This is a genomic window from Pseudomonas sp. FSL R10-0399 (assembly GCF_009600165.1).
Taxonomy (GTDB): domain Bacteria; phylum Pseudomonadota; class Gammaproteobacteria; order Pseudomonadales; family Pseudomonadaceae; genus Aquipseudomonas; species Aquipseudomonas helleri.
Window position 1 is genome coordinate 1 of record NZ_WIWK01000010.1, and the last position, 56438, is coordinate 56438.

The following is a 56438-nucleotide window of genomic DNA, read 5'->3' on the forward strand; positions in this document are numbered from 1 at the left end:
TCGGTACTCAGGTGGTTGTATTGGGTAGACATGGCAACACCTTACATGAGGTGTTGCACTTGCTCCTTGAGACCGCCGACTACCGAAGCGGCCGGTACATCCATGACCCATGGAGCTAATGGCATGACTCATACGGAATATTATGAGCAAGTGGGTCATGGCTCGGACTGCAAACTGGAAGCGACGGTCAATCAGGCCAAGAAAATAGTCCTGTTTAAAATTCAGGACGGGAAAATACTGCATGGCAAGTGCCAGAATATTCCTTACGTTCCCGGTTATATTCCGCCTGGTTTTTAGGCTGAACGACCTAACTAATGACGCAAACGAGGCCATGATTGAGCGACTGGACGACCTTGAGCTGGCGCAAATAGACAAAGCTCGCATTGAAACGGGCGAGGAGCCTCTCCGTGTATCGCTCGACGAGCTGATTGGCGAGGTTGAGGCCGATATCGCAAATGGCCGTTGAGTACACCGCCAAATGGGACCCAAAAGCGCTGAAGGAATTACGCAAGCTGGACGGCGCTGTACGTCTTAAGTTTTTGCGAAGGCTTGAAGAGCCCCCGCGAGTGCCTGGCGATGCGCTTCATGACTTAAAGGACTGCTACAAAATCAATTTGCGCGGGGCAGGGTACCGGCTGGTCTATCGCGTCGAGGATGAGCGAATTGTCATCCTGGTGCTGACCATTGGTAGGCGAGCGCGCGGCTTTGTACATGAGCAGGCAGAGAAGCGGTAGACCAGATACAAGAAGCCCGGCGCTGGGCCGGACTTAAAAGGTGCTCAATGTGCCATTTGAGCTCGGGATAGTAACCTGTGCGGGCTGGAGTTTCGGTGAGCCTCTTCAATCATCATGGGTACTCGAGTATCTGCCCCCAACATCAGGCTACTTTTGTGGATATTCGAAGGTGAAGGTCTCAGTGAAGGGGGCCCACCATTCAGGCACGCCGGTTTCCTTGTCGATATGGTGGAAGAAGCCGTTGACTTGCGGGCTCTCATAACGAAGTACAACCGTGTAGGTCCCAGGCCCGCTCATTTTCACGTTATTGGCGTAGTGAGCCCCGTCTTTCGCGACCATAGGCAGTAACGTACCTATCTCCTTGTAATCATTTGATCCCTTTTTGGTCAGCAAATACGAGATTCTGAGATAAGGAATCCACTCACCATTCGAGAATCCTTATTTGTTGTCTGCGGTGGCATGAACGTCTGTTTCAAGGTGAACGCTGTCGGCCCCCATAACCATTCCTGGAGGCATCGGCGCCATATCAATGCCAACCAGATACGAGGAGGCAATTTCCATGTCATGCGTTATGACAGGCCCCCCGATGGGATACTCTCTGGCACTGGCACCCAGGGAAAACAGCAAGGCGCTGACTGCAACCACAGCGCAGGTCGTTGAGATGGTTTTTTTCACGGATTGCTCCCTTGGTAGACGACTTATTAAGCGGTAGGGTGTTTTTTTGCGGATCTTTTGATCAGTTGGCTGCCCAGGATCAATAGCGCCAGAGTGACGGCCCAGGCAGCCACTTGAACGCCCATGGGCCTGTCGCTGTAGCCCAGCAATGCCTGGAGTACACGTCCGGGCATGCTGCCATCCGCGACAATCGAGGACGTGTCCCACAGCTCATAGCCCCAGGCGGGAATCAGGTTGGCACCTGCCAGAATCGCCGCTGCACGACCGGCCATGCCCGCCGCCATGAGGGCGATCAGCCAACCGGTACATGCAAAGAGTTTGTTCAGGGGAACCGTGATCAACCCCCGGTACAGCAGCCAGGACACCAGGCTGCCAGCCAGTACGCCGGCCAGGCCGCCGACCAGCATGTAAACCATTGACGTCTGCCCCGAAGCCGCGATGCCGTAGAGGAACAGCACAACTTCCGAACCCTCGCGCAAGACGGCGACAGCCACCACAATAGCCATCGCTGGAAGTGAGGATTCACCACGGGCAACCGCGTGCCCAAGGGCTTTCATTTCGGCAGCCAGTTCGCGTCCATGGCTGGCCATCCAGAGGTTGTGCCAACCCAGCATAAACACCGCGACAATCAGAATCGCGCTGTTGAAGACTTCTTCACCGAACCCCGAGAGTGATTGCGTGATTTCCCCGGCAAAAACAGCCAGCACGCTCGCGCCCAACAGGCCCGCCACAATACCCAGGGCGATGTAGGTGCCTCTTCGATAGATGCCTTGTGTCGCCGCCAACACGATCCCGACGATCAACCCTGCCTCAAGCACTTCCCGGAACACGATCAGTAAACTGGCAAGCATGTTATTGCTCCCCTGTCACAGTCACTGTGCCTTTAGCATCCGGATGATAGTCATCGAAAAAGGTGTAAGTGCCCGGGTGCATAGGGCCTGCAAACACAGTGATGGTGTTTCCGGGCACGATAATTTTCTCGAATTTCATGTCGTAACTTTCAAACTCATCCACTGACGTGTCATGACTTGTCAGTTGAATTCGAAATCTTTTTCCACTGGAGACAGTGAAGGTTGATGGCGAGAACTGATGGTTTTCTAGAACCAGGGAGACAGGTGCGTCGTCTGAGGCTTCTGCGGCGAGCAGAACACCACACGGTAGGCATGACAACACAAGAACAAATGCGGTACGCACGAGCATAACGGCTTCCATGTAATGAAACTCATTCGCGAACAGTGCATTGCAGTCTTGCGTTAAGCAATACACTCCGGAGCGTAGGTAGACTGTTTCATCAAAGTTTCATTTGCAGGTGGCAGGCGGGGGGGATGGTGTCCAACCGGCAGGGCGTCGGTAGGGAGGGTGCAATTGAAGAATTGCGGAGCAGCTCCCAAAATTTCGGAGCAAAAAAACAAAGGGCCTGCACGCTGAAAGCGTGCAAGCCCTTGATTTGTTTGGTGCCCGAAGCCGGAATCGAACCGGCACGTCCTTTCGAACGGGGGATTTTAAGTCCCATGCGTCTACCAATTTCGCCATTCGGGCGGTAGCGCTGTAAAGCGGGTCATGCAGGAGGTGCTTTGACGTGCAAAGTACTTATTAGCCTGCGTGACAGGTGGTCGAATATATAGACCCAACGGCGTTGAGGCAAGTTGGTTAGAGCTTTTCAAGCAAGTTTTTTTGACCTGACCTTCGATTAAAATCGTCGAAAAATCAGTGGGCTAGGGAATTAGGGGCAAGACTGAGTCGGATTTTTCACTATTGTGAGCAGGATTTAGCCCGCGCTTCATGGCTATAACGCCGTTTTTGGTTTTCGATGTTTGCGTGTCAGGTATAGCATCCAGCCTGTTACGAAAAATAACGGCATACAGGCTGAAGCCACGAATAGTGCGATTCGTCCAGCAATACCGAAGTAGCTACCGACATGCAGGGCGAAGTTACTGATCAGTAGCCGATCAGCAACGGGCTGATCTTCGTAGCGAGCATGCGCCTTGATCTGGCCTGTTTGCGTATCGACGCTGACTTCACTCAGGGCGCTCGGGTTGGCTGAGGTCGAGGTCAAGTAAAACAGCATGGCGGGCTGGCCGGGTGTTGCCGGGAGTCGTAGGTTCCATTCGCCAAGTTGGGGCCCCGCAGCACGTGAAAGGTGGGTCCACAGCATTGTGTAGTCGATTGGCAACGCGTTGTTTGTGGCTCGCTCTGTGGTGCGCTGCGCTGGACGCCCGTGGCGCAAACTTTCGTAGTTACCGGACAGGCCCGCATTGCCCTTGAGTTGCAGGGCATCGGCATGGGGTACTCCAATTGACCAATAAAGCCCGGTCAATGCGGACAACAGATAGAACAGCGCGCACCATGTGCCAAGCACGTAATGCAACTCCCGTAGAAAGCCGCGCCCTTTTCGGCTTGCATTCAAGGTCAACCAGACTCGCCAGTTCAGTGTCTGTCGGGGCCACCGTAGATAGAGTCCGGAAATAACAAAAAACACCTGCATGATCGCCCCTATCCGGGTGAGCAGGCGTCCGGCAAACCCCATTGCCAAATGATGATGCAGTTGTGCAGTGAACTCGAAAAAAGCCTGGCCTGTGAGCCTCCCGTATAACTGGCCGGTGGAGCGATCAACATACTGCGCTATGGGGGCGATGTGATCGGCAGAAGGTGCAAACAGAACGCGACCGGTGCTCCATAGGGATGACACTTTGCGTCCCGATGATTCCTCTAGACGGGCAATCAGTTCAGAGGGAGGTAAAGGCGCTGAATGACTGTCTTGAGAGTGCGCTAACTCCGGGTTTAATAAAACGATCAGTTCGTCCTGAAAGCACAGGATCGCGCCTGTCAGGCCAACGATTGCCAGCACGGCACCCAGCGTAATACCGATAAATCCATGAATACGAAACAACTGCTGCTTCCACACGGTAAACACCCGTTATTAATGAGGCTGTGAGTACTGAGCGCATGTGGTAAGCCGCTGGGCAAAAGCCCGGCGGCTCTCAAGCGCAAGTGGGTGTTCAGAAGTTGTAGTTGGCCGTCAGTGTTGCGCTGCGACCGGCGCCTGGCGTTGCTCAGCCTGGAGCGGTATTACTGCCGCCGCGAACGTTGGTGTAGTAGTCCTTGTTAAACAGGTTATCGACGTTCAATTGCAAATCCAGATTGCGATTGATCTTGTAGTCGACCATGGCCCGATGGGTGACATAGCCCTTGACCAGAATGTTCGCGTCTTCATCGGTACTGTCGACGCGCTGCGAGCTTTGTGCGGTCAGGCCGTAACCCACTTGCCAGTCACGGGACAGGTCGTAGGTTGTCCAGACGTTCAGCGCATTGCGCGGTGTAAAGGGCAGCGGATTGCCTTTGTTCGGGTCGCCGGCGGTTGCCGCTACGTGATCGGAGACGCCTTGCAGTACCTCGCTCTTGAGGTAGGTGTAGTTGGCGAAGACCGACCACTCTTTGGTGATCAGGCCCGATGCCCCCAAGGTTATGCCATCGACACGTGCGCGGCCTTGCAACTGTTGCTCGGGGATAAGGGGATCGCCGGAGCTGACTTTGTAGTTGGTGCGTTCGTTTCTGAAGATCGAGCCGGTCAGGGACAGCTTCTCGTTGAGCAGGTCCCATTTTGTGCCTAGCTCATAGAGTTTTGCGGTTTCCGGGGCAACGTTACAGTTGTCAGCGCGGGCCAGGGCGTTCAGGCATGAGCCGTTAACGGTCGCGTCCGACGGGGTTTTCGAGTTGCTGTAAGCAAAGTAGAAACTGCCTTTTTCTACGGGTTTGTAGACCAGGCCCGCGCGCCAGGAGAACAGGTCTTCATTGTTCTCAGAGCTCGTCCGCGATTGCAGAGAGCCGTTGGTGGCGTAGGTCTTGGCAATCATGGTGTCTTCGTTGCGCTCATACCGCATGCCCCCATTGATCTCCCACTGGTCATTGAGTTTGAGGGTATCAAAGGCATACACCGCGTTATTGCTCAGGTCGCCGTCATTGTGGCCGCTGCGGTAGTAGTTTTGCGGGCCGTTGTAGTGGGAGTCCGGATTACGTATATCCATGGGCACATAGCTATATGTTCCGCCATTGGCCGTGCGTTGCGCGTTACCCGAGTCGAGGTCGTAGCGCTCTTTGCTTAATGCCACGCCGAGGACCAGGGTGTGATCGATAAAACCGGTGGCGAATTTGGTCGTCAGGTCTGTCTGGTTGAACAGCATGGTGTTTTGGGTGTCGAGCACGGTGCCGCGTGGACCTGCCGGGGTGAATGTGCCAGGCAATGCGCATTTGACGCCGCCCGGTGTCAGACCAGAGCCCAGGCACCATGTGCCTTGAGGTGGGTTAACGGTCGCCTTTTGGTCGGTCACGCTATAGCGCGTGAGGTTGCTGATTTTCAACGCGTCACTGAAGTCGTGTTCAAACTTCGCTGTCAGTGAGTTGACCTGGTCAATCTGTTGGTCAACGTTGCTGTAGCCATAAAAGTTGCTGCGTTTCACACCGGGCAAGGTCCCGCCCTTGAAGAACGGGACGCCGTAGTCGGGGGTGTTTTTGTCTTCTTGATGCAGGTAACTGAGTGTAAAGCGGGTATCTGTGCCCAGGCCGAAGGCGATCGAGGGCGCAATGCCCCAGCGGTTGTAATCAACCTTGTCGCGCTCGGCCACGTTGTTGCTGTGGGCCATCAAGTTGAGACGAAACGCTGTGGTCTCGTCGATTTGACGGTTGATATCAGCCGTAGTGCGCTTGTAGCTGTCAGTGCCGATGCCTGCGCTCAAATGGGTGAAATCGGTGAGGCTTGGTGCCTTGCTGACCAGGTTGATGGTGCCACCAATTGCGCCGACCCCTGAATACACCGAGTTTGCGCCGCTGATGACTTCCACCTGCTGCAAATTGAAAGTGTCTGAGCGGCTGTATTGAGCGCTGTCACGCACGCCGTCAATGGTGATGTCGTTACTGGCTGAGAACCCGCGCATGTTCAGCGAGTCGCCAAAGCCTCCACCGCCTTCACCGGCATTGAATGTGATGCCTGGCACCGTGCTGAGCACGTTCTGTAGCGACAGCAAGTTCTGCTGCTTGATCACTTGTTCCGGGATTATGGTGATGGTCTGCGGGATGTCGCGCAACGGTTCCGTGTACTTGGGAGAGGACGGTTGCGCAAGCTGCGCCTGAGTGTCTTTTTGGCCGTCGATTTTGGTGACGCCCAACTCCAATGGTTGTTCGACAGTGGCTGCCATTGTGGTCTGACTCGCGATTGCCAGACCCAGCGCGCAGGCCAATTGGCTTTGTTTGGGCGTTGTTCGCGTCAACAGGTTTTGCATCATATTCCCCAGAGTCATTTTTAAGGTGCTAAAGCCAACGATAATTATTACTATTCGTAACTTGTTCGAAACGCCCCTTCGCCCGGTGTGGCCGAGCCAATGCAGTAGAAGAAAGAGAAGGGGGTGATGTGGGCGAAAGGGCCGTTCAGGTCAGGGTTTTGAACCCGCAGCCTGCGCGCCAAGCCCGGAGAATTTAAACCCTCATCTGCCACAGGGCTGCGGTAAATGAGTCAATCAGTACGGAAGTTCGGTCATGCTCGACCCCATTGTCACCGCTCATGAAATCAACTCGCCGCTGGCGCCCATTTTGTTGGCTGTCGAGAAAAAACAGGCAGGGGTGCGCCATGTACCGAGCCACAGCCATGCGCAGGGTCAATTGCTGGGGACGTTCACGGGGCTGGCGACGGTGGGCATCGGCGAGCACCTGCAACAGTGGATCGTCCCGGCCATTCATGCTGTCTGGATTCCGCCCAACATGCTCCACTCATCGTTGTCCCACGGGCCATTTCACGGGTGGAGTGTGTTTGTGGATGAGCAGGCTTGCGCGCGTCTTCCAACCACACTACGAACGTTTCGGGTCTCAAGACTCCTGCGCGAGGCGGTCGGCCGGGCAGCCACCTGGAAGGGCCAAAAGTTGGGCCGTGCCGAATTGCATCTGGTAGAAGTGATTTTCGACGAAATTGGCAATTTGCCTGAAGAACGCCTTGGTTTACCGATGCCTTCCGACAGCCGAATTCTGCGAATTGCTACCCAGTTTCTGGCGGACATGACCAACCAGCGCACCTTGGAAGAATGGGCTGCCTGGACGTCCATTGCTCCGCGAACCCTGAGCCGTTTGTTTGTCGAGCAAACGGGGTTCAACTTCGGTGAGTGGCGCCAGCAGGCCAGGCTGATGCGGGCACTTGAAATGCTGGCCCGTGGCGAGCCAGTGACGCGAATTGCGCTAGACCTGGGGTACGACAACCTCAGCGCTTTTATCGCTATGTTCAAAAAGCGTTTTGGGGTTACGCCAGGAAAATTTTCTGTGTGAGGGCAGGGGCTTCGTCATGCGAAGCCCGCGCGTTAAATCAGAACAACGAGACGGGGTTTGTATCGCTGCTGCGTGAAACGACTGCTGCAGCGATACCTGATGTTGAATTGATGGGGAGTGGAACGTGAACATCGTGGGGCATCTTGCTTTTAAAAAGTGCTGGACTACCCTGATTTCCTTGGCGTTCTTCAGTTTTGCCATTTAAAGCGAGTTGCATCTTCACGAAGCGCTAATGCAGTACAGGGTTAATCAAAGGGAGTTGATGCCGCCATGATGTTTGTCGTTTTTGCCGTGCTTGCATTGGCGCTGGTTGTGGGGTGGTTTGGTCGCAGGAAGTGGGCGCTGATACTGCTGTTTGTGTTTTTTGTTTTGGCCATCAAGGTATTTCTCTGGGAAATATATAGCCCGGAATACGGTTACAGAATGCCCTGGATTCAGGTGAATAACGCGGGTAATGACTTCCCGGCCAGTACACGTGCGTGATCAAGTTTTCTCGAAAACCAGCGATGGAGCGCCGGATGCCATGAATCGTTTTTCTAATAAAGTAGCGGCAGGGTGGGGTGAGTACGCGTCGCCGCTGCTCTATGTCTATTTGCTGGGGATGATGGCGGTGCTTGCGGGGATATTGACCACTGCCATGACCCTGCAATATGTCGACGGTGAGTTGCCTTGCCCGCTGTGCCTGTTGCAGCGCGCGGCCATGCTGGGTGTTTGTTTCGGGATCATGCAGCAATTGCGGCATGGGTACTCCTGGTTCAATACCGGCATTTGCCTGGCGTTTTCGGTGTTGCTGCTGATTATCTCGGTTCGGCAAACCTTGCTGGATATCTACCCGCGCCCAGGGCATGCCTATGTGGGCAGTGCGGTGTTTGGCCTGCATATGCCAGTCTGGTCAGTGATTATTGCGCTCTGTCTGATTACCGCGATCGCTTTGCAACTGATCATCTGGGGCGCCAATAAGCAGGTCGCCGATAAACGCATTGGGCTTTATCCGCGCCTGAAGACTATTGCGTGGGCGCTCAGTTTTTATGTGATTGCAATCGGGGTGGTCAATTTTGTCTCGGTTGGGGTTCAGTGCAAGTTCAATCAATGTCACACCTTTAGTTATCAATTACTGGATTGAACAGTGTTGAGTGTGTCGAAAAGGAGTAAATCAGTGAAAACAGCTATTACGTTGGCTTTTGTGGGGGCCTCTTTACTGTCAGGTGTTGCCAATGCACAGACGCCACAATACTTGTTTGATGTGACGGGCAAGAGCCCGTACAAACAGGCCTACCAGGACATGCTGGCGTTCCCTGAATGGGTGCGCACCGGCCAAGGCACTTCGACGCCGCTGCAAGAAGTGGTCATCGATGGGCAGAAATACACCCTGGGCCAAATGTGCAAGCCCCATGACTGTGCGGATAATCAGCTGATTGTTATTTTCAGCCCCGACAAGAAAAAAGCATGGGGTTTGTTGGCCACACGATCGGCTGATGGTCAGTCGTTCAATACACAGCTCCTGGGTGCGCCTGAGGCGGCCATCAAGGAGTATTTGAATAAAACCCTGGCCGAGAATAATCCAGAAGACTAAGCGGTTTGCCACGCAAAGCCGGGCCTGGTTCTGTTTCATTGCGCGCTCAATGAAGCAGGAACAGGCCCGTTTTGTTAGTAGGTTGTAGTGTTGTCCAGTAAAAGGGTGAGCAGTTTCTCGCCTGTCATAGGAGGGTGGAAGAAATTACCCTGTGCTGCATCAACGCCTAAATGTTGAAGCTGAGCGAATTGTTTCTCTGTCTCAACTTCGTTGGCGATGACTTTTAAATGGAGTGATTTCGCCATGGAGATTATCGAACTGATGATTTGATTTTTTTTGATGGAGCTGTTTGTTAAAGCGAAGTTGGTATTGAGCTTTATTTGTGTGAAGGGCATGTCGGCGAGGATGTCGAAAGGTGAGTCACTGGCGCCGAAATTTCCCAGTGATAATCCAACTTGGCAGTTCATGAGTGTTGTGATGTTATCGATGTATTCGAGACTCATGGGTGTGTCAACTTTACCTGAAATTTCGAGCGCGATGGTGTGCAGCGGAATGTCGAATATTTTTAATGCTTCCAATACGTTGCTGGCGAAATGCCTGGATTTCAACAAGGAAGCATCAATGATGTACGTATAAAGAATAGTGGGGTCGATATTCAGGGTGTGGCGGTGCAGTTGAATGGCATTGGACAGCGCGCAGGAGAACAATGCCCAGTGAACGATGTGTTCAGGAGTGTCGTGCTTGAAATGGTTGGTACTTAGCCTGTCATAAGCGGGGTGGCTCCAGTGCGCGATAACTTCGATGCCGGTAATCGTTTTCGTCAATGCGCAGTATTGAGGCTGGAAGTAGGCGGTTACACGGTCGGCCTGTACGTCCTGAAAAGGGGGCTGAAAGTCCATGTCCTTATGAAGTATCTGTTTCAGTGTTTCTTGCTCGACACCTGATTTGAATACGTTGTTTTTAGCGATGTCTTTTAAAGTAAGCGCTTTTTTCAGCAGGCTGTGTATTTTGACTTTGCTGATGTCGTCTTCGTAGCGCCCCAAATGATGTTTCTTATAGTGTGTCACCAGGTTGCTTGCGCCCCATTTCATCGGTTTTTCAAGTTTTTCTGATTCGATGACTGAAAAAAATGAAAAGTATTCGCACAGATCCCTCAAGTAGCTGAGTTCTTTAAGTGAATTAAATGAATCGCAGATAACGACGTCCAGTTCGACAAACGGAGGTGTGAATGAAGTCGGTTCACTATCGTTCTCGGGTGCATGAATATTAATGATGCCGATCGCCTTCAGTAAACCAGTCAGGGCTTTGGTTTTTACAGGGCTTGCACAAAAAATTACAACGTTCAGGGTATTCATGACCAAACTCTCCTTGTCTATTTTTAATGTAAATAGACAAGGCTCGGGCGTCATTCAGACAATTCCTGTTTTTGTGAGCGCGCACCCGGCTATTTAGTCATGTTGTAAAGCGGGAGCACCTTGGATTTTGTCAGTGATCCTGCCATAAGTCATAACCAGTGTTAGCTGTCGTTCAGGGCAGCATGGTTAGGCTAGGATGCACTCAGGTCCTGAACGGGTTGGCATCATGAATACCAGCGTGATTTATGCATTGGCTGCGGCCGCACTGTTCGGCGCCAGCACGCCGCTGGCCAAGGTGTTAGGGGCTGAGGTGCCGCCTGTGCTGTTGGCCGGTTTGTTGTATTTAGGCAGCGGAGTGGGCCTGGTGCTGGTGCGTTGTCTACGCGATCGTGGCTGGAAACCTTCGGGGCTACCTGCTGGCGAATGGCCGTGGCTGGTCGGAGCGATTCTGTTCGGCGGGGTGTTGGGGCCGGTTGCCCTGATGTTTGGCTTGACCCGCACCAGTGGCGCCACCGCGTCGCTGATGCTCAACCTCGAACCGGTGCTGACTGCGCTGTTGGCGTGGGTAGTGTTCAAGGAAAATGCTGACCGCCGAATTGTTCTGGGCATGTTGGCGATTATCGCCGGCGGCCTTGTGTTGTCCTGGCCAGCCGGGCACACCCCGGATGTTTCGCAGTCGTGGCTGGGGCCCATTGCGGTGGCGTTCGCTTGTTTATGCTGGGCGGTGGACAACAACCTCACGCGCAAAGTATCGGCTTCTGATTCGTTGTATATCGCCGGTTCCAAAGGCTTGTTCGCAGGTTTGGTGAATTGCACGGTCGCGTTCACATTGGGCGCGCAATGGGTGCCGGTGCAGGTGTTGACGCCAACCCTGCTGATTGGTTTTTTAGGCTATGGCGTGAGTCTGGTGCTGTTTGTGCTGGCACTGCGTGGCCTGGGTGCGGCACGCACCGGGGCTTATTTTTCGACGGCGCCTTTTTTGGGCGCGGCCATTTCAATTCTGGTGTTGGGCGAGTCGGTTTCGCTGCTGTTTTGGCTGGCTGCGGCTTTTATGCTGTTCGGGGTGTGGCTGCACCTGACCGAATCCCATGCTCACCTGCATCAGCATCAACCGCTGGAGCATACGCACCGGCACACCCATGACGAGCACCATCAGCATGAACATGATGGGGATGAACCTGCGGGCATCGCGCACAGTCATACGCATCAACATGCACCGATTCAGCACAGTCACCCGCATTTTCCGGATATTCATCACCGGCACACGCACTGAACAGAGCGTCTCTTGCAGGAAGCAGTAACACTTTTTATTGGAATGGAGCGCCAGAGCGCACATGTTTGAACACATCGATCTGAACCACTTGCTGGCCACTTATGGCTATCTGGCCATCTTTATTGGTTGCCTGCTTGAAGGTGAGACCATCCTGATTTTGGGAGGGATGGCAGCGCACCAACATGCGCTCAAACTGTTGCCGGTGATCGGTTATGCCAGCGTGGCCGGGATGCTCGGCGATCAGTTGTTGTTCTGGGTCGGGCGCTATTTTGGCGAGCGATTGCTGCCCCGATTGCACAAGCAGAAAGCCGCCATCGATCGGGTATCGCAGCTAATCAACCAGTACCCGACGGTGTCGATTTTTTCCGTGCGTTTTCTCTACGGCATGCGCCTGGTCGGGCCAATGGTAATCGGTGCGAGCAAGGTGTCACCGTTGAAATTCACCTTTATCAACCTGTTGGGCGCAGTGGTGTGGGCAACGCTGTTCGTCAATGCGGGGTATTGGGCCGGGGAGTTTCTGCAAGGCGTTTTTGGCGACCTTAAGCCATACCGTTTGCCGATTGCGCTGTGTGTCATCGGAGTGATGGTGGGTATTGGCCTGATTCGCCATTACCGGGCCAAGCGTCGCTCTGCGGCTAAAACCAACTGATGACTCAGGTATTTCAAGATATTTAGGCGTGGTTGCAATAACTAAACGTGAAAGGCAAAGTCCAAAAGCCCGGTTGCGCCTATGCTTCCTACAACAGGCTCAGCGCCGAGGGTTTCAGGCCCTTGGCGGTACATTCGCGGACCCGGTCCGATAAGAAAAGGAGATCTGGATGTTTATCCGTTTATTGATCCTCGCCAGTGTGCTGGCCACCAGCACGGTCCAGGCCATTGAGGTTCCCAGCCCACTTGAACAGGATCGCGGCAAGTCCCGCCCGTTAATCATTGTTGCCCGTACACCGGCTGACCCGACACTGACCGCACTCAAGAAGGAACTGGAAGACCCGGCGATTCAGCAGGGCTTCAAGGACCGCAGTCTGGTGCTTTATGAGGTTGTCGGTATTGCCGGCAAACGGGATGGCAAAGACCTAGAAACGCAGTCTACGATGTCCCTGATACGCGGGCTTAAGCCCGGGATGATCATTGAGAAAGCCAAGGTGTTCCTGATCGGCAAGGACGGAGAGAGAAAATTTGAAGGCGAGGGCGATGCCGACCTGCCTAAATTGTTCGCCACCATCGATGCTTTGCCGGCCAGCGAGAAAGAAACCCAGGCGCCGCCAGAGGCTGTCCCTCCAGAAAAACCAGAGAAAGGCACCAAGCCTGCAAAGCCCGTAAAACCTGCCAAACCCGTTAAGGCGCTGGAAGATTAAAAGCGTTATTCGTGCGCAAAAAAAAGCCCGCTGGGGGGAGCGGGCTGAACGGGATTCACTAAAGGAGTAGGTTAAAATTAGCCCTGACGATGTGAAAGTGGTGTGAAAACCATGTCGTCAAAACGCTAACCTTCATGACCTCTCTGTTTGCGCCTCAAGATCCTGCTCCCCCACGTCCTGTTCGTTGAGCCATTCAAGGTTCAAGGTCGGCGTATCGCCCAGATACTCCAGCAGCCAACTCATCGCGGGAGACTGATGAGTCTGGTTCCAGGCAATGCACGAAGGGCTGGAGGGGAAGGGCCGTTGCAACGGCAGGGCGACCAGGCGACCTTGCTCAATCAAGGGCTTCGCGAGGTGCGCAGGCACCATGCCAACGCACAATCCATCACTCAGGCACGCCAGGCCCGTGGCCCAGTCGGGCACCATCATTCGTCGCTGGTTATCCAGTGTCCAGGTGTCGCGCTTGGGCAGGCTGCGCGAGGTGTCGTCCATGCACAATGACGGGTAGGGGCGCAGTTGCTCGTCATTCAACGGGCCCTGAAGTGACGTCAAAGGATGTGCCGGGCTGGCCACGCACAGCCAGTGCAGCGAACCCATATCTCGGAAGGCAAAGCTGGCCGTGACGGGGATTGCCCGGGTCGCGCCGATGACGATGTCCGTACGCCCGTCGACCAGGGCATCCCACACACCGTTATACACCTCGTAATGCACCAGCAATTCCACGTCGGGAAAGTGTCGGTAGAAATCCAGCAGCATTTGCTGGCAGCGGGGTTGTTTGACGATGGCGTCCACGCCGACCCGCAACTGGCCGCTCCAGCCATTGGCCACCTGTTGGCACAGACGCCGGGTGCCGAGCATTTTTTTCATCACATCGCGGGCTTCTTTGACGAACACGCGCCCGGCGGGTGTCAGCTCGACATCCCGGTGACGACGGACAAACAACGGCACAGCGAGCCATTGCTCCAGCTGGCGCACGGTGTAACTGACGGCGGAGGGGACCCGGTGCAACTCTTGGGCGGCGCCACTGAAGCTCCCGTGACGGGCGACTGCATCAATGACATCCAGAGAGTATTCAGACCACATAGCTTGCCTTCGAAATATTTGATGCCATCAGGCAATAATTCTCGCTTCACAAGGCAATCCTCAGCCGGATAATGCGCGTCAGTCAACAAATTGTTTGATGGCAAGTTTTGGGTGCACATGAAGAATTCTTTTGGTTTTACCTGTTATCTCGCCGGGCTGAGCATGCTCGGCTATCTGGCGATGGATATGTACCTGCCCGCTTTCGGCACATTGCGCAGCGAATTGGGCCTGTCGGCCGGGGCCGTGGGCGCGAGCCTGAGTATCTTTCTGGCCGGTTTCGCCTTTGGGCAATTGCTCTGGGGGCCGCTGTCTGACCGCTTGGGGCGCAAGCCGGTGCTTTTGGCGGGCCTGTCCATGTTTGCCCTGGGCTGCGTGGGGATGTTGTTTGTCGACAATGCCGCGCTGTTACTGAGCCTGCGGTTTATTCAGGCCATCGGTATTTGCGCGGCAGCGGTCACCTGGCAAGCGCTGGTGATCGATCGCTATCCGTCTGACAAAGCCAACCGGGTGTTTGCCGGGATTATGCCGCTGATGGGCTTGTCACCTGCATTGGCCCCGCTGTTGGGCGCCGTGGTGCTCAACCATTTAGGCTGGCAGGCGATTTTTGCGGTGTTGCTGGGGTTGGCGGTGCTGCTGATTGTGCCGACGCTGCTGCTCAAAGAAAAAGCCCGCAGCGTGGTCCGTACCCCGCAAGCAACTCAGGTCAGCTACTGGAAGTTACTGTGCTCGGCGAGTTTTAGCGGCAACGTGATGATGTTTGCGGCGTGCTCGGCGAGTTTCTTCGCATGGCTGACCGCGTCGCCGTTCATTCTGGGGGACATGGGCTACAGCCCGAGTGATATCGGCTTGAGCTACGCCTTGCCGACGCTGGCATTTATGGCCGGTGGTTATGGCTGCCGCAGTGCCTTGCAGCGCATCAAGGGCCGCACGCTGTTGCCGTGGCTACTGGTGGCGTACTGCGCGAGCATGGTGGGGTTGTATTGGGTGGCGACGCAAACCGAACCGACGTTGGCGACCTTGCTGATACCGTTTTGCCTGATGGCGCTGGTTAACGGCGCGAGCTACCCGATTGTGGTGGCCAATGCACTGATGCCCTTTGCCGGGAACTCGGGCAAAGCGGCCGGGCTGCAAAACACCTTACAGCTTGGCTTGTGTTTTCTGAGCAGCTTGCTGGTCTCGACCTACATCAGTCAGCCGCTGCAAATCACCGTCGAAGTGATGCTGGCGACGGCACCGCTGGCGGTGTTGGGGTATGTCATCCAGCGGCGCAAGGCCAATACCGAGGCGCTAGCAACGTCCTGACCCCTCCATCGCCCTGTAGGAGCGAGCTTGCCTCGCGATCTTTTGATCTTCGAAAAGATCGCGAGACAAATGTGAGTCGGTGATATCAGGCGACATCCACCAGCACGATTTCGCTGTCTTCTATCGCCGTCACCCGCAATACGCTTTCGTCGACGATGGCCACGCCATCCCGGGCGTGTGCGCGCAGGCCATTGACTTCAATCACGCCGGTCGCCGGCACCAAATAAGCACGGCGACCGCTGTCCAGGCGGTATTCGGCGCTTTCCCCGGCCTTGAGGTTGGCCGCTACCACACGGGCGTCTGCGCGGATGCTCAGGCTTTCGTGGTCGCCCGCTTTGCCGCTGGCCAAGGTTACAAAGCCTTCTTTCTGACCCTTCGGGAACGGTTTGGCGCCCCATGACGGTGCCTGGCCGGCTTGGTCTGGAATGATCCAGATCTGGAAGATCTTGGTCGGTGTCGACTCCAGGTTGTACTCGCTGTGGGCAATCCCGGTGCCAGCGCTCATCACCTGCACGTCACCGGCCTCGGTGCGGCCTTTGTTGCCCAGGTTGTCTTCATGGCTGATAGCACCTTCACGCACGTAGGTAATGATCTCCATGTCGCGGTGCGGGTGCTGCGGGAAACCGGTTCCGGGGGCGATGATGTCGTCGTTCCAGACGCGCAGGTTGCCCCAGTTCATCCGTTTTGGGTCGTGATAACTGGCGAACGAAAAATGGTGATGGGCATCCAGCCAACCGTGGTGTGCGCCGCCCAGGGTGTTGAAGGGTCTGAGTTCAAGCATGATTCTTCTCCTGTTCAGGTCGCCGGAAGGGTGTAAGCGGTTACCCGATTGATGATGGAGCTGATTCTCCTGCATGAACATATCGATAAAAAGCGCAAAAAATGCTTAAAAGCTATCAGTTAATTTGATGTTTCGGGTTGTTTACCTGGTGGGGTTTACCTGCACAACAAACCCTAAGCAGCTGATGCTCAAGCAATTAGCTAGAAATCTGCGCGTAATGCGGCGACCATAGCCTTTGTGCCCAGACAGCCTCACCCCACGGAGTCAGCGTGACGCAAAACACCCCCGATGTGCCTGAACAACTTGTCCCCCAAGCCCAACTGCCCTGGTTAAAACGCCTCGCTGCTCGCCTGTTTGGCAACGGTTTAAGCCGTTTGCGCGCCCAGCATGCGGCGTCGTGGTTACAAGGCCAGGCTGACGGATTTCGCAGCGGGCACACTTCAGGCTTCGATTACGGCTTCAAGGAAGGGCACAGCGAAGGGCTGGAAGAAGGGCGTCAAGTGCTGTTTATCAGCGACACGCGCCCGCAGGTACTGCGTGCGCCAGGGATTGATGACAATCTGTTCGACGATTGGCGCCTGCCCTTGAGCCCTGAGCTGAAAAAGCAGATCAAGGCCGATGTCGCGGCGTTGTTGCCCGCGCACGCACAGCCCAGCGCGGCGCAGTGGAAGATGATCTTCAGTGACACCCCGTCGACCTCCGTGGTTGCTGGCGCCGGCGCGGGCAAGTCGACGTCGCTGGTGCTGCGCATCCTGTTATTGACCCACTACCTGGGCTTTGAACTCGACTCCATGACGGTGGTGACCTTCACCCGCGAGTCGCGCAAAGACTTCATCAGCAAGCTGCAAGAGATTTTCGCCTTGTGGGGCCGCACCCTGAGCCTTAAAGAGGCCCGCGATGTGGTGCGGACCTTCCACTCACGGATCTTGCCGATGGTGCGCAGCTTGCCCGGCTATGGTCAGTTGCAGGCCTTCGAAACCCTGAACTCGCGCAGCCTGCTGAGTGAAGACGACGCCGACAGCAACCCGTTTGATCTACGCATCAACGACGCTCAGCGTCAGCAGCTCAATGCCTGTTACCACGGGCTGTACACCCGCGATGCGCGTTTTCGCGAAACACTGGCGCCGTTGTGTCGGCATGCCTTGCAGCTCAAGGAGCTGGAGCGTGATCACCCGGATGTGCAAAAACGCATGGCGGTCACCGAACTGGCAGCCAAGCGCGATGAAGAGTTGTGCGACACCCTTGAGGACTTGTGGTTTGCCGCCGGGGCCTGGCCGATCAAAGGGATCGAGCCGAACCGGGAAACCCTGGAGATCAACGGCTCGCAGTTCCATTGCCACGGGTATATCCCGCAATTGGATGCCTGGGTCGTGCTGGGCTTTGATCCGCGTGAAAACCCGCAAATCTCTCGCCCCGGGGCCAAACTGACGGTTCGCGCAGAATGGGCAGTCAAGCGCACACTGTTTCGAGCTTTTTGCAGTAAGCCGCTGATTTGGTTGGAAAGTTATGCAGATGCCAAGCGAGTCATTGCTTCGCTGGCAGGGGATGCCAGTGCCGGGCCTGGTTTTGATTACAAGCTCAAGGGCGAACTGACTTCAGCACCGTTGCTCGACTGTTTTGTTGCGGCCGCCAGTTTTATCGAGAACCTGGGGCTCGACGTGGCAGCGGCGGTGGGCGAGATGCGCTTTGCCAAGGATGACCCGGACCGTTTTTTCTTTGAGGCCTTGAGCCTTTACTGGCGGGCGCTGGAAGACCACCTGTTGGCGCAAACGCCGCCGGTGATGACCTACAACCGCATGTTCTCGTTGTTTGGTGAGAACACGCCGCAGAACTTCAAGCTGCTGAGCCACGAGCAACTGCGGCCGTTGTCGCATTTGATGATCGATGAGTTCCAGGACGTGTCACCGCAGATCGTCTCGTGGCTGCGCGCCAGCTTGCGGGAGATCCGCAGCCGTGGGCCTGCCATGCACGTCGGGCGGGGCGCTCAGCGTTCTTCGCTGCTGTGTGTGGGCGATGACTGGCAGTCGATCTATGGCTGGCGCGGCAGTTCGCCCAAGTACTTTATGGAGTTCAACAAAGAATTCCCGTCGCCCACCACTACGCGCGTGATGCTCAGCGATAACTTCCGCAGCCATCAGCACATCATCGACGCGGCTGAACACATCGTGCGGGCGGCGCCGTCGATTGCCGGTAAACGCGCCAAGGCCAGCGGCGAGCCCAAGCAGCCCGTGCCGGTGAATGTTCTCAATCGGGACGACCAGGATTTGGCTGCCCGATTGATCGAACACTACAATGCGGGCGATCGAATCTTAATGTTGTATCGAAAAAGCAGCGATAAGCTGTTGATTGAAAAGGATATACAGTCTGTAGTTAATGTGGATTCGAGGTTGGCGCCTGAATATCGTCGGCTCAAACAGTTGACGTATCACAGCTCCAAAGGCCTGCAGTCCGACGCTGTTTTCCTGCTGGGCGATTGCCAGCATCTGACCTCGTCACCGTATAAAAATCAGGTCTATCGCATGGCGGGCCTGGGCAAGGACGGCGAACCGGACCCTTACGACGCGGCGCAGAAGGACGAAATCCTGCGACTGGCCTATGTCGGTATTACCCGTGCGGTGACGCATTGCTATTGGTACCTGGAAAGCCAGGACGCCCAAGGGCCGAACATGCCCAAGGCCTCGGACCGGATACCCAAGGGCAAAGCGTTTTTTGAGGACCTACGCGGTTCAAAGGTGACTGCTGGTTAACGTGAACGTGTAGGAGCGAGCTTGCTCGCGATCTTTTAAAGATCAATAGATCGCGAGCAAGCTCGCTCCTACAAGGATTTTGGGGATGGCTTAAGCCTGCCACGCCAAAGGGGGGATGAAGCTTTCGAGCTCGTCCTCCACGGCCTGGATGATGCGTGCCACTTCCCCGGTGCTCATGCTGGTGGCGCAGGGGATGCCGGCGATGGCAATCATGGTTTCCCCGGTGGCGCGGTCAAACAACCGGGCAACCATGCTCTTGGGCGCATCCATGGTCGCCTCGAAGCCAATGGGGTGGAAGTGCCAACGCATGAGTTGGCAGGCATTGGGGAAGCTGAATTTATCGACGGAGCTGACAGTTTTCATTAAGAGCGATTCCTTTTGCTCTGACGTGATGGCGAGGCGCGAACCTTTCCTTGAGTGTTTGCGAGTCTTTCGTGTTTAACCTAGCACTCATAAGTGATGGCGATAAGCCTTTTTTTGCCCTTCGTCGGTTTAATGGCGCCAGATTTGATGTGTGTCATGGGCTGCGGCAAATTTGGCTCCGTCCAGCTGTTATTGAAGCGTGTGGGTAAACTCGGCATTCTGTGTTTTTTGCCAGTTGAGCGTTCTATGTCACTCCCCGACGACGGCCCTGAACAGACCCAGGCGACTGGCGAAACGGTCATGCGCTACCACCTGTGCTGGAAGTACCGCGACCTCGACGGCGTGATGGCGCTTTATCATCCTGACGTGCGCTATCACGACTTCTTCCAGAACCGCGTCATGGTCCTCGCTGAATTGCGCGAGTACGTGCAAAAGTCCATGCCCAGGGCGGCGGATGAGGCGCTGGAGCACAGTGACCGGATTCGCCTGGACGGCAACACTGCGTTCATTCAATACCGCATGACCTTGCGCGGCAGTCAGGGGCTGGTATCGTTTCGCGCCAGTGAAGCGATTACCGTACGCGACGGCCTGATCTGGCGCGTCAATGAATACGCCTCGCTGGTGCACGAAACCGCTCCTGACACCGCACAACAACCACCGCTGCGCCCGGCGGTCAGTCGCCTAGGGCTCTCGGCCCGGCAATTGAGCTTTATGGCCCAAGACCTGCAAACCTACTTCGAACGTCAGCAGCCCTATCTCGACCCCGAACTGGATCTGCAACAGGTGGCCAAGGCCTGCGGCTATACGCGCAACCAGATGTCGTATTTGTTGAACAAGGTGCTTGGCCAAAGCTTTTATCGCTATGTGAATCAGGCGCGGTTACAGCATGTGTTAGCGGCGATGGATAGGGCGGTTGCACCAATCAAGGTGGATGAGGTGGCGTTTTCGGCGGGCTTCAACTCGATATCGGCCTTTTACACCTGTTTTCGCCAGCACACCGGCCAGTCACCCAAGGCCTACGCCAGGCAAATTTCTTTGCGTGCACGCACGCAAGACGCTGGTTGAGCACTGACGCTAGGATCGACCCATTCTTGAACCCAAGGTGGAGTCGGTAATGCCAGCATGGCGCGCGATCAGTTTATGGATGGACCAGCTTGAGGAAACCCTGACGCCTCGGCCCTCGCTTGAGCACGACCTGGAGGTCGACGTGCTGATCATTGGCGCTGGCTACACCGGGTTGTGGACCGCGTACTACCTCAAACGCCATGCCCCCGAGTTGAGCGTCGCCATTGTCGAGGCGCAGACCGCAGGTTTTGGTGCGTCGGGCCGCAATGGCGGCTGGCTGATGGGCAACCTGCTGGGCGAAGACCGCTTGCTTGCCAGGCTCTCGGCCGCACAACGACGCGCCTCATTCGACCTGCTGCACGGCATCCCGGACGAAGTTAAAAGCGTGATTGATCGCGAGGGCATCGACTGCGACTACCGCAAAGGCGGCGCCTTGTACTGTGCCGCGCGCTACCCGGAGCAAGAAGCCAGCATGCGCCGATACTTGGACAAACTGCATGCCCAAGGCTTGAATGACACCGACTACCGCTGGCTAAGCCCCAATGAATTGGCGCAGCAGGTCCGTGTCGCCAAACCCTACGGGGGTATCTACACCCCGCACGTGGCAACAATTCACCCGGCCAAGCTGGTGCGCGGGCTGGCCCGCGCTGTCGAGCGTATGGGCGTGCAGATTTTTGAGCAAAGCCCGGTGACTGATTGGCAGCCCGGCAAGGCCCGCACGGCCAAGGCGCAGGTTCGCAGCCGCTGGGTGGTACCCGCTGTAGAAGGCTATGCCAACACCCTGGCGCCTCTGGGGCGTTATCAGTTGCCGGTGCAAAGCTTGATTGTCGCCACCGAGCCGTTGTCCGAGGCACTGTGGGACAGCATCGGCCTGTCGCAGGGGCAAGCCTTTAGCGAGAGCAGCCGCCAAGTGACCTACGGCCAGCGCACGGCGGATAACCGTCTGGTGTTCGGCGCGCGCGGGGGCTACCAGTTTGGCGGGCGCCTGCGCGAAAACTTCGACCTGACTGCCAGCGAAATAGAGCTCCGCCGCTACCTGTTCGGTGAACTGTTCCCGCAATTGAAAAAAGTCGAGATCAGCCATGCGTGGGGCGGAAACCTGGGGATGTCGCGGCGCTTTCAGCCGCACATGCTCTATGACCGCCAGCAGGGCATTGCGCTGGCCGGGGGCTACGGCGGTGAAGGCGTGGGTGCCAGTCATTTGGGCGGCCGAACCTTGGCCGACCTGATTCTGCAACGGGACACGGCAGAGGTTAAACAGCCTTGGGTGTTAACCGAAGGCGGCTTGAAAGCGCTCAAGGCCTGGGAGCCCGAACCGTGCCGCTGGTTAGGTTACAACGCGATCATTCGCAGCTTTGTGTACGAAGACAAAACCCTGGCGAATCTTAATAGCCCGCCGTGGCGTCGGCAATTTGCCAGCCGTGTGGCGGGCTTTATGGAAGGTTTCATGCAGTAACCCTTGTTGTCTTGATCAGGAAGTTTTTTATGAGCATCACGCACTTTAAAAACACCGCCCATGCTGTGCTGCAAGAGTCCTTCCCGGTGGCTGTGCCGCTGGGAACGCCAGTGTCGGTCACCTCGGTCACCTGTGTTGAACGCACCGATGGCGTCGAAACCGGAATCTGGGAGTGCACGCCGGGGCGCTGGCGTCGGCAAATCGTCCAGCAGGAGTTTTGTCACTTTATTCAAGGCCGCTGCACTTTCACCCCCGATGGCGGTGAACCTCTGACCATAGAAGCGGGCGATGCACTGATGTTGCCTGCCAACAGCACCGGTATCTGGGACATCCAGGAAACCGTGCGCAAGACCTATGTATTGATCTTTTGATCGCTGAACACTGCCGATACCTGCCTATAAAAAAGCTGCCCAAAACATGCTAGGAATCGAATCATGAAGCGTATGACTACTCTGTTGCCCCTAATGCTGGTTGGTACGTTGTGTCAGGCCGCCGAGACGGTGAAGGTCTACAACTGGTCGGATTACATTGCGCCCGACACGATGAAGAATTTTCAACGCGACACCGGCATTGGTTTTACCTATGACCTGTTCGACAGCAACGAGACGCTGGACGGCAAGTTGATGACCGGTAACTCCGGGTATGACGTGGTGTTCCCGTCCAACCACTTCATGGCCCGGCAGATTGAAGGCGGGGCATTGAAGAAGCTCGACAAGAGCCAATTGCCCAACTGGAAAAACCTCAACCCGGTGCTGCTCAAGGCGCTGGAAGTCAACGACCCGGGCAATGAGCATGGCTTCCCTTATTTGTGGGGCAGCACCGGGATTGGCTACAACGTGGCCAAGGTCAAAGCAGTCTTGGGTGATAACGCGCCGGTCGATTCCTGGGACTTAATCTTCAAGCCCGAGAACATGGCCAAACTCAGCAAGTGCGGCGTTGCGATTCTCGACAATGGCCCGGAGATCCTCCCCGCTGCCCTGAATTATCTGGGCTTGCCGCCCCACAGCAAAAACCCGGATGACTACAAAAAAGCCGAAGATTTGCTGATGAAAGTCCGGCCTTACATCAGCTACTTCCATTCCTCGAAATACACCAGCGACCTGGCCAACGGCAATATCTGCGTCGCGGTAGGCTTCTCGGGCGACATTTTGCAGGCCGAGACTCGGGCCAAAGAAGCGAAAAACGGCATCGAGATTGGTTACTCGATTCCCAAGGAAGGGGCGGCGATCTGGTTTGACATGGTTGCCATGCCCGCCGATGCCCCAGACGAAAAAGCCGCGTACAGCTTTATGAACTACTTGCTGCGCCCGGATGTGATGGCGGGCATTAGCAACTACGTGCATTACGCCAACGGCAACCAGCAGGCGGACGCGTTGGTCAGCCCTGAGATCAAGGCCGACACCAAGATTTACCCGACGCCAGAAATGATGGGCAAGTTGTTTGCACTCGAAGCCATGCCGCTAAAAATTGACCGGGTCCGCACCCGCGTGTGGACCAAAATCAAGGCGGGCGAGTAACTCCCACTCTGTAGGAGCGAGCTTGTCTCGCGATCTTTTCAAAAAATCAAAAGATCGCGAGGCGAGCTCGCTCCTACAGTTTCAGCTCAATTCACCCGATTGGCCGGGCGTTCGCCGGTCAGGGCGGCCAGCAGGTTATCGACGGCGCAGCGTGCCATCGCTTCGCGGGTTTCGACGGTGGCTGAGCCGATATGCGGTGTGGCCACCACGTTGTTCAGTTGCAGCAGCGGCGAGTCCACTTCCAGCGGCTCGCGTACAAACACATCCAGCCCGGCAGCGCGGATCTGGCCCTGTTGCAAGGCCTCAATCAGCGCCGCTTCATCCACCACTTTGCCCCGCGAGATATTGATAAAGATGCTCTCGGGGCGCATCAGGGCGAACTGTTCAGCACCCATCAAACCTTCGGTTTGCGCCGTCAGCGGCAAGGTCAGGCACACAAAGTCGGCTTCTTGCAGCAGCTCGTTGAGGCTGCGGTAGCGCGCATTGAAGCGCGCCTCAACCGCAGGCTTTGGCGAATTGCTGTGGTAGATCACCGGCATGCCGAAACCAAAGTGACCGCGCTGGGCCAGGGCTTCACCAATGCGGCCCATGCCGATAATGCCCAGGGTTTTGCCATGCACGTCGGTGCCAAAAGATTCGGGCCCGATGTTTTTCTGCCACTGGCCATTGCGCACCTTAATTGCCAGTTCCACCACGCGCCGGGCGCTGGCCAATATCAACGCAAAGCCGGTGTCCGCCGTCGTCTCGGTGAGGACGTCCGGGGTATTGGTGAGCACGATGTTGCGCCGGGTCAGGTAGTCAATATCGTAGTTATCAACGCCCACAGACACGCTGGCCACGGCTTCAAGCTTGGGGGCCAGGTCGAGCAATTGCGCGTCGAGTTTAAGGCTGGCGCCGAGCAAACCGTGGGCGTGAGGCAGGGCGGCGCGCAGTTGCTCCAGCCCTTGGGCGTCGAGGCGCTTGATCAGCGTGACCTCTGTTTCGGCTTGCAGTCGCTGCATCAGCGGTTCGGACAGTTCTTTGTATAACACGACGTGTTTTTTCAAGGGATTCACCGACATTCAAATCAAGAGTGGGCCAAGCGCTGCGAGGCGCGGCGTTTAGGGGCGACCGGATTTTTGTGCGTTGGAGTGAGCATCAGGGTCAACAGCACCGAGATCAGCAGGGCGCCGCTCATCAGCAGGTACGACGCGCCAGGGGATCCGGTCTCGCTGTTCAGGTAACCCACCAGATAAGAGCCACCAAATGAGCCCAGCGCGCCCATGCTGTTGATCAATGCCATGGCGCCGCCTGCCACGTTAGCCGGGAGGATTTCCGGGATGATGGCGAAAAAGGGGCCATACGGCGCGTACATGCAGGCCCCGGCAATGACCAGCAATGTGTAGGACCACCAAAAGTGCTCGGCGCCCAATGCGTAGGAACCGTAGAAGGCGATAGAGGCAATCAGCAACGGTGGCCAGACAAAACGTTTGCGCTTTTGCAGTTTGTCCGAGCCCCACGACACCGCGAGCATGCCGATCACGGCTGCCAGATAGGGCAGGGCCGAGAGCCAGCCGGCTTCGATCATGTCCATGTGCGCGCCCTGTTTAAGGATCGACGGCAGCCACAGCACAAAGCCGTACACGCCGATGCTCCAGCAAAAGAACTGCAAGGCCAGCAGGATGACTTTTGGCGAGCGGAAGGCCGCCGCGTAGTTCTTCACCGGGGTCATGCCCACTTGCTCGGCATCCAGCGCGCTTTGCAAGTCTTGCTTCTCTTGCTGGCTAAGCCACTTGGCGTCGCTTGGGCGGTCATCCGCCAGGCGCCACCAGATAAACGCCCAAAGTACGGCAGGCAAGCCTTCAACGATAAACATCCAGCGCCAGCTGTAATGCTCCACCAGATAGCCCGACACCACCGACATCCAGAGCATGGTCACCGGGTTGCCAAGGATCAGGAAGGTGTTGGCGCGCGAGCGTTCGGCACGGGTAAACCAGTGACACAAATACACCAGCATGGCGGGCATTACCGCGGCTTCAACCACGCCGAGCATGAAGCGGATGACGATCAGGCTGTAGGCGTTGGACACCACGCCGGTCAAGGTGGCGAGGCCGCCCCAGAGAATCAGGCTGACAAAAATCAGCTTTTTAACGCTGTTGCGTTGCGCGTAGACCGCTCCGGGGACCTGGAAAAAGAAGTACCCCAGAAAAAACAGCGCTCCCAGCAACGACGACAGGCCGGGGGTGATGTTGAGGTCGGCGGCCATGCCCGAGGCGGCGGCAAAGCCATAGTTGGCGCGGTCCAGGTAGGCCAGGCTATAGGTGATGAAGACGATCGGCATGATGTACCACCACCGGCGGGTGGCGAGTTTCAGTGAGTGCATGGTGATGCTCCTGAGCTTGTTGTTTTTGTCGCAGCAGGTAACGGGTCGAGCTAAAAATCAGGCGGCGGTTGAGAGTTGGTTGAGTTCAGCGCGGGTCGGCAGGCCCTCCATGTCGCCACGGCTTTGCACGGCGCGACTGCCGATCCAGTTGCCGCGTTGCACCGCTTGGTCAAGGCTGAGGTTTTCCAGCAGGGCGCTGATCACCCCCACAGCAAAGCCATCGCCCGCACCCACGGTGTCGATCACGTGGGCGACAGGCACGGCGGGCACAAATTGCTCGGTGGTGGCCGTGCGCAAGAACGCGCCTTTGGCGCCGAGTTTGATGATCACCGCCTCCGCGCCTTGCTCCAGATAAAACGCGGCAATGTCCGCAGGGGCGTCGTAGCCGGTGAGCAGGCGGCCTTCTGCAAGCCCCGGCAGTACCCAGTGCGCGTGGGCGGCGAGGGCGTTGATGTCGCGAATCATCTGCTGTTCGCTGGCCCATAGCGACGGGCGCAGGTTCGGGTCAAACGACACACTTTTGCCTGCGGCGCGCATCGCCCGCATCAGTTCAAAAGACAATTCGTTGCAGCTCGCTGAAAGCGCAGGCGGGATGCCGGTGGCATGCAAGTGCCGGGCGTTGAGCAACGCGTCGCTGATCACCGAGCGGTTCAGGTGGCTGGCGGCGGAACCCCGGCGAAAATACTCCACGTACGGGTCACTGCCTTCATCGACGCGCGATTTAAGCTGAAAACCCGTGGGGTGCTGCGGGTCAATCGCCACATGCTGGCAGTCCAGTCCTTCGCCTTGCAGGGTGTTGAGAACAAAGCGCCCGAGGGAGTCAGCCCCTACGCGGCTCAACCAGTTCACATTGAACCCCAGACGGGCCAGGCCAATGGCCACGTTGCTGTCCGCGCCGGCGATGCGTTTGTGAAACGTCTCGACCAAGGCCAGGTCGCCGGTTTGCTCGGCCACCCACATGGCCATGGTTTCGCCAAATGACAACACATCGACGTTAGACATAGCTCGGCTCCTGTTGGGTGTGACTGAGTCGGGACAGAACCTGTACGTGTTGGCGGGTCAGCCAGGTCAGGTCGTTGCCTTGCAGCGGGTATTCGACGGCGCGGGGCAGGCCGTGCGGCATGTGGCCCATGAGCTGTTGCCAGGTTTGCAGGTCGGTGGCCGTCGGCGGGGTGGCAATCAATTTGCCATCCGGACGTCTGGCCACGCCTTTGCAATGCACATAGGTCACGTGGCGGCCCAGCAGGCGCGCGGCGGTACTGGCCGACTGGTCTTGCCACTGCCAGTTGCCAATGTCGAAGGTCATGCTGACGGGGGCTTGCAGTTGCTCGACGCTGTCGAAAAAGCGCTGCATGGGCTCGATGCGCCCGCCTTGGGAGGTTTGGTCGTTTTCCACCAGCAAGCCTACGGATTGCTGCTCAAGGCAGGCGGCCAGTTGGCGCATGTCGCAATGCTCGGTGAAGTACCCCAGCGAGACTTTCAGCCACTTGGCGCCGAACGCCTGGGCCCGTTGCAGGGTCGGTAGCAGTTGCGGGTTGGGGCGTGACTGGCCGGCTTCCCACAGTTCCATCGGCGATGAATACAGGCATTCCAGATCGTGCTGTTGAACCGCCTGGCCAAAGCTGGCCGGGTCTTCACCGGTGAGTAACTCTTCGCGCAACTCGATACGTGTGGCGCCGGCTTTGGCCAGCAGCTCGATGAAACTCGCTTGCCCTCGTTCGCGAACAAGGTCGGCGCCGTAGCTCGACAGGCTGATGGAAACAGGAAATGTGTTCATTGTTATTGCTCTCTGAAACCGGTTTCATTTTTGTACAGCGTTAAGGGCTGACGACCGGATAACGGTTGTCAGCCCCTCAAGCGTCAGGGGCTAGCGTGTTGAGTTGAGCCGCGAACGATCAGGCGGGCGGCGAAGTCCAGGTTGTGCGCGGGGCCGGTGTCACCCTTGAGGCGTCTGAGCAGGCAGTCGAACGCGCTGGCGCCGATCTGTTGTGTCGGTTGGGCGAGGGCGGTGATGCCGCTGCCCACCAGCGCAAACCAGTCCAGGTCATCCAGGGCGATCAGGCCAACGTCTTCGAACAGGCGGCAGTTCAACTCGCGCAAAACCTGGGTGCACGCCAGGGCGGCCACGCCGTTGGAACAAAAGATGGCCTTGGGGCCGGGACCAGCCGCTTGCAGAAATGCCTGGATATCGGTGTTGAGTTGCGGGCCGGTTTGCACCGCTGCGCCGCTGAGCGACGGGTGTTGGGCCAAGTGCTGATTGAAGCTCTCGATACGCTCGCTGCGTGAGCTGGTGCCGTCAATCGGCTCGCTGACCAGCAGCAGATCGCGATAACCCTGCTCTTGCAGGTGCTCAAGGGCCATGCGCACGGCACCGGCGTTGTCGAGGCCGACCATGTCGCTGTGCAGTTGCTCGACTTTTCGGTCAATCAGGACGATGGGCATCTCTTGGTGCAGCGCTTGCAGCGCGTCAGGGTGATGGCCAAGGGTGTTCAGAATCAGGCCTTCGATGTTGTAAGAACGTAGCGCCGCGAGGTGCTGGTGTTCTTGCTCATCATTGCGGTCGGTGTTGCACACCACCAGGTTGTAGCCGTGCTGGCGGCAGGCGGTTTCAACGCCATGCATCACCGCAATCGAATAGGGGTTGCGAATGTCGGCCACCAGCATGCCGATCAGCCGGGTACGGCCGCGCTTAAGGCCTCGGGCCATTTGATTGGGGCGATAGCCCAGCTCGTTGATGGCCTGTTCGATACGTTCGGCGATGGCCGCGGACAACAGAGCTCGGTCTTCACCGATAAAGCGCGACACACTGGCCTTGGAGACGCCAGCGCGCTGGGCAACATCAAGCATGGTCACGCGGGTGCGCTGGGCTGCAGAAAAACTGTTCACGGCCTGAAACCTTTTATTGGTGTTATCGCAGGCGGTTTCCATCAGAGGGTGATGAAACCGGTTTCAGGAAAACTCAAATCACCCGGTGTCGTCAAGTTTTGCGTGCACTCGATTTCAATAAACCGCTGAATGACCTTGTAGTCGCTGACGAGGCACGAGGCTGCGATGGGTTGCGAAGCGACCCTAATTGGCGATCCTGCGGCTCGCATCGCAGCCTCGTGCCTCGTCAGCGACTACAAGTTTTGCAGGGGTTACACCTTGAACTGGCCCAATAATCCGTTGAGCTGCACGCTCAGTTCCTTGAGGTGAGCGCTGTCGGCACTCGATTGTTCGGCAGCCTTGGCGGTGTTTTGCGAAAGGCCGGCGGCCTGGGTGACGTTTTGGTTGATGTCTTCCACAACGTGCGCCTGCTGAAGCGTGGCGCTGGCGATGGATGCGTTGAGCTCGTTCAGGTTGCTGAGCGCATGGCCGATGGTGGTCAGGCTGTTGCCGGCCTGAGTGGCTTGTTCGATGGTCGCTTGCGACGCCTGGCTGCTGCTGGCGATAACATTCACGGCTGCTTCGGAGTGCTGTTGCAACGCTTCAATCATGGTCTGGATTTCAGCCGTGGATTTTTGCGTGCGCTGGGCCAGCAAGCGCACCTCGTCGGCGACCACGGCAAAGCCGCGACCCTGTTCTCCGGCACGCGCCGCTTCAATGGCCGCGTTCAGGGCCAGTAAGTTGGTCTGTTCGGCAATCGAGCGGATCACTTCAAGTACGCTGCCAATGCCGCTGCTTTGCGTGGCCAGCGTGCGGATCACCTCGACCGCCTGGTCAATGGTGATCGACAGTTGGTCGATCTGCTTCAGGCTGCTGTCGATGTTCTGCTGGCCCAGCTCGGCCTGGGTCTGTGCACCACGCATTTCGCCGGCGGCGTGTTCGGCGTTTTTAGCCACCTCTTGCACGGCGTAGGTGACTTCGTTGATCGCCGTGGCCACTTGCTCCATCTGCGAGGCTTGTTGCTGGCAACGTTGCTGGGCTTGCGTCGCGTCGTTGCCGATCTGCGTCGAAGACTGTTCCAGCGCTGTGGCGGTGGACTGCAAGTGGCGGATGACCGTGCGCAGCTTGGTGGTGAAGGTGTTGAAGTGCCGGGCAAGCTCGGTAACTTCATCGCGCCCGTGGGTGTCGAGGCTGCGGGTCAGGTCACTTTCGCCGCTGGCAATATTGGCCATGGCTTGCACCGCCTCTTTTAACGGGCGGGCAATGCTGCGGGCGATCAATCTGACCAGCACGACCATGATCAGCGCAATCGTCAGGCCAGCGACACTGGCTTTCCATACTTGGGCCTGAAACTCGGCCTGCATGTCGTCGATGTACACCCCGGAGCCAATCACCCACCCCCATGGCTCGAACAGTTGCACATAAGAGGTTTTTGCCACCGGCTCGTCAGCGCCGGGTTTGGGCCAGCGGTAGGCCAGGTTGCCTGAACCCTGTGTCTTGGCCAGTGCGACCATCTCATTGAAGATCGCCACACCGTCCGGGTCCTTGATGGCAGACAGGTCTTTGCCGTCGAGTTTGGGGTTGGTCGGGTGCATGACCATAAAAGGGCGCAGGTCATTGATCCAGAAGTAGTCGCCCTGGTCATAACGCATCTTGCTGATGACCTGCAGCGCTTGTTGTTGCGCGGCATCCCGGCTTAACGATCCGGCAGTTTCGAGGCCATGGTAGTAGTCCAGAACGCCACTGGCGGCTTGCACCACATGCCGGGTTTTCTGCGCTTTGCCTTCATTCAAATCGTCATGTATCTGCTTTAGCATCAGCAAACCCAACGCCAGCAGCATGGCCATTGCCACGATCAAGATCAGCCACAGACGCTGGCTGATGGACAACTTGCGCAGGGTATTCATACAGCGGTCACTCCTTTGTTGTTCTTGTTGTCAACGCTCGCACTCAGAGCAGCGAAAGTGGAACGTGTCTGATAGGATCTCGGCCGAAATTCAGAAAGCTGAATCTTTATTGTTTTCTGACAGTTATTTCACATCCCGTCAGTGAACATGCAACACCCGCAACCACGGCTCGGCACCGGTTGCACACACTTATTTTTTAGCTAATCAGCGCGGCATGACGCCGCGCTTTAATGGGGGAATGATGGATCTTTGGACTGCCGCACAGGCGTTGATACTCGGTGTCGTTGAGGGCCTTACGGAATTCTTGCCGGTCTCAAGTACTGGCCACCAGATTATTGTGGCTGACTTGCTGAACTTCGGCGGCGAACGCGCCATGGCGTTCAACATCATTATCCAGCTGGGCGCCATTTTGGCGGTTGTCTGGGAGTTTCGCCGCAAGATCCTCGACGTTGTCGTAGGTTTGCCGACGCAACCCAGTGCGCGTCGCTTTACCGTCAACCTGATCATCGCGGTACTGCCGGCGGTGGTGTTGGGGGTGATCTTCGCTGACATGATCCACGAATACCTGTTCAACCCGATTACCGTGGCTTCTGCCCTGGTTATCGGCGGTGTGATCATGCTCTGGGCTGAGCGCCGCACCCACGTGATTCGCGCTGAAACCGTAGACGACATGACCTGGAAAGACGCGGTCAAAATCGGTTTTGCACAATGCCTGGCGATGATCCCGGGGACCTCGCGTTCGGGCTCGACCATCATTGGCGGCCTGTTGTTCGGCCTGTCGCGTAAAGCGGCCACCGAGTTTTCGTTCTTCCTGGCGATGCCTACCATGGTCGGCGCGGCGGTGTACTCGGGTTACAAGTACCGTGAACTGTTCCAGCCTGATGACTTGCCAGTGTTCGCCATCGGTTTTGTCACGGCATTCATCTTCGCCATGATCGCGGTGCGCGCGTTGCTCAAGTTCATTTCCAACCACAGCTATGCCGCGTTCGCCTGGTACCGCATTGCCTTCGGCATGCTGATTCTGGCGACCTGGAAGTTCGGCTGGATTGACTGGTCGGCGGCAGGTTGAAGACCTCGGCCAACGATCGTCGCGGCTCGGCCGGGCTGCCTGAGCAGCCAGCTGGGCCGATGCGTGGCGTGAAGCTCAAGCTGCTGGCGTTACTGCTGCTGTGCGCGATGCCGCTGGGAGGCTCGCTGAGCCTGTTGCTCACCGGCATTACGCGGGTGCCTCTGCTTGTTTATGCCGTGGCCAGTGTCGTGGCGTTCATCCTTTATGGCTATGACAAGCAGCAAGCCCGGCATGGCCGCTGGCGCACCCCGGAAAAGCTCCTGCACGGGGTTGAGTTGCTGGGCGGCTGGCCGGGTGCGTTGGTAGCCCAGCAAGTGTTCCGCCACAAGACCCGCAAGGTGTCATTTCAGGCCTGGTTCTGGTTGATCGTGGTCGTGCATCAAGCGGTCTGGGTTGACGTGCTGTTCTTGAAAATCACCTTTCTGAACCTGTAAGCGGCTGCCATGAGCGTCAGATCAATAAGCCGATCTGACGCTTTTTCGGCAGTTTGCCGACCACCAACTGGTGGGAACGGCGCAGCAAGTCTTGCAGTTCTTCAGCGCCCATCGGGTAGGGCGCCTGCATGTTGATCCAGTGGGCTCGCGCCAGATAGGGCGAAGGGCGTATCCCAGGGCGATCGATATAGCCCAGAAACAGTTCTTTCTCGACCTTGAACGACAACCCGTTGCTGTTGAGGTTGAACAGGGCAAACATTTTGCTCTGATCGATATAGAACACTTCAACCCCGCCCCATTTCACATCCTCCTTGACCCCCGGCAGGCCGCGGCAGAACTCGGCTACCTGTTCCTTGGACATGATTTTTTGCGTGTTGGACGTGCGCGTCATAGGGTTTTTTCTCCGCAGCGTTCGAAGGTATCGGCCAAATGTTCGATCCAGGCCCGCACCGCTGGCATAACGCCACGCCGGTGTGGGTACACGGCTTGCAGCCAGCCGCCGGGCAGTGACCATTGAGGCAGCAACTGCACCAGTTCACCGGTTTCAAGCTCGTGCTCGCAATACATCAAGGGCAGCACGGTGAAGCCCAGCCCTTGCAGGGCGCAGGCTTTGCGCACGTTAAAGTCATCAATGCCCAAGCGTGCTTCCAGCACCAGGTCTGAGGCTTTGCCGTGCTCATCGAGCATGCGCAAATGGACCATGCGATCGGCCTCAAGCGCCCCCAGCACCGGGGCATTTTTGAGATCGTCCGGGGTCTTGATTGCCCACTGCTCAGCGAACGCCGGGCTGGCCACCATGACGGTCACCGCCTTGCGCAAACGCCGCGTCACCAGCAGCGGGTCCTCATCGCCCAGTTCGCGGACGCGCATGGCCACGTCAATGCCTTCGGTGATCAAGTCTACGCGGCGATTGAGCAGGCTGACCTCCAGTTGCACATGGGGGTAGGCGCGCAGAAAAGAGCTGACGACATCGGGCATAAACTGGTGAGCCAGGCCCACCGGGCACGACACCCGCAGGCGCCCTCGGGGTTCGCTGGACATGCTTGCCACGGCCTCGTCGGCCATTTCGGCTTGCAACAGCATGGCCTGGCAATGGCTCAAGTAGCGCTCGCCAACAGCGGTGAGCTTTAGCTGGCGCGTGGTGCGCTGCAACAGACGTGCGCCCAGGCGCTCTTCAAGTTCGGCCACACGCCGCGATAAACGTGACTTGGGGATTCCCAGCACACGGCCCGCCGCCGCAAAGCCACCGGCTTCGACGACTTTGGCGAAGTAGTAGAGATCATTAAGGTCCTGCATTGCTTTTCTCACTGTCCTACAGGTGGGACGAACTATCGCATGCTCGCTGACTTATCGTCGATTGCTTTCATCGGTAGCATCATCCTCACTTGATCGCCTGAGGCGGTCTTAATTTGGAGATCCGCATGAAACTTTTGCATATCGATTCGAGCATCTTGGGCGACAACTCGGCTTCGCGTCAGCTGAGCGGTGAAGTAGTCAAGGCTTGGCAAGCGGCTGAGCCGAGTGTTGAAGTGAGCTACCGCGACCTCGCCAGCGAAGGCATTCAGCACTTTTCGGCGGCTACCCTGGTGGCGGCTGGCACCCCGGCTGAGCTGCGTGATGCGGCGCAAAAATACGAAGCGCAATTGAGCGCAGACACCCTGGCGCAGTTCCTGGCCGCGGATGCAGTGGTGATCGGCGCGCCGATGTACAACTTCACCATTCCAACCCAGCTCAAGGCCTGGATCGACCGCATTGCGGTGGCCGGCCAAACCTTCCGTTACACCGAAAACGGCCCGGTTGGCCTGTGCGGTGGCAAGAAAGTGATCGTGGTCTCGACCTCTGGCGGCCTGCACGCGGGCCAGGCGACAGGCGTGGCGCACGAAGATTATTTGAAAGTGCTGCTGGGCTTCCTCGGCATCACCGATGTTGAGTTTGTTCGTGCACATGGCCTGGGTTATGGCGATGAAGTGCGCAGCAAAGCCCTGAGCGATGCTCATCAGCACATTAGTCAGGGTCTGTTCAGCGCCGCGTAAGCTGCCCTGTAGTGCCCGCATAACAAAACTCTGTATTCTGGATACCGTCATTGGCCAGAGTACGGAGTTTTTTGCATCTGGCTTTAATGGCTTGGGTTATGCAAAGGAGAGGGTAACCGTCTTTTTTCATCGCCCGCTGCAAGCTGAGCGCTATTAAAGGTAAGCCGCCATGATGCGTCTATGCGCTGTCGTGTTTCTTATAATGGCTAGTTGCCCTGTGCTGGTGCACGCCGAGCCACTCAACCAATGGAGCGTGGGCTTTCATCGCCTCAGCTTTCTGGACCCGGTGGACGGCCAGCCGATGAACGCCATCGCTTTTTACCCGTCTACTGATGACGAAGTGCACAGCCGCATTGGCGTCTACGACATCGATGCCAGCGAAGATGCCAAGATCGCCATCGGCCATTACCCGTTGCTGGTGCTGTCCCATGGCAATGTCGGCACGCCGCTGGCGCTGCACGACCTGATCACCGCGCTGGCGCGCAAAGGCTTTGTTGTCGTGGCGGTGCTGCATCCGGGTGACAATTTTAAAGACCACAGCCGCACCGGCACCCTGAGCAACCTTTACGGGCGGCCGATGCAAATATCGGCGGCAATCAGCGCGGTGCTGGATGAAAACAGCCTGTCTGCTTACGTCGACGCTGATCAGGTCGGGGTGATCGGCTATTCGGCAGGCGGTGAAACGGCGCTGATTCTGGCCGGGGCCGAGCCGGACTTGAACCGTCTGCGGCGTTATTGCCAAGAGCGACCCGATGACCACGATGCGTGCACGACCCAAGGTGAACTGATCGCTGATCGGGATGATTTGCTGCCCATCGCGGACCCGCGTGTGCGTGCGTTGCTGTTAATGGCGCCGCTGAGCCTGATGTTTGGCCGCGACACCTTGGCCCAGGTGCATGTGCCGGTTTTGTTGTACAGCGGCGAGGGTGATCAAACCGTGTTCCCGGACAAAAACGCCGAAGCCCTGGCGCGTAAATTACCGGTCCCCCCGGAGTTCAACTTAATCCCTGGCGCCGGGCATTTTGTGTTTCTGGCGCCTTGCTCGGATGAACAGCGCGCAACCATGGCCTGGGCCTGCACCGATGCCGACGGGGTTGATCGTGAGGACATCCACCGCGATTTGATTTACGAATCAGGGCGCTTTTTCAGTAAGGCGCTGAATAACAACGCCCACACACTGTTACGGACCGCAGACCACTAGCGGGCCCGGCGCGAAAGCCCGAGGGTAAGCAGCAGGCCCGCCATGCACATCAGTGCTGCGCTGAAAAAGATCCAGGGATACCCAAGGTTCAAGGCGATGGCGCCCATCAGCGGCCCGGCCATGGCCAGCGCCAGATCAAAAAACACTGCATAAGCGCCCAAGCCTGCACCCCGGCTCGAACTGGGGACTTGCTTGACCGCCTCAACGCCCAGCGCCGGGTACACCAGTGACAGGCCAAACCCTGCCAACCCGGCACCGATCAAGGCATAGCCGGTAGACGGCGCGAGCCACAGCAGCACCAGCCCCAGGGTTTCCATGGCCATACAGGTCATTGCGACGCTGTAGCCACCCAGGCGGTTAATGCTGTTGGTGAAAATCAGCCGTGCCAGGATAAAACACACGCCAAACACCGACAGGCAATAGGCGGCGCCCGTCCAGCCCTGGTCGATATAAAACAGTGTGATAAAGGTCGTCAAAGTGCCATAACCAATAGACGCCAGCATCAGGCTGAGGCCATAGGGCGCGATCAGCCCCAGCACTGACCAAAAGGACAGTCGCACCCCGGCGATCACCGGGATCGAGGTTTTGTTACGGATGGTCAGCAGTGCCAGTAAGGCCAACCCCAGCAGCGCAATGCCCAGGCTGGAAAACCCCAATGTGTCGATCATCAGCACCCCCAGCGGAGCACCCAGAGCAATCGCCCCGTAAGAGGCAATACCGTTCCAGCCAATGGTGCGGGCGGTGTGTTCCGAGCCGACTTGCGCGATGCCCCAACTGATCGTGCCGACACCGATAAGCCCTTGGGCGATGCCCAAAAAAATGCGCCCGACGATCAAAATGCCAAGGCTCAGCAGCGGGGAGCTTTGCAGCATAACGGCGACGTACGTGAGTATGCCGCTGATGGCGATACCTATCAGGCCGTACACCACCGCAGGCTTGGTTCCGCGCTTGTCGACGATGCGCCCGGCCGAAGGACGCGTCAGCAGGGTGGCGAGGTATTGCGAGGCGATGGTCAGGCCGGCAACCACAGCGCTGAAACCCAATTGGTCATGCACATAGCCCGGCAAGACCGCGATGGGCAAGCCAATGCAGATAAAGGCGATAAAGGTGTAAAAAACAATCGACAGGATTTGCAGCGTAACCGACAGAGAACTCGGATGAGGAGGGTGTTGCGCAGACATGAGCAGCGGTTCCGGCTGGCGTTTGGGCGCCGCTATCATGGCGTGCCTGCCGGGTAAATGAAAGCAGGCTAACGATAGTTTGGGTGGGGCACCCTTTTTACCTCTTGAGCCATAACGCCGATCGGTTCACAACCTGCCTTTTTCCAGTTAAATACAACCCCGAATCGGCAGCAGCTTATGAGTTGCTCCAGTAAGGGGTTGCGCAAGGTTTCGCAGCGTCGCATCAGGCCCGGGACCAGTTTACTCGGCGCTTCTATCGTTATGGCTAGAGACGAATTGGCGAAAACGTTCGGTGGGCAAGCCTTCGAACAGTTCAGTCGGCGTGCCCTGAGCGTCGATCAAGCCGCCGTGCATAAACACCACACGATTCGACACGTGCCGGGCAAAGCCCATTTCGTGGGTGACCACCAGCATGGTGCGGCCTTCTTCGGCCAGCGAGCGCATCACCCGCAGCACCTCGCCAACCAGTTCAGGGTCGAGTGCCGAGGTGGGCTCGTCAAACAGCATTACTTGTGGGTTCATCGCCAGTGCGCGGGCAATTGCGACCCGTTGTTGCTGCCCGCCGGACAGGTGCGCCGGGTAGTAGTCCTTACGCTCGTACAGGCCGACCTTGTGCAACAGGGCTTCGGCCTCTTCGATGCATTCGGCGCGTGGGCGTTTGAGCACGCGCATCGGGCCTTCAATCACGTTCTGCAGCACCGTCATGTGCGACCACAGGTTGAAGCTCTGGAACACCATGCCCAGGCTACTGCGCATACGCTGGACCTGACGGTTGTTGCTCGGCGTTTGACGGCCGTCGACATGCTGTTTCATCTCGATCACTTCACCGTTGACGCGGATGATGCCTTGATCAGGGGTTTCCAGCAGGTTGATGCAGCGCAGGAAGGTACTTTTACCGGACCCGCTGGCGCCGAGGATCGAGATCACGTCACCTTTGTGCGCGTCCAGATCAATGCCCTTGAGGACATGGGCGCTGCCGAAAGACTTCTGGATGTTAGTGACCGACAAGGCTGAAGCGGACTGAATGCTCATGGCAGGCTCCGTATCAAATCAGGAATGGGTAGGCAGTGTGGGGCTGGATTTTTTCACGGCGTCTGCCGGGCGCTCGCGCAAGTGGGGCGAGAGGCGATACTCGAGCCAGGCGACCGCACGCACCACCAGGTAGTTGAGCACCAGGTAGATCAGGGCCGCGCAAATGAACACCTCCATCGTGCGGTAGGTGCGCTGGATGATCTGCTGGGCGACACCCGTGACATCCCAGACCGTCACCAGGCTGGCGAGGGCCGTGGACTTGACCAGCAAAATAGCTTCTGTTGAGTAGGCCGGCAGGGCCTGGCGCAGGGTCACCGGGGCAATGATCCGGTACAGCAGTTCCCAGGGCGACATGCCAATGGCCTTGCCGGCCTCGATCTGACCTTGGGGCACGCTGAGCAGGCCACCGCGGATGATTTCTGCGGTGTAACCGGCGGTGCACAAGGCCAGCGACACCACTGCGCAGCCATAAGGTGAGCGCAGCACGACCCAGGCAAAGCTGTCGCGGATGGCCGGGAACTGGCCCAGCCCGTAGTAAATCAAGAACATTTGAATCAGCAGCGGCGTGCCGCGAAACAGCATGATGTAGAACCGCGCCGGGTAGCTGAAAAACCACCAGCGGCTGACCCGCAGGCTGACGATGCCGACCGACAGGGCAAGGCCGAGCACCAACGAGCAGAAAAAGATCGACAAGGTGGTGGGCAGGGCGGCCAGCAGCTTGAGCATGGTGTCTGCGAGGAACGGAAAATCAATCATAGGTGTCGCTCCCGACGCGAACTAGACTGGGCTGCGCTGCCGCGTACGGCGCACGCGGGCTTCAGCCATGTGGAACAGCCGACCGGATAGGCCGGTGAGAATGAGGTACAGCGCGCCCCCGATGATGTAGAAGGTGAAATATTGGCGGGTGGAACCGGCTGCGACCTGGCTGGCGCGCATCAATTCCACCAGACCGATCACAGAAATCAGCGCGGAATCTTTCAGGCTCATTTGCCAGACATTGCCCAGACCCGGCAGCGCGTAGCGCAAAATCTGCGGCACCAGAATCCGTTTGAAGCGCATGGCACGGCTCATACCGATGGCCATCCCGGCTTCCAGCTCGCCCCGCGACACTGCAATAAAGGCGCCCCGGTAGACTTCCGCCTGATAAGAACCAGAGATCAGCCCCACCGCCAACGCCCCGACCAGAAAAGGCGGCACGTCGATATAACCTTCGCCGCCGAACCAATGGCCAACAGCCGTCACCACACTGGCCCCGCCAAAGTAGAACAGGTAGATCACCAGCAACTCGGGAATCCCCCTGAACAGTATCGAGTACAGATTTCCCAGCCCGCGCAAACTGCGGCGGCGGGAGAGTTTGGCCGCCGCCACCAGGCTGCCAAATACTGCCCCCACCAGCAGTGCTGCGAGGGTCAATATCACGGTCATGCCGGTGGCCTTGAGCAGCGCCATTCCCCAACCTGAGTCACCAAAACTGAGTAGCTGCAAGAGGTTCATAGAGGATCCCACGTCTAAAAAGGGTTAAGCAGCCCGGCACGTTTCACGCTGCCGGGCCATTCAGATCATTGCTTGGGGGTCAGGTCCTGCTTGAACCACTTCTCGCTCAGGGTTTTGATCGTGCCATCAGCCATGGCTTCCTTGAGGGCGGCGTCGAACTTGGCTTTGAGTTCCACGTCGTTCTGGCGAAAGCCCAGTGCTTCGCCTGCACCCCAGATCGGGCCTTTGATCACCGGGCCGGTGTACACCAGTGACTTGTTCTCCGGTTTGTCCATCAGCGAGTTGAAGAAGGTCACGTCATCGAACGCAACGTCGATTCGCCCGGATTGCAGGTCGAGGATGGCCTCGGACGAGCTGCCGTATTCACGGATCGTCGCTACATCCTTGAAGTTTTGATCAATGAACGAGGTGTAAATGGTGCCGGAGGCGATGCCGATGGTTTTGCCTTTGAGCGCCTTGCGCAGGTCTTCAACGCCAGCACGGATTTCCTTGGGGTCGGTGCCCAGGGTGATGGCTGCGTCAGTACCGGTTTTGCCTGGCAGCAAGTCGGCTTGCAGGGCGACAAAACTGGCCGGGGTCTGGGCGTAAGGCGTAGAGAAGGCCATGACCTTCTGGCGTTCTTCGTTGATGACAATGGCGTCCATCAGTACGTCGAATTTGCCTGCGTTGAGGCTGGCGATCATGCCGTCCCAGTTCTGCACGACGATGTTGCACTTGAGCTGCATGCGCTGACAGATCACGTCCATCAGTTCTGGCTCGAAGCCGCTGATTTTTCCACCTGGAAGTGTCAGGTTCCAGGGTTCATAGGCGCCCTCTGTGGCGATATTGACCGATGTCCACTCTTTGGCCTGGAGTGCCGGAGCACAGGCCAACACCATTGCACTGAGCGCTACAGAACCCAACCAGCTTGATTTGTTCGACATCTTGGTACTTCCTGTCTAATCAATTGAGTGTTGCGAACTGATCCGGCTCAGGCCGAATCGCCAAGGTCGGTACACACCGTTTTTCTGAGTACTGCGAACGGATGCAAACCGGTACTAAGCCTGTGAAGGCGAATGCATTTTCCACGCCGACGTCCTGGGCCATCTGACGGATGTTGTTACCGGGGCTGAGCGTTGGAACGTCCATTTTTCTGTCACTCGACTCGATCAAACCAAACCCGCTGGGTAGAGGTACGTGCGAACATGTATTTGCTTGTACATACAAGCATATGCAATCAATCGGCCAACTTGATTTCTCATCGATGAATCCGTTTGAAATTCAGTGAAAGTTCTTTAGAAACAACAGGTTATTGGTATTTATTGGTTGCGGGGTTTTTATCCGGCAGTGGCAAGGCGGATGCTTGAGCCTGAAAGTGCACCACGGTGGTACGAACGGTGACAGTGTGGATTAAAGTGGTGCGCGGCGAGGGGTAACGGGTACGACTGTCTGTGTGGGGAGGGCCACGCTTTATCGGGCAGCCCTCACTTGGAACGCGGTCTGTTTACTTGAGGTTTTGCTGCACGGTGGCGAGTACTTCGCCACTGCGCACTTGCTCGGTCACGCTGGCAATGTCGGTATAGAAAGCGCGGTCATGTTCAGCCACCGGTACACGGCTGCGCACCAGGTCATACACCGCTTTGGTCACGCTGGAGGCTTTGCCCACGTCATGAAAATCGAGGGCCTGGCAGCCCACCAGCAGCTCGATGGCCAGCACTGATTCCAGTTTTTCGGACACTTTGTAGGCCTTGATCACAGCGTTATAGGCCAGGCTGACCAGGTCTTCCTGGTTGGCGCAGGTCGAGAAGCTGTCGACAGAGGAGGGGAACGACAGCGACTTCATTTCCGCATACAGGCCTGCCGCAGTGTATTGCAGGATCATGTAGCCGCTGTTCAGGCCCGGATTGCGCACCAAAAAAGCGGGCATTTCACTGAAGTGCGAGTTAACCATGCGATCAATACGGCGCTCGGCAATCTTCGCCAGGTTGGCCAGTGCCACGCACAAGGAGTCGGCTGACATGCCGATGTAGGTGCCATCAAAGTTGGCTCCCGAAATGGCAATGCCGTCGCCGTCATCAAGCGGGTAGATCACCGGGTTGTCGCCTGAGGAATGAATTTCGTTTTCGATATTTTCCCGCGCGTGCTCGATAAAACGTTTCGACGCGCCGTGTACTTGGGGGATGGAGCGCAGGCTGTAGGCGTCCTGTAGCCGGTAGTCGATGTTTTCAGCGATCAGTTGGCTGTCATGCAGCATCGCCTTTATGTCCCGTGCAGTTTGCGCCTGCTCTTTATGTGCCTTGATCGAGTGATAGCGTGGGTCGAAAGCCCGAATCGTGCCTTTTAACGCTTCCATGGACAGTGCCGCAGCGACGTCTGCCAACGAAGCAGTCTGCATGGCGTTGTACAGGGCCAGAATGGCGATGGCGGTCACCGAGGTGGTGCCATTGAGCATGGCCAGGCCTTCTTTGCACTGCAGATCGGTCGGTTGCAGGCCAGCCTGTTTCAGCGCCGTGGCGCCATCAACCCATTCGCCGCCATTGACCCGCGCTTTGCCTTCGCCCAGCAGGACCAGAGCCAGGTGCCCCTCGACCGCCAGGTAGCCCACAGATCCTTCGCCGGGTGCAAACGGTACGACGTCGTTATTGAGCAGGGCAGCAATCAGTTCCAGTAACTCAAGGCGCACCCCCGAATACCCTTTGCCAAGGCTGATCAGCACCATCAACTGGATCGCACGCACTTGCTCACGCTTAAGCGGCTCCCCCACGGCCACCGCGTGGGAGCGCACGATATTGACCTGAAGCTCCTTGGCATTGCTCGCAGAAATCACATGGCGAACGTTGTCGCCGAACCCGGTGGTCACGCCATAGACCAAGCGATTCTCATCAAGAAAACGCTCCACCAGACCACGGGATTTTTTCACGCGCTGCTGGTAGGCCTCAGAAAACGAGACCTTGGCTGCATAACGGGCGACCGCCACAAACTCTTCGATGGAAGGCTCTCTATCGCCAAGAACAACCTGAGTGATGTGTTGAGGATGAGCTTTCATTACGAACTCCCGAAAAACCAAATGAATAAGGGGCTGGACCGGCCAAGCCGTCGCTCGATTGAGCGTGGGAAAAGGCTAAAGCGATTTTTGAGTGAAGAAAATATGGCGATTTCTGTCAGTTTTATTAGTATTTCTAAACTTTAAATGCCTGTGAGGCTGCACATTGCCATGAGTCGCTTACCGCCTTTGCGCGCCCTGCAAATATTCGAAACCGTCGGCCATTGTGGCGGTATCTCCCAGGCGGCTAAACGCTTGAACCTCTCGGTGGGGGCCGTGAGCCAGCAGATGAAACTGCTGGATGAGGCGCTGGGCATGAGCCTGACGGTCAAGGACGGCCAGCGTTTGCGCCTGAATGCCATTGGCCAGCGTTTCCATGCCAGATGTTCGACAGCCTTTGAAGAGTTGAGAGCCGCTGTGGCTGAAGTCGAACGCTCGAAAAACCTCAACAACTTGTATGTCAGTGGTCTGCCTTCATTGATGAACAAGTGGCTGGGGCCGCTGATCTACGAATGGCAGCACGAGCATGATGATCTCGACATCTATCTGGATGGCACGCTTGCGGATACATCGGAGGAGGAAAACGCCGATTTTCGGATTGGCTATGGCGAGCCGATCCAATACGCCGAGCGCAGCGTTGTGCTGTTTCACGATTGTGTGGTGCCAGCGTGTTCGCCGGCGCTTCTAGGCCAACCGGGCACTGTAGGGCAGGCCGCTGACTTGCTTCAGTACCCACTGATACGCGTTGACTCACGGCCGAAATTTGATTCGCCGCCGTCGTGGGTTGAATGGTTTGGTCTGGAAGGCGGGGTGGTGGAGCAAACGATTGCCGTGCGTCGAAGCTTCTCTTCGGCCAGCATGGCCATTCAGGCTGCTATTGATCATCAGGGCATCGTACTGGCGCAGTACTCGATGATTGCCCGTGACATAGCTGAGGGGCGCTTGATCATCCCGTGGCCGCGCGCCATGGCGCTGCCATCGCCGTATTACCTGAGCTGGCACCCTAACACGCTACAGAAAGCACATTGCCGGGCGTTTCAGCGCTGGTTGATAGGTCGGGGAAAAGCGCAGGAAGACATGACCGAGCGCCTGATCACAGCTCTGCCTGCACAAGCAACTGTAGGAGCGAGCTTGCCTCGCGATCTTTGAAAAGGCCAAAAGATCGCGAGACGAGCTCGCTCCTATCAAAAACAAAATAAGTGATTGATTCTAAAGGCCCTGTAGGAGCGAGCTTGCTCGCGATCTTTTGATCTTGATCCAAGAGCCCCCTCACCCTAGCCCTCTCCCGAAGGAGAGGGAACCGATTGGGGGATGCTGAAGATATTCGGTGGCCTGTTTGCTGCGGGACAGCCCGGGTCGTAGCAAGGGCTTTACCGGTGTCTGGAATCAGAACACCACGCCTTGGCTGCGCAGGTAGTCGTCGTAGGTGCCGCTGAAGTCGATCACGCCGCTTGGGCTCAGCTCGATGATACGAGTGGCCAGCGACGATACGAATTCACGGTCATGGCTGACGAAAATCAGCGTGCCAGGGTAGTTTTCCAGCGCCAGGTTCAACGCTTCGATGGATTCCATGTCCAAGTGGTTGGTCGGTTCGTCCATCACCAGTACGTTCGGCTTTTGCAGGATCAGCTTGCCGAACAGCATGCGGCCTTGCTCACCACCGGAGATCACCTTGACCGACTTGAGGATCTCGTCGTTCGAGAACAGCATGCGGCCCAGGGTGCCGCGAATCATTTGCTCGCCTTGAGTCCATTGGCCCATCCAGTCGAACAGGGTCACATCGTCTTCAAAGTCGTGCGCGTGGTCTTGCGCGTAGTAGCCCAGCTCAGCGGACTCAGTCCACTTGATCGAACCGGCATCCGGAGTCAGCTCATTGACCATAGTGCGCAGCAGCGTCGTTTTACCGATACCGTTCGGGCCAATGATTGCCACGCGCTCACCGGCTTCAACGGTGAAGCTGAAGTCTTTGAACAGCGTCTTGCCATCAAAGCCTTTAGCCATGTTTTCAACAATGACGGCCTGGCGGTGCAGCTTTTTGGTCTGCTCGAAACGAATGAACGGGCTGACACGGCTGGAAGGCTTGACCTCGGCCAGGGTGATCTTGTCGATGGCCTTGGCGCGCGAGCTTGCCTGTTTAGATTTCGAGGCGTTGGCCGAGAAGCGGCTGACGAACGCTTGCAGCTCGTTGATCTGAGCTTTCTTCTTGGCGTTTTCAGACAGCAGTTGCTCACGTGATTGGGTCGCGACAGTCATGTACTCGTCATAGTTGCCCGGGAACAGGCGCAGCTCGCCGTAGTCCAGGTCAGCCATGTGGGTGCAGACGCTGTTCAGGAAGTGTCTATCGTGAGAGATGATGATCATCAGGCTGTTGCGCTGAGTCAGAACGTTTTCCAGCCAGCGGATCGTGTTGATATCCAGGTGGTTGGTGGGTTCGTCGAGCAGCAGCACTTCAGGATCAGAGAACAGCGCTTGAGCCAGCAACACACGCAGCTTCCAGCCCGGCGATACTTCGCTCATCGGGCCGTTGTGCTGTTCAATGCCGATACCCAGACCCAGCAGCAATTCACCGGCACGGGACTCAGCGGTGTAACCGTCCATTTCTGCGAACTCGGTTTCGAGTTCGGCAACGGCCATGCCGTCTTCTTCGGTCATTTCTGGCAGCGAGTAGATGCGATCGCGCTCAGCCTTGACCTTCCACAGTTCTTCGTGGCCCATGATCACGGTATCGATCACGGTGAATTCTTCGTAAGCGAACTGATCCTGGCGCAGCTTACCCAGACGCACGTTCGGTTCCAGCATGACCTGGCCGCCCGACGGGTCGAGATCGCTGCCGAGGATTTTCATGAAGGTGGATTTGCCGCAACCGTTGGCACCGATCAAACCGTAGCGGTTACCTGCGCCGAATTTTACTGAAACGTTCTCGAATAGCGGCTTTGCGCCGAACTGCATCGTGATGTTAGCTGTGGAGATCAATTGCTTTACCTATCAATAACTTAGAGAGCGCGTATTTGAGCTGGTAGCCGTTTGGTACCAACCTGGAGCTTTTCAAGCCCACTCCGATCTGAGCTTGAGTTGACCCAACGCGCATAAGTCGACAGCAACAATTGGACGCTAAGGCCAAGCTGCTGAGGAATAAAAGCGGGGTTCATGCCAGACATGGCGCGCATTGTCGCATAGGTGTGACGACAGTTGTATGGCAGGCGACCATTGAAACCGAATGAGCGCAGAGTGAACGCTGCGCGATAGCCCTGTTTCGACGGGCCATCGATGCGATACAGGTCTTCATGGCTGCGCGGGGGTGGACGGCAGTCGATACGTGAGAATGAACCCCTTTAACCAAACGCCTTCTAAGATGATTCAGTCCATCGGAGGCACGTTGTGGTCAAAATCATCACTGAAGATACTCGCCTTCAACAGGCGTGCACGGATGACGTCTTATTATTTGGCACCCCGAAAGATCGTCTGGACTTCTATCGCAGAGAAATTCAGTACGAGACCACCTTGCTCTCCAATAGAACGAACGCCTATTTGACGGCCCAGTCGTTCCTGGTCATTGCGTTTGCATCGTCAATGGCCAATCTCAACCCTGAATGGGGAGAGCTGTTCACATTGGTGGTGCCAAGTTTGATGGCCGTTCTGGGCATCTTTAACTCACTGCATGCCTGGCCGGGGTTTCGGGCTTCGTATGTGATTATTGATCACTGGCATTTCAAACAAAGCCATTTGTTGCGAAGTGACCCGGTGATGGGTAAAGCCTACGATGATTCGCCCTTGTTTAACGAAAAAGAGTCCAGTCAGAAGGGCTATCGAAAGTCGCTCATGTTCTCAATGAGAACACCTTGGCTATTTGTAATTTTCTGGCTGCTTCTCGCCAGTTTTTGCATCTATGTGCAACTCGCCAACGCCAGTCAGTGAGCTTGATCTACGCGGTGCAAGCCCCGACAACGCCGGGGCCTGACCGGGCGGATCAGAAGACCATACCGACCTTCACGCCGAACTCGTCACGCTTGAGTTTGGTGTTGTCAGCGACCGGCGAGTCTTCGTCGATCTTGTACTCGGTACGGGTGTAGTACACGCCTGCCTGGATCGGCAGGTCGCCTTGCTGGTTCATCAGCAATGACACTTCTGCGTACGGGTTGGTGCGGTCTTTCATGTCGACGGTGTCGCTGCCGAAGTGCTCAACTTTAACCTTGGCACGGCCATCGAGGGTCTGACGTGCACCCACTTCAACGCGCAGGGTCGAGGTGTCGAACTGGTGGTTGTAACCCAGAGCGGCCTTGGCGAACGGCGATTTGTAGGTCAGTTTGGTGTCGATATCGTTGATCTCTGGCTCGAAACGGGTCCAGGTGTAACCGCCACCCACGATCACGTCGACAAAGTTGCGCGCATCCAGCGCGGCACGCCAGCCAAGGTCGAGGTCAGCCTGGGCTTCCTTGAGCTTGTTGCCATCCTTCTTGCTGTATTTGGCTTCGCCACCCAACTGGTAGATGAAACCCGATTCAGCGGTCATTTTGTTGCCATAGTTGGCAAATACGCCGCCTTGGCCCATGTGTTCCTTGTCGGATCTGCTGCCGCCTTCGAATTTGAAGTCTGTGTAGGAACCCAGCAAGCCCACGTTGAACAGCGGGTCGGTGCTTGGGGCGGCCATCACTGCCAGCGGAGCGCTGAAAAGCGCCAGGGCGCAGGAGTGACGTAGCAGTTTTTTTGTAAACATTCGCAAGAGTCTCCATGACTTGAAAAATATCGAACGAGCGTTTCGATAAAGCGTCAGAGAGAAAGTTCAAACATAGTGGGGGGTGTTATAAATTGTCTGAATCAGGCCGGTGAACTTCGTTGTCAATCAATCGGAGTCATGCGCTCTGGGTATTAGAGCGTTAGCGATAAATGCGAATTTTCTGCCAGCTCACCTTGCTGTAAAAAGTCCCGGTGTCGCCCAGCAGGGCATACCGGGTTGCCCGATAGGCCGATGTAAACTTTGAGCAGTGCAAGCCCCGGATCTTTTTATAAGCCCATGACCAGCCGCGTTTGCTTTTATTCTCCATAGCCTTAGCCTCACACAAGGAGCATCTATAGTTGTTAGATGCTAGCGACGAAAGATGACACTTGCGGGTGCGCAGATAAGCCAAATTAGCTTATTTAAAAGTCGTAAGTTGCGTGTTTTGTTATTTGTCGTCGGGCTTATCGAGAGCTAATCAGGGTTAACGCTTTTTGTTTTACTGACACTCGAGTGGGGAGTCAATACGCCAACTCTGGCAACTTGGGCCGTTTAATTGGCGGGCAGAGGGATTTGCGTCTATAGAGGTCTACCCTCCGGCACGATCAGACCGCCAAGGTGTGACTGCTGATCGCGACAGTCTGCGGCTTTGCGGGCGATTCGCTTGGCCGGGCCTGGTGTCTATGGTTGCGGCAGGCAAGCGTTAAACGTTAAATTTTGTCGGTCATTAGCGCCCTGTGTCGGAGATCAAACATCGGTAAATATGTTCTCTTTTGGCCAGCGTATTTCCAGGTATTCGCTCAGGTAATTGATAAAAGCTTTAACTTTTGGTGTCATGGCAGCCCGGTCTTGAACGCAGGCATAAATGTCCAGGGGCTTGGTGTATGACTCAGTCGGTGAGTGGCTGTGTTGAAGCAGCGGGATAAGCTGGCCCGATTCGATATAAGGTGCGGCGATGTACTCTGCAAGTCGCGCAATACCGGCGCCATGGGCAGCCATTTGTGCAAGTGCGTCAATGTCGTCGCTGGTGGCCGTAACATTAAGCGCTGCATAACTGTGCTGGCCATTGTTGATAAAACCCCAGCGCAGAAAGCGGCCATCCAGAGGGTAGCGAAAACCCAGGCAGGCGTGATGCTGCAGGTCGTCGGGGGAAGCCGGCCAGCCCGCACGTTCGAGGTAAGCCGGTGAGGCGCAGACAATAAAAGGCACCGAGACGATTTTGCGGGCAATGATCCCGTCTTCCAGTTGCGGCTTGATTCTCAAGCTCAGGTCAATGCCGCTGTGGATGTGGCTGATTTTGTTGTCAGTGATGTTCAGTTCCAGGGTCAGACGCGGATAGCGCGTGGCAAACCCCGCGACCAACGGGGCGACGACATGGCGCCCGAAAGCAGAAGTCGACGCGATGCTCAACCGCCCTTGCAGTTCGCTGTCGCTATGGCTGATGGCTCGGTGCGCCAGCTCCACATCCGTAACAATGCGCTGCACTTTGTTGTAGTAAAGGGCTCCGTCCTCGGTCAGCGCCATGCTTCGGGTGGTGCGTTGCAGCAAACGCGTGCCCAAGTGTGCTTCCAGGCGGTTGATGGTCTGGCTGACGGCGGCGGCACTGAGGCCGAGATTTTTCGCCGCGCCAGCAATCGATCCGGCTTCAACTACTTTGATAAAACTGTTAATCGCAGCAAACAGATCCATGTTTTGATCCTGAGCGGGGCGTATTCGTAAGATCTGCTTTATAAACAAACTAGAAATGGCCGTCTAGTTACGTGTTTTTGATCTTGTTAAGGTGCGCCATCCATCACTTTCAGGATTAAAGGGCCACACATGAACGCTAAAAGCACTTCAAACACGTTATTTTCAAGCCGCCTAAAGCTCTCGGTGCGTGCAACGCCCTATGTATTCGCGTTGTACATGTCCACGATCATGGCCTTTCTAATGTCACTGGTGATTACTGCCGCGAATACGGGTATCGATGCGGATTACCTGAACAACACGTTGCAGGCTTATAAGTTGGCCATGCCTGCCGCCTTCCTGTGCATCCTTGTGGTGCGTCCCATCGTGATCAAACTGGTGGCCATGACGGTTCATCCGCATCGCTAAGCGGGGCGGCTTTTACAGCCAGTATTTGGGATAGCTGCCTTTGCTGCGTGCGTTGTTAAGGCATAAGGCAGTGATCACCACCACCAGCGAGCCTGCCAAGACGGGCGTCAGCAAAAAAGTCCACGGGGCACCGGCGGTGATGACGACCAACGGGTTGGCGCCTGCGGGGGCATGCACTGTGCGTGTCTGCTGCATGGCGACCAGCGCCAGCCCGACTGCCAAAGCGCAAGCCCACCATTCATTGCCCAGGGTGTGAAGCACCACGAGCCCGACCAGTGTCGACACCATGTGCCCGCCAATGATGCTGCGCGGCTGGGCCAGGGGGGAGTCGGGCACGCCAAAGGCCAGCACACAACTCGCGCCAAACGAGGCCATCAGCCAGGGCGTTCCGCTGATCAGGCTAAGCCAGCCGGTGGCGCCGATGGCGATAACCACGCCGATAAACGACATCAGGCTGAAACGCAGGTCGGGGGCGGGTGGAGCGCTTGATTTAGGCAGGCGAATAATAGGCATGGGGTTAACTCGGTAAGTGGATAGTGATGAAAAGGATACCGATCGGTTTACCTGAAAGTCAACCGATCGGTATACACTGGCCGCATTCACTCCAAAGGAATTCGTGATGAGTACTGCAGATGTGATCACCCGGGCGGCCCTTGATCTGTTCTATCGCCAGGGCTTTCATGCCTCGGGGGTCGAGCAACTCAGCCAGATGGCTGGTGTGACCAAGAAAACCCTGTACCGGCATTTTCCGAGCAAGGAACACGTGGTCGAGGCTGCGCTGCAACTGCGGCACGCCGAGTTCATGGATCAAATGGCCACGGCGGTAGAGGGCGCTGACCAAGCGAACAGGCCCCAGGCCTATATCGACTTCATTATCTGTTGGGTGCAGTCGGCTGATTTCCATGGCTGCGCGTTCATCAATGCTTCGGCGGAATACAGCGCTCAGAGCGCTCCTCCTCATGTCCTGGCCAGTCAACACAAGCAGCAGGTCCTGAATTACCTGCAAGGTATTTGCACGCAGGCAGGTCTGACGCAGCCGGCGGCGGTTGCGATGCAACTCTTTGTGATTGGCGAAGGTCTTATTGTCACTTCCCAGGTCAGTGGACTCGCGCCGGCGATGCTCCCGGCAATACGCGAAATGGTGGCTGTGCTCTGCGCCTCGTCACCCCGTGAATAACCACGATAAAGGATCTCAATACGGCATGACGCCGTCTCAAGGAATGATTATGTTGACCAAGACAAAGCAACACAGCGCCCTTATTAGCCTCGCTTTGGCCGGGGCGGTATTGGCAGGTTGCGCCAGCAGCCCTCAGTTCTCGGGGCAATCGGTCACTGATCCGCTGCTGCGCAAGGATGTATATGCAACAGTCGAGCGTCTGTTTTCAGCGGTAACCCAGTGCCGTTCAATCAGCGCCGTTGATAGCCGTATTACCAACATAGATCAGTCACCGAGCGGCGCAGTCCAGAAAGCCGAGGAGACCTGGCGGGTTTCCGGTTGCGGGACGACCGAGGCTTATAAGGTGGTGATGCGGGCAGATGACAAAGGCGAGACTGACTTCTCGGTTTCGCAGCAACGTTAAGTAGCCCCGTCGAGCTCAGGCAAGTCTGCAAGAAGAGAGCGTGAAAAACGTTCTGCTTTTATCGCTTGCGCCCTCTTCAAGGGCTCCCAAGTGAAAGGGCAATAATCGCTAGTGTTGACTGTTAGGCACCATTCTCATGCCATACGCTTTCAGGTCATTGATCAGGTTATCCAGTTGGTTGTAGCGCTTTTGGTGAATGTGCTCCCAATTGGGACGTTCGATGTAGAGCTTGCCTTCTGCATCGGTTTGCAAGGGCGTACGCAGTATTTCCCGGCTGCTTGAACGATGAATCAATTCGGGCCAGTGCTGGTGATCTTTATCGAACAGGAACTGGCCGGTTTCGGGAAGTGTTTGCTCAAGTTGAGATTCGGTTAAGGGAGGCGTTTTAGGGCGTTTGCCGGGTATTTCTACTTCAAGCAAAAAGTCGTTTTTCAGAAAAGCGACGTTCGAGCCAATGAAGTCGGGTTTTCCAACATCCCCGCGGTCTACTGTTATGCCACGTTGTGATCCTGGCTTAACGTCTGCCACACGCAGTGAAATTGCGCCCTCCAGCTCTGCAAGTCCGGGCACGCCTTGATGGGCGTTGGCGTGGCTGTTACCGACCAGGGCGATCCACTTATGGCTACCTGTTTGTGCCTGGTGGTTGCGGATGATTTGGCTGGCACCGTAGCTAAATAATGTCGTGCGCGCGTTATCAGCCGAACCTTCGATACCTTTGGTGTAGTAGCTTGCAACACAGTCGATGGCGATTATCCTCAGACCATGCTTTTGAGCGTTGTAGACCAGGTTGCTGAATGAGTAAGGGCTGCTCGCGTCAATGCTATAGCCGTTGTCCAGATCGCGAAGGAAGGTGTTAAGCCTGGGTGAAACCTGGCCTGTTTTCGAGAAAGCATCCAAATGCAGTTGGTGGAGATCCGCCTGTAAATGCTCCAGATACAACGTTTTTACGTCGTTTTTTTTAAACAGATCAAAATTATCAATAATCACCTGTTTACTTGAAACGGCCGAGTGTGTTTCTCCGATAATGAGCCCGGTGTATTTCTTATTAAGGGTTGTGAGTATTTCGGGCACACCGGTATCCGGCGCGAAGCCGGGTGAGGGTATACGTTGTTTTGCAGGCAAGTCTTTGAAGAATGCTTTCGCATCCTTGTACATTTTTAATTGCAACTGATGCGCATGAGATCGTGCACTCTCCAGAGAGTCGACACTGTAGCAGTAGTTAGTAAAGTCAATATCGTTATGGGTTGTCAGCCTGTCCAATGTGTCAGTGAATTCGGGGCTTGCAGCGTATTCGCTGTACCGAACCACGGGTGTATCCGGCAAAACCTCAGGCGTGTGCAGTTTTAAAGGTTGCCACAGCTTGGTTTTATCTGCTTGACGGGTTTTTACTTCCCAAACATCGCTGCTTGTATGGCGTCGTACTTTGTACGTGGAGCGGTGATCACCTGAGTTCAAATGCAAATACCAATGCCTTCCCAACCACCCTTTTTTAACTTCAAAGACACGGCCGTCCTGGAGAATAAAATGGTGAGTTGTGTGCGGATAAACACCTTTGCTGTCGGGTGTGCCTACGGATCTAGTGACGGTGTAGATACCTTCGCGATTAGGGCGGGTCCCATAAACATCAAGCGCTATGACCTCATACTTGTTTAATAATTGATGGACTGCCAGCGGTTGCTTGGCTGAGCCGGTTGTGGGAGCAGAGTCCCAGCGGCCATAAGCAATCTCAAGTGCGCGAGTGCGGTACAGCGCATCAGGCTGGCGTTTATCCAGCGCGTACCAGCTTTCGTTAAGGTTGTCGTATTGGCCATGATGCAGCTTGCCTGCGCTGTCCTTTAAGTAGTGACTGACTTGTTTGTTCGAGGGGTCGATGTGCTCATAGACACCTGAGCCAAAGTGCCCGCCTGTGCGTAATGTCATGGCATCGGGGGACAGGGTACTGGCCGCTTCAGGGTTAAGACCTGAGCTGCGGGGTGTGGCCCGGTTGCGCAGGGATCGGCCAAAAACCATCGAGCCGGCAAAGTCTGAAGCGCCATCGGTGAGGTGAGCCAGCGAGTCTAAAAAATGCAGCATTGCTTCAAGCTTTTCATCACGTTCTAGCGCATCCATCCCGTCTGCCACACTGTAGATAAACCTCATTAACACCAGCGGTAGCATGATTTTGGTCGGCAGGACAAAGCTGATGATGTCAATCACAGTGAGTGCAACGTCTTTGGCGGTTTGCACATTGGTTTCATAGGTAGAGGTTGACTGCTCATCGGCATTGCGGATTGCAAATTGCGCTTCTATGGCGTAAGCCGTTTTTTGAAAATGTTTACTGATGGACTGAAGTTCAATCTTCGCCGCCAGCAAATTATCTATCAGCAACGGTTTGATATAGGGCTGCTTGGCGGGTGTCACGCGGTTTAATACATAACTGCGCAGTGCATCAGAAGACAGCACGCGGCCCAGTTGGATAAAGGAGTCGACTCTGCGAAACCAGACTTTATCCGGGGCGTTGGGCGTGTAGCACAGCAGGCGTGTGGAAGGGGTTGCCGTTATGACCCAGACGCCCGGCAGCGCGTAGCCTTTGAGCATGAGCTCATTTACCTTGATGCGATGTCCTGCCACCAGGGGGCGGTCTTTTTCAATGGGGTAGTTACGCAGTGCTTCAATCCACGACACTTCTTCTGGCGACAGCGTGTTTTCGGTGTTGTCGGTGAGTTGAGCTTCAAGGAGGTCCAGGTTCAATTGTGCGTCGTTGAGCGCGACATAACGTTCCTGACGCCATTGGGCCTGGGCCGACTTGAAGTTAAGCGCGGGCTCGTAAAGCAGTGCATCCTCGATGGTTTTTTTATAGGTGGCACCAATATCCAGCGTTCTTACCAGAGCTTTGAGGTAGGCACTGGTCAGAAAGGGGTGACGCTTACGTTTGTCATCTTCAATTTGAGCCGTCAGGGCAAAAGTGATGTCGAGCTTTCCGACATTGTCCAGGGCCAGGTCGCTCAGGGTGCGTCGTGTTGTTTTGTAGGTGAACGTTGGGCCGGTGCGTCTAACAGAGTTACCGGCTGCATAGCCCGAGGTGCTAAAAGGATAAAACCCCGGGCTTGTGTTAAAGGCCTCGGTGGTCGCGATGATCACGCTGTCGGGGTCAATGTCTGCGTTGTGATCCTTTTGTATCTGTTGCCTGAGACGGGCTCTGGCGTAAGCCAGCAGGCTGTTTTTGCTGCCACTGGCAAAAAAGCCCTGGGTGTCGCGAGTTTGAGCGGCGAGTTGCGCTTGATAGAGCTGTTGGACGGCCATGCGCCACGCCTGTTTACGCGCCTCGGGCGCCTGTTTGAGCCACTCGGGTAACTGATTTTCAAACAAACGGGTGTAGCGCGCTTTGAGAATGCCGGCCGGATCAAGGTAGAAACTGGCATCGAGGGCTTTTTCAAGGCGGTCGCTCAGCGTATCGAGGTCGTACTCAACCTGCTCGGCACGAATGGTTTTCCACACCTCACGGAGGTTGAGCGCTTGTTGCTGGATTAACCCATCGACGAAATGGCTAAACACGTCGCCCTTGATTTCATGGTAACTGAGCTCTGTCAGGTCCAATGCGGCTGCGCGGTCTTTGAGAGCGACATAACTTAGCAGCGCAGTACGTTGGTAAGGATCACCGAGCCTGGCCAGCAGTTCTTGACTCAAGGTGTGCAGAGACTCGAATTCCTCGAGACCGCTGCCGGGGACGTAGAGCACGACCTTGGGCGATGTATCCCCCGATTCGGCTGCACTGTTGTCGACGATGGCCAGCAAGCCTTGGAAATAGATATTCGGCAAGGGTGGCCTTTTAAAAGCGATCTCATACACCACTCGCGGCGAAGGCTCTTGGCTGTCCAGGCGCTGCCTGGCGCTCGGAAACGCTTGCAGTTGAGCGATTGCGGCATGGCCCTGCGCACTCAAGGTGTTATCAGCCAACCGAAGTTTGCTTTCTGTGACGAGCACGTTGCGCAAGAACGTGTAGAACCAGTCTTTGGGACTCTGGTCTTGCAGATAACTTAATGGCGACTGCCAAAAATGCTCAAGTGCGGTCTCTACGTGCTGTTGAAGATGGTGGCAAATATCATGAACAAATTCTTCGACGTGAACGATATCGATAACCGGGACCACGTCTTCATCGGCCACGCTATAGGGACGGTTATAAACCCGGGTTGAGCCCTGTACATACGTGGGGAATTGTCGGCTGGTAAAACTGAAGTCAATGAGCTTGGTGATCGAATGGCTGATGAGTGCAGGCGTTTGTCCAAGTGTGGCTGGAGCCTCAAGGTTGACATAGAGGTCATCGGTGCAACTGCCTTCAGGCAGACGCGAATGCTTGCTCATCAAGCGGTAATTCAACACCTCACGAAAATCCGGTTGTGCGTCAATCAGTACGCTTAGTTGCTGTGCAGCCTGTTTAAGTTTGGCTAAATGGTCCGTCATGTTGAATCTTCCTGTTGATCCGCAAATGGGCAGTGTTGCGCGCGGATGCATCAGGTAATCGCAAGTTCAAAGCGTAGTGGGCCTATATAAATATTTTTGTTGTAAACACATACAGGCAACATGCCCCGGTAGCTTTGTGCCATCGAGTCCATACCATTTTGTGCTGGTCTTTGAATAACGCTCTGCTCCTCGTCCGGAACAGGGCGTTTTTTACTGGGGACGAAGGCATATCTGCCAAAGACTGCTTAACTGCATCGAGTAATTTTCGGTCTGCTGATCACGGAGTACCGATTGGCAGGGCTGCTGATTCTTGAACTGCTAAAGGAAGGCTGTCATGAAAGCGCTCACCTACCAGGGCCCCGGCAAAAAACAATGGTCTGAAATCCCCACGCCAGTCGTCGATAAACCCACCGACGCCATCATCCGGATTTTGCACACCACCATTTGTGGCACCGACTTGCATATCCTCAAGGGCGATGTGCCTGAAGTGACGGCAGGCCGGGTGTTGGGGCATGAAGGCGTCGGGGTGGTTGAGGAAGTCGGCTCGGCGGTTCGCAACTTCAAAAAGGGTGATCACGTGCTGATCTCCTGTATTACTTCATGCGGCAGCTGTGCCAATTGCCGTCGCCAGATGTATTCGCATTGTGCCGATGGCGGCTGGATTCTGGGCCATTTGATCGACGGCACCCAGGCGCAATACGTGCGCATTCCCCATGCCGACAACAGTTTGTATCCGGTCCCGGCAGGGGCCGATGAAGAAGCCTTGGTGATGCTCAGCGACATTTTGCCCACCGGGTTCGAGATCGGCGTTCTGGCAGGCAAGGTCAAGCCAGGCGATAGCGTCGTGATTGTCGGCGCCGGGCCGGTAGGCATGGCTGCGCTGCTGACGGCGCAGTTTTACTCACCGGCGACACTGATTGTGGTGGATGGCGATAGCAATCGCCTGGACGTTGCCAAGCGTTTTGGTGCAACCCATGTGATCGACATCAAGACCGAAAACGCCGTTGAGCGCATTCTTCAATTGACGGAGGGGGTAGGGGTGGATGTCGCCATTGAGGCGGTGGGTATTCCCGCTTCGTTCGACACGTGCCAGTCGGTGATCGCACCGGGTGGCACCATTGCCAACGTCGGGGTACATGGCAAAAGTGTTGAGTTGCACCTGGAAAAACTGTGGATCCAGAACGTTAATATCTCAACCGGTCTGGTGAATACCAACACCACCCCGATGCTGTTGAAAACACTGCAGTCGGGCAAGATCGATGCCGGGCAACTGATCACCCACCGCTTTGCGTTGAACGACATTCTCAAAGCCTATGAAGTGTTCGGTAATGCTGCCCAGGAAAAAGCCATGAAGGTCATCTTGACTCAGTAATCAAGGCGGTGCGCCGTCAATATAACCGGCTTTATATTGGCGGCGTTGACTTGAGTCAGTTGCTTCTAGCCCTCGGGTGATAACCTGTAACTTTATATAACTGACGTTCAGTC

General features: G+C 56.4%; 54 protein-coding genes, 1 tRNA gene and 2 pseudogenes. 26 read left to right on the forward strand and 31 right to left on the reverse strand.

Annotated features, from left to right (window positions below; genetic code table 11):
• Positions 1-123 precede the first annotated feature (123 nt).
• The 3 genes from GHO41_RS04610 to GHO41_RS04620 are packed head-to-tail and all read left to right on the forward strand — an operon-like array spanning position 124 to position 734.
• On the forward strand, positions 124-297 hold the full coding sequence (locus tag GHO41_RS04610) for a hypothetical protein (protein ID WP_256678671.1): 174 nt from the start codon (positions 124-126) through the stop codon (positions 295-297).
• Between the two features lie 34 nt (positions 298-331).
• On the forward strand, positions 332-466 hold the full coding sequence (locus GHO41_RS04615; RefSeq protein ID WP_256678672.1) for a hypothetical protein: 135 nt from the start codon (positions 332-334) through the stop codon (positions 464-466).
• The gene (locus tag GHO41_RS04620; RefSeq protein WP_153433044.1) at positions 456-734 is read left to right on the forward strand and encodes a type II toxin-antitoxin system RelE/ParE family toxin; all 279 of its coding nucleotides are present in this window, start codon (positions 456-458) and stop codon (positions 732-734) included. Before GHO41_RS04615 ends, GHO41_RS04620 begins: the two co-directional genes overlap by 11 nt.
• 147 nt (positions 735-881) lie before the next feature.
• Here GHO41_RS04620 and GHO41_RS04625 read toward each other — a convergent pair.
• The 6 genes and pseudogenes from GHO41_RS04625 to GHO41_RS04650 all read right to left on the reverse strand — a co-directional run bounded on the left by GHO41_RS04625 (position 882) and on the right by GHO41_RS04650 (position 6685).
• Positions 882-1409 (reverse strand): annotated as a pseudogene (locus tag GHO41_RS04625) (iron transporter).
• A 26-nt stretch (positions 1410-1435) separates the two neighbouring features.
• Entirely contained in the window at positions 1436-2260 is an 825-nt protein-coding gene (locus tag GHO41_RS04630; protein WP_153433045.1) for an FTR1 family protein, read from the reverse strand.
• Position 2261: 1 nt separating this feature from the next.
• Positions 2262-2621, reverse strand: a complete 360-nt coding sequence (locus GHO41_RS04635; protein WP_256678673.1) for a cupredoxin domain-containing protein — start codon at positions 2619-2621, stop codon at positions 2262-2264.
• Positions 2622-2861: 240 nt separating this feature from the next.
• Positions 2862-2948, reverse strand: a tRNA-Leu gene (locus tag GHO41_RS04640).
• A gap of 247 nt (positions 2949-3195) precedes the next feature.
• The gene (locus tag GHO41_RS04645) at positions 3196-4314 is read right to left on the reverse strand and encodes a PepSY-associated TM helix domain-containing protein (RefSeq protein WP_153433046.1); all 1119 of its coding nucleotides are present in this window, start codon (positions 4312-4314) and stop codon (positions 3196-3198) included.
• A gap of 148 nt (positions 4315-4462) precedes the next feature.
• Positions 4463-6685: a TonB-dependent siderophore receptor gene (locus GHO41_RS04650; protein ID WP_153433047.1), complete on the reverse strand. Its 2223-nt coding sequence runs from the start codon at positions 6683-6685 to the stop codon at positions 4463-4465.
• A gap of 253 nt (positions 6686-6938) precedes the next feature.
• On the opposite strand from GHO41_RS04650, the gene GHO41_RS04655 reads away from it, so the two are divergent.
• From GHO41_RS04655 to GHO41_RS04670, 4 genes are all read left to right on the forward strand, one after another.
• Positions 6939-7715: a helix-turn-helix transcriptional regulator gene (locus tag GHO41_RS04655; protein WP_153433048.1), complete on the forward strand. Its 777-nt coding sequence runs from the start codon at positions 6939-6941 to the stop codon at positions 7713-7715.
• A 270-nt stretch (positions 7716-7985) separates the two neighbouring features.
• A complete protein-coding gene (locus GHO41_RS04660) occupies positions 7986-8198 on the forward strand; it encodes a hypothetical protein (protein ID WP_153433049.1) in 213 nt (70 codons plus the stop codon).
• Between the two features lie 40 nt (positions 8199-8238).
• A complete protein-coding gene (locus GHO41_RS04665) occupies positions 8239-8838 on the forward strand; it encodes a disulfide bond formation protein B (RefSeq protein ID WP_153433050.1) in 600 nt (199 codons plus the stop codon).
• A gap of 33 nt (positions 8839-8871) precedes the next feature.
• A complete protein-coding gene (locus tag GHO41_RS04670; RefSeq protein WP_323368798.1) occupies positions 8872-9288 on the forward strand; it encodes an Ivy family c-type lysozyme inhibitor in 417 nt (138 codons plus the stop codon).
• A 74-nt stretch (positions 9289-9362) separates the two neighbouring features.
• Here GHO41_RS04670 and GHO41_RS04675 read toward each other — a convergent pair whose 3' ends face one another.
• Positions 9363-10583: an EAL domain-containing protein gene (locus tag GHO41_RS04675; protein ID WP_178126468.1), complete on the reverse strand. Its 1221-nt coding sequence runs from the start codon at positions 10581-10583 to the stop codon at positions 9363-9365.
• A 226-nt stretch (positions 10584-10809) separates the two neighbouring features.
• Here GHO41_RS04675 and GHO41_RS04680 point away from each other — a divergent pair, with 226 nt between their 5' ends.
• From GHO41_RS04680 to GHO41_RS04690, 3 genes are all read left to right on the forward strand, one after another.
• A complete protein-coding gene (locus tag GHO41_RS04680; protein WP_153433052.1) occupies positions 10810-11856 on the forward strand; it encodes a DMT family transporter in 1047 nt (348 codons plus the stop codon).
• Between the two features lie 61 nt (positions 11857-11917).
• Positions 11918-12505, forward strand: a complete 588-nt coding sequence (locus GHO41_RS04685) for a DedA family protein (RefSeq protein ID WP_153433053.1) — start codon at positions 11918-11920, stop codon at positions 12503-12505.
• Positions 12506-12674: 169 nt separating this feature from the next.
• On the forward strand, positions 12675-13211 hold the full coding sequence (locus GHO41_RS04690; RefSeq protein ID WP_153433054.1) for a DUF4174 domain-containing protein: 537 nt from the start codon (positions 12675-12677) through the stop codon (positions 13209-13211).
• A 132-nt stretch (positions 13212-13343) separates the two neighbouring features.
• Here the strand turns inward: GHO41_RS04690 and punR are convergent, their stop codons facing one another.
• Entirely contained in the window at positions 13344-14294 is a 951-nt protein-coding gene (punR, locus tag GHO41_RS04695) for a DNA-binding transcriptional activator PunR (RefSeq protein WP_153433055.1), read from the reverse strand.
• 117 nt (positions 14295-14411) lie between these two features.
• Between punR and punC the strand changes: the two genes are divergently transcribed.
• A complete protein-coding gene (gene punC / locus GHO41_RS04700) occupies positions 14412-15596 on the forward strand; it encodes a purine nucleoside transporter PunC (RefSeq protein WP_153433056.1) in 1185 nt (394 codons plus the stop codon).
• Between the two features lie 85 nt (positions 15597-15681).
• Here the strand turns inward: punC and GHO41_RS04705 are convergent, their stop codons facing one another.
• Positions 15682-16377 carry a pirin family protein gene (locus GHO41_RS04705; protein ID WP_153433057.1) on the reverse strand — a complete coding sequence of 232 codons (696 nt, stop codon included), beginning with the start codon at positions 16375-16377 and terminating at the stop codon, positions 15682-15684.
• Between the two features lie 269 nt (positions 16378-16646).
• Here GHO41_RS04705 and GHO41_RS04710 point away from each other — a divergent pair, with 269 nt between their 5' ends.
• Positions 16647-19124 (forward strand): UvrD-helicase domain-containing protein, encoded by a 2478-nt coding sequence (locus tag GHO41_RS04710; protein ID WP_371928838.1) that lies wholly within the window; start codon positions 16647-16649, stop codon positions 19122-19124.
• 90 nt (positions 19125-19214) lie between these two features.
• Here GHO41_RS04710 and GHO41_RS04715 read toward each other — a convergent pair whose 3' ends face one another.
• Positions 19215-19487, reverse strand: a complete 273-nt coding sequence (locus GHO41_RS04715; protein WP_153433058.1) for a DUF1652 domain-containing protein — start codon at positions 19485-19487, stop codon at positions 19215-19217.
• A 246-nt stretch (positions 19488-19733) separates the two neighbouring features.
• Here GHO41_RS04715 and GHO41_RS04720 point away from each other — a divergent pair, with 246 nt between their 5' ends.
• The 4 genes from GHO41_RS04720 to GHO41_RS04735 all read left to right on the forward strand — a co-directional run bounded on the left by GHO41_RS04720 (position 19734) and on the right by GHO41_RS04735 (position 23525).
• A complete protein-coding gene (locus tag GHO41_RS04720; protein WP_153433059.1) occupies positions 19734-20552 on the forward strand; it encodes an AraC family transcriptional regulator in 819 nt (272 codons plus the stop codon).
• A 49-nt stretch (positions 20553-20601) separates the two neighbouring features.
• The gene (locus GHO41_RS04725; RefSeq protein ID WP_153433060.1) at positions 20602-22008 is read left to right on the forward strand and encodes an FAD-binding oxidoreductase; all 1407 of its coding nucleotides are present in this window, start codon (positions 20602-20604) and stop codon (positions 22006-22008) included.
• Between the two features lie 29 nt (positions 22009-22037).
• The gene (locus GHO41_RS04730) at positions 22038-22379 is read left to right on the forward strand and encodes a cupin domain-containing protein (RefSeq protein WP_048370089.1); all 342 of its coding nucleotides are present in this window, start codon (positions 22038-22040) and stop codon (positions 22377-22379) included.
• 63 nt (positions 22380-22442) lie between these two features.
• Complete coding sequence (locus tag GHO41_RS04735; RefSeq protein WP_153333087.1) at positions 22443-23525, forward strand: polyamine ABC transporter substrate-binding protein; 1083 nt, start codon at positions 22443-22445, stop codon at positions 23523-23525.
• 86 nt (positions 23526-23611) lie between these two features.
• Here the strand turns inward: GHO41_RS04735 and GHO41_RS04740 are convergent, their stop codons facing one another.
• The 6 genes from GHO41_RS04740 to GHO41_RS04765 all read right to left on the reverse strand — a co-directional run bounded on the left by GHO41_RS04740 (position 23612) and on the right by GHO41_RS04765 (position 30659).
• Positions 23612-24586 (reverse strand): D-glycerate dehydrogenase, encoded by a 975-nt coding sequence (locus tag GHO41_RS04740; protein ID WP_178126469.1) that lies wholly within the window; start codon positions 24584-24586, stop codon positions 23612-23614.
• Positions 24587-24591: 5 nt separating this feature from the next.
• Positions 24592-25887: an MFS transporter gene (locus tag GHO41_RS04745; protein WP_153433062.1), complete on the reverse strand. Its 1296-nt coding sequence runs from the start codon at positions 25885-25887 to the stop codon at positions 24592-24594.
• A gap of 57 nt (positions 25888-25944) precedes the next feature.
• Positions 25945-26889, reverse strand: coding sequence for a sugar kinase (locus GHO41_RS04750; RefSeq protein WP_153433063.1), 945 nt, complete (start codon positions 26887-26889; stop codon positions 25945-25947).
• Complete coding sequence (locus GHO41_RS04755; protein WP_153433064.1) at positions 26882-27664, reverse strand: sugar phosphate isomerase/epimerase; 783 nt, start codon at positions 27662-27664, stop codon at positions 26882-26884. The genes GHO41_RS04750 and GHO41_RS04755 overlap by 8 nt, the downstream gene beginning before the upstream one ends.
• A gap of 83 nt (positions 27665-27747) precedes the next feature.
• Positions 27748-28773: a LacI family DNA-binding transcriptional regulator gene (locus tag GHO41_RS04760; RefSeq protein WP_371928840.1), complete on the reverse strand. Its 1026-nt coding sequence runs from the start codon at positions 28771-28773 to the stop codon at positions 27748-27750.
• A gap of 251 nt (positions 28774-29024) precedes the next feature.
• Positions 29025-30659 (reverse strand): methyl-accepting chemotaxis protein, encoded by a 1635-nt coding sequence (locus tag GHO41_RS04765; RefSeq protein WP_153433066.1) that lies wholly within the window; start codon positions 30657-30659, stop codon positions 29025-29027.
• 241 nt (positions 30660-30900) lie between these two features.
• Here GHO41_RS04765 and GHO41_RS04770 point away from each other — a divergent pair, with 241 nt between their 5' ends.
• Positions 30901-31728: an undecaprenyl-diphosphate phosphatase gene (locus GHO41_RS04770; protein WP_048370100.1), complete on the forward strand. Its 828-nt coding sequence runs from the start codon at positions 30901-30903 to the stop codon at positions 31726-31728.
• Between the two features lie 59 nt (positions 31729-31787).
• Positions 31788-32162 carry a DUF1294 domain-containing protein gene (locus GHO41_RS04775; RefSeq protein ID WP_178126471.1) on the forward strand — a complete coding sequence of 125 codons (375 nt, stop codon included), beginning with the start codon at positions 31788-31790 and terminating at the stop codon, positions 32160-32162.
• Positions 32163-32178: 16 nt separating this feature from the next.
• On the opposite strand, the gene GHO41_RS04780 is transcribed toward GHO41_RS04775, so the two are convergent.
• Together GHO41_RS04780 and GHO41_RS04785 are read right to left on the reverse strand one after the other, a co-directional pair.
• On the reverse strand, positions 32179-32523 hold the full coding sequence (locus GHO41_RS04780) for an MmcQ/YjbR family DNA-binding protein (RefSeq protein WP_153433098.1): 345 nt from the start codon (positions 32521-32523) through the stop codon (positions 32179-32181).
• A 26-nt stretch (positions 32524-32549) separates the two neighbouring features.
• Positions 32550-33458, reverse strand: coding sequence for a LysR substrate-binding domain-containing protein (locus tag GHO41_RS04785; protein WP_153433067.1), 909 nt, complete (start codon positions 33456-33458; stop codon positions 32550-32552).
• A 125-nt stretch (positions 33459-33583) separates the two neighbouring features.
• On the opposite strand from GHO41_RS04785, the gene GHO41_RS04790 reads away from it, so the two are divergent.
• Positions 33584-34195: an FMN-dependent NADH-azoreductase gene (locus tag GHO41_RS04790; RefSeq protein ID WP_153433068.1), complete on the forward strand. Its 612-nt coding sequence runs from the start codon at positions 33584-33586 to the stop codon at positions 34193-34195.
• 169 nt (positions 34196-34364) lie between these two features.
• Positions 34365-35396 carry a dienelactone hydrolase gene (locus tag GHO41_RS04795; protein WP_153433069.1) on the forward strand — a complete coding sequence of 344 codons (1032 nt, stop codon included), beginning with the start codon at positions 34365-34367 and terminating at the stop codon, positions 35394-35396.
• On the opposite strand, the gene GHO41_RS04800 is transcribed toward GHO41_RS04795, so the two are convergent.
• The 7 genes from GHO41_RS04800 to hutH form a co-directional block, all read right to left on the reverse strand.
• Positions 35393-36577, reverse strand: a complete 1185-nt coding sequence (locus GHO41_RS04800) for an MFS transporter (protein WP_153433070.1) — start codon at positions 36575-36577, stop codon at positions 35393-35395. The genes GHO41_RS04795 and GHO41_RS04800 overlap by 4 nt on opposite strands.
• A gap of 240 nt (positions 36578-36817) precedes the next feature.
• Positions 36818-37609, reverse strand: coding sequence for an ABC transporter ATP-binding protein (locus tag GHO41_RS04805; protein WP_153433071.1), 792 nt, complete (start codon positions 37607-37609; stop codon positions 36818-36820).
• Between the two features lie 18 nt (positions 37610-37627).
• On the reverse strand, positions 37628-38365 hold the full coding sequence (locus GHO41_RS04810; RefSeq protein WP_153433072.1) for an ABC transporter permease: 738 nt from the start codon (positions 38363-38365) through the stop codon (positions 37628-37630).
• 21 nt (positions 38366-38386) lie between these two features.
• On the reverse strand, positions 38387-39103 hold the full coding sequence (locus tag GHO41_RS04815; protein ID WP_153329899.1) for an ABC transporter permease: 717 nt from the start codon (positions 39101-39103) through the stop codon (positions 38387-38389).
• 65 nt (positions 39104-39168) lie between these two features.
• Positions 39169-40026, reverse strand: a complete 858-nt coding sequence (locus tag GHO41_RS04820) for a transporter substrate-binding domain-containing protein (protein WP_256678674.1) — start codon at positions 40024-40026, stop codon at positions 39169-39171.
• 19 nt (positions 40027-40045) lie between these two features.
• Complete coding sequence (locus tag GHO41_RS04825; protein ID WP_178126470.1) at positions 40046-40231, reverse strand: hypothetical protein; 186 nt, start codon at positions 40229-40231, stop codon at positions 40046-40048.
• Between the two features lie 355 nt (positions 40232-40586).
• On the reverse strand, positions 40587-42128 hold the full coding sequence (gene hutH / locus GHO41_RS04830) for a histidine ammonia-lyase (protein ID WP_153329895.1): 1542 nt from the start codon (positions 42126-42128) through the stop codon (positions 40587-40589).
• 168 nt (positions 42129-42296) lie between these two features.
• Between hutH and GHO41_RS04835 the strand changes: the two genes are divergently transcribed.
• On the forward strand, positions 42297-43274 hold the full coding sequence (locus tag GHO41_RS04835) for a LysR substrate-binding domain-containing protein (protein WP_153433074.1): 978 nt from the start codon (positions 42297-42299) through the stop codon (positions 43272-43274).
• A gap of 237 nt (positions 43275-43511) precedes the next feature.
• On the opposite strand, the gene GHO41_RS04840 is transcribed toward GHO41_RS04835, so the two are convergent.
• A complete protein-coding gene (locus tag GHO41_RS04840) occupies positions 43512-45098 on the reverse strand; it encodes an ABC-F family ATPase (protein ID WP_082148731.1) in 1587 nt (528 codons plus the stop codon).
• Between the two features lie 20 nt (positions 45099-45118).
• Positions 45119-45328: pseudogene (locus GHO41_RS30255) on the reverse strand (site-specific integrase); the annotation flags it as partial.
• Positions 45329-45503: 175 nt separating this feature from the next.
• Between GHO41_RS30255 and GHO41_RS04845 the strand changes: the two are divergent.
• Positions 45504-46040, forward strand: a complete 537-nt coding sequence (locus GHO41_RS04845; protein WP_371928841.1) for a hypothetical protein — start codon at positions 45504-45506, stop codon at positions 46038-46040.
• Between the two features lie 52 nt (positions 46041-46092).
• On the opposite strand, the gene GHO41_RS04850 is transcribed toward GHO41_RS04845, so the two are convergent.
• Both GHO41_RS04850 and GHO41_RS04855 read right to left on the reverse strand, forming a co-directional pair.
• Complete coding sequence (locus GHO41_RS04850; RefSeq protein ID WP_153433075.1) at positions 46093-46839, reverse strand: outer membrane beta-barrel protein; 747 nt, start codon at positions 46837-46839, stop codon at positions 46093-46095.
• Positions 46840-47586: 747 nt separating this feature from the next.
• Complete coding sequence (locus GHO41_RS04855) at positions 47587-48528, reverse strand: LysR family transcriptional regulator (protein ID WP_153433076.1); 942 nt, start codon at positions 48526-48528, stop codon at positions 47587-47589.
• A 129-nt stretch (positions 48529-48657) separates the two neighbouring features.
• On the opposite strand from GHO41_RS04855, the gene GHO41_RS04860 reads away from it, so the two are divergent.
• The gene (locus GHO41_RS04860; RefSeq protein ID WP_153433077.1) at positions 48658-48933 is read left to right on the forward strand and encodes a DUF2798 domain-containing protein; all 276 of its coding nucleotides are present in this window, start codon (positions 48658-48660) and stop codon (positions 48931-48933) included.
• Between the two features lie 12 nt (positions 48934-48945).
• Here GHO41_RS04860 and GHO41_RS04865 read toward each other — a convergent pair whose 3' ends face one another.
• Positions 48946-49446: an HPP family protein gene (locus tag GHO41_RS04865; RefSeq protein WP_153433078.1), complete on the reverse strand. Its 501-nt coding sequence runs from the start codon at positions 49444-49446 to the stop codon at positions 48946-48948.
• Between the two features lie 106 nt (positions 49447-49552).
• Here GHO41_RS04865 and GHO41_RS04870 point away from each other — a divergent pair, with 106 nt between their 5' ends.
• Positions 49553-50110 (forward strand): TetR/AcrR family transcriptional regulator, encoded by a 558-nt coding sequence (locus tag GHO41_RS04870; RefSeq protein ID WP_153433079.1) that lies wholly within the window; start codon positions 49553-49555, stop codon positions 50108-50110.
• 49 nt (positions 50111-50159) lie between these two features.
• Complete coding sequence (locus GHO41_RS04875) at positions 50160-50513, forward strand: hypothetical protein (protein WP_153433080.1); 354 nt, start codon at positions 50160-50162, stop codon at positions 50511-50513.
• Positions 50514-50621: 108 nt separating this feature from the next.
• On the opposite strand, the gene GHO41_RS04880 is transcribed toward GHO41_RS04875, so the two are convergent.
• Entirely contained in the window at positions 50622-54953 is a 4332-nt protein-coding gene (locus GHO41_RS04880) for a membrane-targeted effector domain-containing toxin (RefSeq protein WP_153433081.1), read from the reverse strand.
• Positions 54954-55287: 334 nt separating this feature from the next.
• On the opposite strand from GHO41_RS04880, the gene GHO41_RS04885 reads away from it, so the two are divergent.
• Positions 55288-56325, forward strand: a complete 1038-nt coding sequence (locus GHO41_RS04885) for a zinc-dependent alcohol dehydrogenase family protein (RefSeq protein ID WP_153433082.1) — start codon at positions 55288-55290, stop codon at positions 56323-56325.
• Positions 56326-56438: the final 113 nt, after the last annotated feature.

Coding starts and splice junctions, on each gene's coding strand:
- GHO41_RS04610 (WP_256678671.1), top strand. CDS start 124: ATGACTCATACGGAATATTATGAGCAAGTGGGTCATGGCTCGGACTGC.
- GHO41_RS04615 (WP_256678672.1), top strand. CDS start 332: ATGATTGAGCGACTGGACGACCTTGAGCTGGCGCAAATAGACAAAGCT.
- GHO41_RS04620 (WP_153433044.1), top strand. CDS start 456: ATGGCCGTTGAGTACACCGCCAAATGGGACCCAAAAGCGCTGAAGGAA.
- GHO41_RS04630 (WP_153433045.1), bottom strand. CDS start 2,260: ATGCTTGCCAGTTTACTGATCGTGTTCCGGGAAGTGCTTGAGGCAGGG.
- GHO41_RS04635 (WP_256678673.1), bottom strand. CDS start 2,621: ATGGAAGCCGTTATGCTCGTGCGTACCGCATTTGTTCTTGTGTTGTCA.
- GHO41_RS04650 (WP_153433047.1), bottom strand. CDS start 6,685: ATGCAAAACCTGTTGACGCGAACAACGCCCAAACAAAGCCAATTGGCC.
- GHO41_RS04655 (WP_153433048.1), top strand. CDS start 6,939: ATGCTCGACCCCATTGTCACCGCTCATGAAATCAACTCGCCGCTGGCG.
- GHO41_RS04660 (WP_153433049.1), top strand. CDS start 7,986: ATGATGTTTGTCGTTTTTGCCGTGCTTGCATTGGCGCTGGTTGTGGGG.
- GHO41_RS04665 (WP_153433050.1), top strand. CDS start 8,239: ATGAATCGTTTTTCTAATAAAGTAGCGGCAGGGTGGGGTGAGTACGCG.
- GHO41_RS04675 (WP_178126468.1), bottom strand. CDS start 10,583: ATGAATACCCTGAACGTTGTAATTTTTTGTGCAAGCCCTGTAAAAACC.
- GHO41_RS04680 (WP_153433052.1), top strand. CDS start 10,810: ATGAATACCAGCGTGATTTATGCATTGGCTGCGGCCGCACTGTTCGGC.
- GHO41_RS04685 (WP_153433053.1), top strand. CDS start 11,918: ATGTTTGAACACATCGATCTGAACCACTTGCTGGCCACTTATGGCTAT.
- GHO41_RS04690 (WP_153433054.1), top strand. CDS start 12,675: ATGTTTATCCGTTTATTGATCCTCGCCAGTGTGCTGGCCACCAGCACG.
- punR (WP_153433055.1), bottom strand. CDS start 14,294: ATGTGGTCTGAATACTCTCTGGATGTCATTGATGCAGTCGCCCGTCAC.
- punC (WP_153433056.1), top strand. CDS start 14,412: ATGAAGAATTCTTTTGGTTTTACCTGTTATCTCGCCGGGCTGAGCATG.
- GHO41_RS04705 (WP_153433057.1), bottom strand. CDS start 16,377: ATGCTTGAACTCAGACCCTTCAACACCCTGGGCGGCGCACACCACGGT.
- GHO41_RS04715 (WP_153433058.1), bottom strand. CDS start 19,487: ATGAAAACTGTCAGCTCCGTCGATAAATTCAGCTTCCCCAATGCCTGC.
- GHO41_RS04720 (WP_153433059.1), top strand. CDS start 19,734: ATGTCACTCCCCGACGACGGCCCTGAACAGACCCAGGCGACTGGCGAA.
- GHO41_RS04725 (WP_153433060.1), top strand. CDS start 20,602: ATGCCAGCATGGCGCGCGATCAGTTTATGGATGGACCAGCTTGAGGAA.
- GHO41_RS04730 (WP_048370089.1), top strand. CDS start 22,038: ATGAGCATCACGCACTTTAAAAACACCGCCCATGCTGTGCTGCAAGAG.
- GHO41_RS04735 (WP_153333087.1), top strand. CDS start 22,443: ATGAAGCGTATGACTACTCTGTTGCCCCTAATGCTGGTTGGTACGTTG.
- GHO41_RS04740 (WP_178126469.1), bottom strand. CDS start 24,586: ATGTCGGTGAATCCCTTGAAAAAACACGTCGTGTTATACAAAGAACTG.
- GHO41_RS04745 (WP_153433062.1), bottom strand. CDS start 25,887: ATGCACTCACTGAAACTCGCCACCCGCCGGTGGTGGTACATCATGCCG.
- GHO41_RS04750 (WP_153433063.1), bottom strand. CDS start 26,889: ATGTCTAACGTCGATGTGTTGTCATTTGGCGAAACCATGGCCATGTGG.
- GHO41_RS04755 (WP_153433064.1), bottom strand. CDS start 27,664: ATGAACACATTTCCTGTTTCCATCAGCCTGTCGAGCTACGGCGCCGAC.
- GHO41_RS04765 (WP_153433066.1), bottom strand. CDS start 30,659: ATGAATACCCTGCGCAAGTTGTCCATCAGCCAGCGTCTGTGGCTGATC.
- GHO41_RS04770 (WP_048370100.1), top strand. CDS start 30,901: ATGGATCTTTGGACTGCCGCACAGGCGTTGATACTCGGTGTCGTTGAG.
- GHO41_RS04775 (WP_178126471.1), top strand. CDS start 31,788: ATGCGTGGCGTGAAGCTCAAGCTGCTGGCGTTACTGCTGCTGTGCGCG.
- GHO41_RS04780 (WP_153433098.1), bottom strand. CDS start 32,523: ATGTCCAAGGAACAGGTAGCCGAGTTCTGCCGCGGCCTGCCGGGGGTC.
- GHO41_RS04785 (WP_153433067.1), bottom strand. CDS start 33,458: ATGCAGGACCTTAATGATCTCTACTACTTCGCCAAAGTCGTCGAAGCC.
- GHO41_RS04790 (WP_153433068.1), top strand. CDS start 33,584: ATGAAACTTTTGCATATCGATTCGAGCATCTTGGGCGACAACTCGGCT.
- GHO41_RS04795 (WP_153433069.1), top strand. CDS start 34,365: ATGATGCGTCTATGCGCTGTCGTGTTTCTTATAATGGCTAGTTGCCCT.
- GHO41_RS04800 (WP_153433070.1), bottom strand. CDS start 36,577: ATGTCTGCGCAACACCCTCCTCATCCGAGTTCTCTGTCGGTTACGCTG.
- GHO41_RS04805 (WP_153433071.1), bottom strand. CDS start 37,609: ATGAGCATTCAGTCCGCTTCAGCCTTGTCGGTCACTAACATCCAGAAG.
- GHO41_RS04810 (WP_153433072.1), bottom strand. CDS start 38,365: ATGATTGATTTTCCGTTCCTCGCAGACACCATGCTCAAGCTGCTGGCC.
- GHO41_RS04815 (WP_153329899.1), bottom strand. CDS start 39,103: ATGAACCTCTTGCAGCTACTCAGTTTTGGTGACTCAGGTTGGGGAATG.
- GHO41_RS04820 (WP_256678674.1), bottom strand. CDS start 40,026: ATGTCGAACAAATCAAGCTGGTTGGGTTCTGTAGCGCTCAGTGCAATG.
- GHO41_RS04825 (WP_178126470.1), bottom strand. CDS start 40,231: ATGGACGTTCCAACGCTCAGCCCCGGTAACAACATCCGTCAGATGGCC.
- hutH (WP_153329895.1), bottom strand. CDS start 42,128: ATGAAAGCTCATCCTCAACACATCACTCAGGTTGTTCTTGGCGATAGA.
- GHO41_RS04835 (WP_153433074.1), top strand. CDS start 42,297: ATGAGTCGCTTACCGCCTTTGCGCGCCCTGCAAATATTCGAAACCGTC.
- GHO41_RS04850 (WP_153433075.1), bottom strand. CDS start 46,839: ATGTTTACAAAAAAACTGCTACGTCACTCCTGCGCCCTGGCGCTTTTC.
- GHO41_RS04855 (WP_153433076.1), bottom strand. CDS start 48,528: ATGGATCTGTTTGCTGCGATTAACAGTTTTATCAAAGTAGTTGAAGCC.
- GHO41_RS04860 (WP_153433077.1), top strand. CDS start 48,658: ATGAACGCTAAAAGCACTTCAAACACGTTATTTTCAAGCCGCCTAAAG.
- GHO41_RS04865 (WP_153433078.1), bottom strand. CDS start 49,446: ATGCCTATTATTCGCCTGCCTAAATCAAGCGCTCCACCCGCCCCCGAC.
- GHO41_RS04870 (WP_153433079.1), top strand. CDS start 49,553: ATGAGTACTGCAGATGTGATCACCCGGGCGGCCCTTGATCTGTTCTAT.
- GHO41_RS04875 (WP_153433080.1), top strand. CDS start 50,160: ATGTTGACCAAGACAAAGCAACACAGCGCCCTTATTAGCCTCGCTTTG.
- GHO41_RS04880 (WP_153433081.1), bottom strand. CDS start 54,953: ATGACGGACCATTTAGCCAAACTTAAACAGGCTGCACAGCAACTAAGC.
- GHO41_RS04885 (WP_153433082.1), top strand. CDS start 55,288: ATGAAAGCGCTCACCTACCAGGGCCCCGGCAAAAAACAATGGTCTGAA.